We start from the raw sequence: 57,671 nt of genomic DNA on the forward strand, positions 1-57,671 counted from the left end.
GGGTTAAAGCAGGGGGATGGGAACACACATAGGTAACGGTGTCAGGCACCTAAGGCACTGCTGTTTTTATCCATCCCCTACCGCTCAGCCGAGTGACTACCAAAGATAATTCGGTTAATGGTAATCAGATAGGGTAGTGAGCAAAGGTATGATCGGCACGCAGGGAAAGGCGATTCATTTGCTGCTACCGACGCTGCGCTGTGGAACCCCTTACGGGGCAACAACGGCTCGGTAATGAATAAACCGTGGGCTATTATCAAAACACACTACCAGAAATTTGCATACAAAACCGCCAGAATGCCCAGAATCAAGGCCGAACCGGCGATGAACGACGGCGTTACCTTGAACATTTGCCGGTCGATTTCCAGGCCTTTTTCGTTGTGGTGACTGGCCGGATCGGTCAGCGAAACGATGAACATGATGGCGATGTCGATGCAGAAAACCCACATGGTCCGGTGCAGAAACGGAATGTCAGCCGCCTGAACCCCGAACGTCTCCATCACTTCTGCCCAGAATTTGAGCAGCGTCGACAACGGAATGGTGACGATGGCCACCGTCAATGCCGCCCGCGTGGTGGCGCGTTTCCAGAAAAAGCCCAGCAGGAAAATGGCGAAAACGCCCGGCGTAATGAAATTGGTGTATTCCTGAATATACTGATACACCTGATCGAACGACCGCAGCATGGGCGCAATGATGATGGCGATGATGAACGCCACCACCACCGCATACCGCCCTACCCGCACCAGTTTCTGCTCCGACGCGTTTTTGTCGAAGAATTTCTTATAAATATCGAGCGTAAAAATGGTCGAAATGCTGTTGCACTTCCCCGCCAGCGAAGCTACTACGGCGGCCGTCAAAGCGGCAAACGCCAGCCCTTTCATGCCCACTGGCAGCAGATTCATCAAAACCGGGTAGGCATTGTCGGGCCGGACCGCACCATTGCTGGTCATTTCGGTCTGAAATGTGCCGTTTTTGAACAGCACATAAGCGGCAATACCGGGAATCACGACAATCAGCGGAATCATCAGTTTCAGAAAAGCGGCAAAGAGAATACCGCTCCGGGCGGTTTTCAAATCGGCCCCCAGCGCCCGTTGTACAATGTACTGATTACAACCCCAGTACGACAGATTGTTCACCCACATGCCGCCCGTTACCAGCGCCATACCGGGCAACACACTGTAGTGCGGATGACCTTCCGGAAAATACATATGAAAGTGGGAATCGGCTTCGGTGCGCAGCGACAGCAAACCGTTCCAGACGCCTGAAATACCCAATTTGTCGGACACCAGTTGCAAAGCGAGATACGTCACCACCAAACCGCCCGTGATCAGCACCACCACCTGAATGACATCCGTATAACCGATGACTTTCATACCGCCCAACGTGATAAAAATGGCAAAAAGGGCCAACCCGATGGTGCAGGTCGTGAACGAAATCCCGGCCAGCGATTCGATGGCGATGGCCCCCAGATACAGAATCGACGTCAGGTTAACGAGTACGTAAACGATCAGCCAGAAAATGGCCAGAATCGTGCTGACGGTGTCGTTGTACCGCTGCGCCAGAAACTGCGGCATGGTGTAGATGCGGTTTTTCAGGTAAATCGGAATGAAATAAACCGCCACGATGATCAGCACAGCAGCCGCAATCCACTCGTACGACGAAATGGCCAGCCCCATGGCAAACCCCGACCCGGCCATGCCGATGAAGTGTTCGGCGGAGATGTTCGACGCAATCAGCGAGGCTCCAATGGCCCACCACGTCAGCGATCCTTCGGCCAGAAAAAAGTCTTTGGTGTTGGTTTCAGCGGATTTCCGACGACGGTAGATCCAATAACCGTAGCCGGATACTATGACAAAATACAGCAGGAACACCGCGTAATCGGCGGGTTGAAGGTGGTTCATTTGGGAGTGTTTTTTGGCTAAAAGAACGGCAAAATAGAATTATTTCCATTCCCGTTCAACTTCCCACCTTTTCGTATGCAGTAAAATTCAAGCAGGCCAATCCCTGACAGGGTCTGCGACCGCTGTCAGGGATTCGGAGTTGCCGTCTGAACTTGTTGAGTAACGGGTTGAAAGTGTACCTCACACGGATAGCCGAACAGGCAGTTGTCCTTGATGATCTTGGCAACGCCCTCGGGCACCATCGCTTCCCAGCCATCTTCCCCGGCTTTGACCATTTGCAGCACGCGGTCGGTCGAAATGTGCAGGTTTTCTTCGTTGTAATCGGTAATGTCTTCGATTTTGTCGTTGGCGATGAGGTATTGATACAGCGGTTGCAGGTTGGGCGGTAACTGAAAATCCTGACACCGGTAAATCACGCCGTCGGAGAGCAGCGTTGGATACACAAAAAGTTTCACTTTCCGGCTGAACAGCGTGGCAAATGACTCCAGAATACCGCCCGGCAGGTTTTTATAATGCTGCTCTTCAAAAATATATTCCAGATTGGGAATGCCCAGAATCAGCCCCACTTTCAGGCGGGTCAGCCGCGACAGGTACGAAACCAGCCGGTAATATTCCAGAAAACTCGAAATCATCACCGTTTGTCCGAGCGAGCACAGAATATCGACGCGATCGAGAAAATCCTTCTCGTCGATCCCGTGATCGACGTTGGCCGCCAGGTTGTGGAGCGTTAACTCCGCGATGGTCACCACGCGGTTGGGGTCAATTTCGGGTTCTTCCAGAAACTGCTTCAGGCCATTGCTGAGCATATCGACGTGAACGTTGGTGACAGGCCGCAACCGCCCGCGCAACAGCACGATATGGCGTTTATAGAGTGCTTCCGAGGGTTGCAACACCCGCCCGTCCGGCCCGAACAAAGCCGCATTGGTAAAACCGTTTCGCACCAGATACAGGCTCATCAACCGGTTGTCGACGTTGGGAAAATCCGGCCCATCGAAACGGATCATGTCAATTTCGATGCGCTCCGGCGACAGATCATCCATGAGCGACAACAGCAAGGTTTCCGGTGATTTATGGTAGTAGTAACAGCCGTAGATCAGGTTGACACCAATCACACCCAGCGCCTGCTGTTGCAACACGTTCTCGTTGTCGAGCATCCGGACGTGGATGATTACGTCGTTATAAGGCCCTTTGGGCTCGAGTTGAAACCGCAGGCCAATCCAGCCGTGTGATTCGTTGGTTTTCTGATAGTTAAGTGCAACAACGGTATTGGCAAATGCAAAAAATGTAGTCGTTTCTCCGCGTTGTTCGGCCAGCCGTTTTTCCATCAGGCTGTACTCTTTGCTGAGCATTTTGATCAGCCGCGATTCGACCACGTAACGCCCGCTTTCTTCCGGGCCATAAATCGCATCGCTGAAGGTCATATCATACGCCGACATGGTTTTGGCAATGGTTCCCGACGCGCCCCCGGCTTTAAAAAACATGGCTGCGGTTTCCTGCCCGGCCCCGATTTCGGCAAAAGAGCCGTAAATCCGCCGGTCGAGGTTGATTCGCAGCCCTTTTTGTTTGGTTCCAATGGTTTTATCGTACATAGGTTGGCGAGTAGACGAGTTCACATGCGACGGGCAAGCTAACTTTTGGTTTAAATTTACAAATATCCTGGTGAATACCGCCTATCGCATGTCTACTTCTACAACGTCTTTTATCCATCTTTTTGTTTACGGAACCCTGCTGAGTGCGTCAAAACACCCAATGGCGCAGGATTTACGTCAAAAAGCCCGGCTTCTCGGACCGGCTTTTTTCCCCGGCCGGTTATACGATCTTGGCACGTACCCCGGAGCGGTTTATGACCCGATGGCCCAAACGAATGTGTATGGGGAAGTCTATTCGTTCACAGAATCGGTGTGGAAACAGGAGCAGGAAACGCTCGATGACTACGAAGGAGATGAATATGTCCGGGCTGTCGTGCCGGTCCAAACCGCCGATGGTTTGGTCGATTGCTGGACGTACCTTTTCAAACCGCCAACGGATTCGTTACCGCTAATTGCGTTGGGGCGGTATTTTGGATAACTAGAGAATTATAAATGTAAAATGACGAATGCTAAATGTAAAAGTGGAAACGCGCTCTTCAAACACTTTTACATTTAGCATTCGTCATTTTACATTTATGATTCATTTGAAACACAAACCCATCACCAATTCAACGGATTCCGGTCGTCGAACATGTTACTGCCTCCGGCCCGGCGTTCAACTGAGGAGCCAATGGCGGGCAATTGTGGCCCCTGATCGGCGGAGATGCGGGCCGTTCCGTTGCCGACAATCTGGGCCACGGCCGCGTTCAGGTACTCTTCTTCCAAATCTCCCAATGGTTTTAAGGCCAGCGGTTCGTTTTTTATGATTGTTGGCGTAAATCCCGTCGAATAATCCGACTGGTTCTGGGCATTAAAAGACTTGAAAACAATGGGTTGCATGCCCCACTTGATTTTGCCGGTTTTGTCCGAGATCGTAATGGAACCCACATTCTTGCCGTAGGTAGTTTCGCCGATGGTTATCACGGGCATAAAAGGCCTCAAGCCATTGATGATCAATTCACTGGCCGAAGCGGTTCCGCCCGTGGTCAGGACGAACACCCGCGAGAGGTTGCCGCCAATGTTTTGCGCTTTGGTCTGAAAGCGGGTCGTTAACTGAGCCGTTTGGTTCTGGCTCTGGAGTTCCGCCATCACATCCTTGTTGTATTCCGTGCGGTAAAACGTCTTCGTATTATCGACTCCTTTGGCAATCATACTCGCCAGCTTGACCGACGACGACACATAACCGCCCGGATTGTAGCGCAAATCCAACACCAATTCATTGACACCCCGCGCCTTGAACTTACTGAAAATCTGTTCCAGTTTCTGGTCGTAGGTGGGCGTTGTGCTGCCATTCGGGCCAGGGATAAACTGATTATAGACGAGATAGCCAATCGTTTTTCCACCAATCGCGTAAATCGAATCCAGAAAAACCGGGTTTTGCTGAAACACTTCCGCCGTAACCGTTTTCACGACTTCGGTATCCACGATTTTGTCACTTTCCAATTTGGCCAAACCGTAGTTGAAAGTCGTAGGATTATTGGTCAGAGAAGCGTAGTTTCCGGTGGTCAGTTTCTGGCCGTTGATGGTAGTAATAATATCGCCCCGTTTTAGGCCGGCTTTGTAGGCGGGAGAACCGGGTAAAACATACAACACTTTGATAACGACCTCCGTCGAACCTGCTGATCGCAGAAAATACTTGACCTCAAGACCCGTTGTTTTTTGTTCCCCACTCAACGAGGCTTTCAGATCGGCGGCACTTTCCTGAATCCACGAAAACCGGTCACGCTCCGGGTTGGCTCTGTTGTTATAATCGTAAAGCAGGGAATAAAAAAATGGAGCCACTGCCAGCATTGTATCCGGATTGGCCGGCATTTTGTCATTCCAGTAATACACCGCCCGCATGTTCTCCAGAATCCAGTTATTCACCGATTGGTCGGCTTTTGCAGGTGTGCCACTCACCGGCGACTGCGGGGTAACCGACGGGTCTTTCGTACAGGCAGTCATCCAAAAACCAAGCCCTGCCATCACCATCCAGACAGACTGCCGCACGTTCACAGAAATTTTCATTAGGTTCGTTTCGTTGATGCGAATTGAAAAAAGTGTGTAAATCTAACGCATGACTCGTTACTATATTTTACTACCGGAAATGATGATTAGCCCCTGCATAAAAAAGCCCACCGGGTATTCGCGTTGACGAATACCCGGTGGGCATAACCGTTTGGTGGGTATTATTTGTCTTTTTTAGCCGAATCCTTGCCCCAGCTCACCTTAAACTTGCCTTCGGTGATCGAGATTTCACCGCTGCCTTCGGTGCGTTTGGTGTTGTCGTGGTCGTGCGGACCCGACTTGGTCAACATCCCGCCACCGGCCGCCGTGATGGCTTTGTCTTCCAGGTTCTGCCGGATTCCAAAACCGGAAATGGTGGCCAGGGCGCGTTTTTTATACGTCACTTCTTTTAACGTGGCCTCAAACGTACCTTCAATGCTGTTATCCGTCACACTGGTGATCGTCACCGTCCCTTTCCACGACTCCCCATCGCGGAACGCGTGGCCCAATCCTTTCGCTTCCTCCGTGTAATCGACCAGCGCCCAAATCACGTTGCCGTTCGATTCCTTGTATTTCTTTTCCATCTCCCGGTCGTTTTCCGCAATAACCGGGTAGGTGCCCGGTTTCAGTTGGTCGACATACACAAAACGAATCCAGGTCTGCACATCCGGGCTTACGTTCATCCCGGCAATGGCGAGGTATTTGACACCGGTAAAGGGCAGATTCAGCCGCTGGGCTTTGGCTTGCCACTCTTTCCCGTTAATTTTGGCAGAAACCACATCCTCCGGCGCTTGTGCATACGTCAGTACGCTCCAGCCGAAGGCTACGATAAGGGCGAAAATCTTTTTCATAAGGTATTCTGTTCGTTGTTGTTAGCAGTATTTCGGAACAAACATACGTGAATCGGCACCAATCCGGTTACCATTCACGAAAAGCCGTTTACAAAAATAAACTACCTTGCCGGTTCTGGTTTTCAAAACTGGTCTGTATTGCTATTTAATCCTGTTAAAACCGCTCTTTTCCCGTATGAAACTGCTTTTGTTCCTGCTGCTTCCTTCCCTTGTTTTTGCGCAATGGCAACCCCAAACCAGCGGCACCGACGCCAACTTTCGGGCCGTCAGCGCGGTGAGCCGGAAGGTAGTCTGGGTGGGCGGCAGCAAAGGTACCTTCGTCCACACGGCCGACGGCGGGAAAACCTGGAAAACCGGAACCGTGCCGGGGGCCGAAAGCTGCGACTTCCGCGATGTCCAGGCTTTCAGTGCCAAAGAAGCCATTCTAATGGCCGCAGGCCCCGCCGAGAAAGGCCAGGCCCGATTGTATCGCACCAACGACGGCGGTAAAAAATGGCAGCTCATTTACCAGACCAAACAGCCCGGTGTTTTTTTCGACTCCATGGATTTCTGGAACCGCTGGGAAGGCATGGTGTTCAGCGATCCGGTTAATGGAACCTGGTATGTGATGACCACGACGAACGGCGGCAAAAACTGGAAGCGGGTTCCGGCGGAAAACCTGCCTCTGCTTCCCACGGGTGAAGCCGCCTTTGCCGCCAGCGGAACCAGCCTGATCACGCGGGGGTATAAATGGCGCATGAATAGTTATCAGCGGGCCTGGATTGCGTCGGGGGGCGTTGGCAACGGACGATTGTATACGGCGGCAACACCCGAGTCGACCTGGCAAATGATCGAAACGCCCATTCCGGCGGGTCCAACGGCCGGCATCTTTGGGCTTTGGTTCGATGCACAGGGCCAGAATGGCATGGCCGTCGGGGGCGATTACAAAAATGAAAAAGGCGTTTGGCAGAACGTGGCCGTAACTACCGATGGCGGTAAAACCTGGAAAGCCGGCACTCCCACCGACCCGCCGGGATTGAAAGAAGCCGTCGGGCGCTTGTCGGGCAAGCGGTTCATTGCGGTGGGGCCATCGGGAACAGGTTATACCGACGATTTCGGAAAAACCTGGACCAAAATTGACGATTCGGCTTTTCATTCTATCGACTGTTCGGGCGGCCAATGCTGGGCGGTGGGTGCCAAAGGAGCGATTGCGGTGATCAGGGAGGAGAAGTAGCGGTTTTGTGCGCTCTTTGTCGTCCGGTTTTATCCCAATTTTATCTTCATTTCTTCAATAGTATGCTTGCATAATACCTCGTCTATATAGTAGCTTTACAGTTGATGGCCCCTAACGAGCAACGAGAACTGAAGATGAAGAAAGAGAAAACCGTCGATTATCACATTAAAACGGGTTGGCACGCGATTTCGCGCATGTACAATGCTTACGCAATCCGCTACGATATGACGATGGCAATCGGCTATGTGTTGCTAAACATCGACACCGAACAAGGCACGCCCGCTACCAAAATCGGGCCGTTGCTGGGCATGGAGCCACGCAGCCTCGTCCGGATGCTGAAAAGCCTGGAAGAACGTGGCTGGATTCGGCGGGTCATCGACGAAAACGACAAACGGTTTGTCCGTATCGTGCTGACGGATGCGGGGAAAGAGAAACGCGAAGTAGCCCGCGAAGGCGTCATCCAGTTCAATAACCTGATCCGGGAAAATATTCCACTGGAAAAACTGGTGGTTTTCTTCGACGTCATGAAGGAAATCAACCGGCTGGTGGAGGATGAAAATGCCAAAATGAAAGCGAGTGGCATTACCGAATTCGCAATGAAGTGAAGGAGAGTAAAGAAATGAGACAAGAGAGTAGAGAGATGAGACCAGAGAGGTAAGACAATTCGTCGGACGACCCAGTCTTTCTTCTCTGGTCTCATCTCTCTACTCTTCAATAAAGATCCAGACCCTATTTCAATACCATGGAAGCAACCCTTGCAAAACCACAACCAGAAGGCCGGACTCCGACCGCCAAAAACCGCCGAATTCGCCGAATAGCCGTTCTGGGCTCCGGCATTATGGGATCGCGCATTGCCGCCCACTTTGCCAACATTGGCGTCGATGTGCTGCTGCTCGACATCGTCCCTAACACACTGACACCCGCCGAGGAAGCCAAAGGATTGACGCTCGATAAACCCGCCGTCCGCAACCGGATTGTGAACGATGCGTTTCAGAATCTGCTGAAAGCCAGCCCGGCCGCGCTCTACAGTCCGAAATTCGCCCAACGGATTACGCTGGGAAATTTCGACGATAATCTGCCCGAAATCGGCAAATACGACTGGATTATGGAAGTGGTGGTCGAGCGGCTGGATATTAAAAAATCGTTGTACGAGCGCGTCGAGCAATACCGCAAACCGGGCACGCTGATCACCTCGAACACCTCCGGGATTCCGATGCACCTGCTGACCGAAGGCCGGAGCGAGGATTTCCGGCGGCATTTCTGCGGAACCCACTTCTTCAATCCGCCCCGGTATCTGCGCCTGCTCGAAATCATTCCCGGCCCCGAAACTGACCCGGCTATCATCGATTTTCTGATGAAATACGGCGATTTGTATCTGGGGAAAACCACGGTTTTGTGCAAAGACACGCCCGCGTTCATCGCCAACCGTTTGGGGATCTACGCCATGATTCAAACCATTCGCGTGGCGGAAGAAATGGGGCTGACGGTGGAGGAAGTCGATAAACTGACCGGCCCGGTGGTGGGTCGCCCGAAATCGGGAACGTTCCGGCTCTCGGATGTCGTCGGGTTGGATACGACCGCCAATGTCGCCAACAACCTGCTGACCGTGCTGACCAACGACGAGTCGAAAGACACCTTCCAGTTGCCGCCCGTCATGCAGAAACTGATGGAAAACAAATGGCTGGGCGACAAAACCGGTCAGGGATTTTACAAAAAAATCAAGGACGAAAAGGGTCAGTCGGTTATTCTGGCGCTCGACCCGAAAACGTTCGAGTATAAACCGTCGCAGAAAGTCAAATTCGCGACGCTGGAAGGCACCAAAAGCATCGACAACCTCAAAAAGCGGTTTTCGGTTCTGCTGGCCGGTCAGGACAAGGCCGGGGAGTTTTACCGCAAAACCTTCGCCGACCAGTTCCGGTACGCCAGTCTCCGCATTCCCGAAATCGCCGACGAACTCTACCGCATCGATGCCGCCATCACCGCTGGTTTTGGCTGGCAATTGGGCCTGTTCGAAACATGGGATGCCATCGGCATTCGCAAGGGAATTGACCTGATTGAATCGCAGGGGGCTAAACCGGCGCAGTGGGTTTACGATCTGCTTGATGCCGGTTTTGAGAGTTTCTACAAAGTGGAAGGCGGAGTACGGAAGTATTATGACATTCCAACGAAGAGCTACAAAGCCATTCCGGGAACCGAGCAGTTTATTTTGCTGGAAAGTTTGTCGAACAATGTGGTTTGGAAAAACGCCGGTTCGGTCATCTACGACCTGGGCGACGGGATTCTGAACCTGGAATTTCGCAGCAAAATGAATACGATGGGGGCCGAAGTGATCGAAGGCATCCACAAAGCCATCAGCCTGGCGGAAAAGGATTTCCGCGGCCTGGTGATCGGCAATGACTCGTCGGAAGCCTATTCGGCGGGGGCCAATCTGGCGACGCTGTTCATGTTTGCCATCGAGCAGGAATTTGACGAGATCAATCTGATGATTGCGCAGTTCCAGCAGACGATGATGCGGGCGCGGTATTCGTCCATTCCGGTCGTGGGCGCTCCGCATTCCCTGGCCCTCGGTGGGGGCTGCGAACTGAACCTGCACGTTGACCGGGTGGTGGCCCATTCCGAACTGTACATGGGTCTGGTGGAAGTGGGCGTCGGCCTGATTCCGGCGGGGGGTGGCACAAAAGAAATGGCCGCCCGCGCCAGCGATCTCTACCAAACCGGCGACCCCGAACTGAACATTCTGCAAAGCATGTTCATGAACATTGCCACTGCCAAAGTCTCGACTTCGGCGCAGGAAGCCCGCGAAATGAATTACCTGTTGCCCTCAGCGCAAATCGTGCTGAACCGCAGCCGCCTGATTGCCGAAGCCAAGCAGGTCGCCATCGAACTGGCTGAAAACGGCTACACGCAACCCAAACCGCGCAAAGACATCAAGGTGCAGGGAAAAACCGGGATTGCGCTGTTCAAAGCCGGGATTACCGCCATGCGCATGGGCCGCTTCATTTCCGACCACGACCAGAAAATTGCCGAAAAGCTGGCGTATGTCATTTGCGGTGGTGATCTGAGTTCGCCACAAAACGTCAGCGAGCAATATTTGATCGATCTGGAACGCGAAGCTTTTCTTTCGTTAACCGGCGAGAAAAAGACGCTGGAGCGGATTCAGGGGTTATTGAATGGGGGGAAGCCGCCGAGAAATTGATTTTTTAGATGCGAGATGTGAGACAAGAGAGTAAAGACCTTTCATTATAATCTCACATTTAGAAGATGGAAACACACAATTTCAGAAATTTAAAAGTATGGCAGTTATCGGTAGATTTTGTGACAGCTATTTACCAATTGACTACCCTGTTTCCAAATGACGAGAAATTCGGTTTGTCTTCACAAATTAAACGCTCGGCAGTTTCCATTCCTTCCAATATCGCGGAAGGATCTGGACGGGGTAGTAATAAGGAATTCGCCCGTTTCTTATCTATATCGCTGGCTTCATCCTACGAATTAGAAACACAACTAATCGTTGCAAATCGTCTAAATTTCCTGGCAGAAACTATTGTTCAAGAAATAATCCGGAAACTACATGAGATACAGAAAATGATATTCTCACTTCACAAAAAGTTTGAAAGTCAAATTTCTTCCTAAACTTAAGAGTTTCTCTTGTCTCATGTCTAACCTCTTTAATCTCAATAAAAAATGGACGCATACATCGTAGCTGGCTATAGAACCGCCGTCGGGAAAGCTCCCCGGGGCGGATTGCGGCTCACCCGCCCGGATGATCTGGCGGCTGAAGTCATCAAACACTTGCTCGCACAGGTGCCGAATTTTGACCCCGCGCGCGTCGAAGACCTCATCGTCGGCAATGCCGTGCCGGAAGCCGAGCAGGGCATGCAGATTGCCCGGTATATTGCCCTGCTGTCGCTGCCCAACAGCGTGCCGGGCATGACCATCAACCGGTATTGCGGATCGGGGCTCGAAGCCATCGCCATCGCGTCGGCCAAAATTCACGCCGGGCTGGCCGACTGCATCATTGCGGGTGGTACCGAGTCGATGTCGCTGGTGCCGGTGATGGGTTGGAAAACCGCCCTGAACTTTGAAATCGCGCAGAAACACCCGGACTACTACATCGGCATGGGCCTGACCGCCGAGCAGGTGGCCGAGCAGTTTAAAATTGGCCGCGAAGACCAGGATCAGTTTGCCTTTGAATCACACCAGAAAGCCCTGGCGGCTCAGGCAGCCGGAAAATTCGACGGTGAAATTGTGCCAATTGCGGTGAAAGAGACGTATTTCGATGCCGATTCAGGCAAGAAGAAAACCCGCGAATGGACCGTTGGCAAAGACGAAGGCCCACGCGCCGACACCAGTTTTGAAGCCCTGAACAAGCTGAAACCGGTTTTTGCGGCTGGCGGCTCGGTCACGGCAGGAAATTCATCGCAAACATCCGACGGTGCCGCGTTTGTCATCGTGATGTCCGAAAAGCTCGTCAACGAACTGGGGTTGAAACCGAAAGCCCGGATGGTGTCTTACGCAGCCGCTGGCGTAGAACCGCGCATCATGGGCATCGGGCCGGTGAACGCCATTCCGTTAGCCCTGAAAAAAGCCGGGTTGAAACAGGATGATATCGATCAAATTGAACTGAATGAAGCCTTTGCGGCCCAATCGCTGGCGGTTATTCAGGAACTCGGGCTGGATCGCAGCAAAATCAACCCGAACGGTGGGGCCATTGCGCTCGGCCACGCGCTGGGTTCGACGGGTGCTCGGCTGTCGGTGCAGTTATTGAATGAAATGGAGCGTCAGAACCAGAAGTACGGCATGGTTTCGGCCTGTGTCGGTGGCGGTCAGGGTGTTGCCGGAATTTTTGAGCGGCTTTAATAACCGCCTGATACCCCTAAATCCCCTAAAGGGCAGGGCTGTTAAGTTCTGGAAATCATGAGCGTTAAAGTTGGCAATTTCGAGCCTCTTTTCGCCCCCAACCCCCTAAAGGGGACTTTCTGCATTTGGAGTAAGCTGTGTCCAAGTCCCCTTTAGGGGATTTAGGGGCTACATTACACAAGGGGCTTCGGCCCCTTTTATTTTTTCCGGATCACCAATCGTGCCCCCACAACCGCCGTCAAATCCGGCAAATGATTCCATTGGCGAACCTGTTCCGGTTTTACGTTATAGCGCAAACCAATCCTGTACATATTTTCGCCGGGTTTCACCACATGAATCAGTTCATCCGTTGATTGGGTTGGCACTGTGACCGGAGCTGCCGGTTTTGCCACAGGCGGTCGAGCCGGAGCGGGTTTGGCGGGTTTAGCCGCCAACGGTACTAAACCGGTTTTCGTGGGCGACTTCGATTGATCGATCAACAACGCCTGACCGGGCCGAAGCGGTTTTTGAGCCGACAAATTATTCCAGAGGTACAACTGCGGCACCGTTACATTGTATTTCCGGGCCACCGTCGCATACGTATCACTTTTTTCCGCCACGTGCATAATCAGCGGACCACTCACCTCTTCCGGCTCCTCTTCGGTTTCCTTCGCCGGAACGGCTTTCTCCATTACGCGAACGGGCTGAATGGTTTTGGTCGCCCCCGAGCGGAACTGCGGGGCTTCCGGTTCGTTCAATGCCGCAATCATACTGTCCAGCGTCGACAGAGTGCTTCGGCTCGGAACGGTGGTCAGGGGCTTTTCGGCAACCGTCAGCCGCTCGGGCTGTTCAGTCGGCTCCGGTTTCAAAACGACGGGTTTCTGATCGGCCGAATCCGGTTTGGTAACAGCCAGAACCGGTTCGGTTTTAGGCGTCAAAGGTGGTTCGGCGGGTGTGCGGTAATACTCAACCGGCAGGTTGGAAGGCCGCTTTTTCTGCAGCCATAAAATCCGGTTCACCGCAGGTTGCTGCTCGGGATTGACCCCATTGTACGCAATCAGTTTGTGAAGTTTAATCCCGTATTGCTGGGCAATGGCCCAGAGCGACTGTCCACGTCTGACAATGTGAAACGGCACATTAGCCCGTTTCCTTTTTTTTCGCAGGTAATAAATTTCACCCGCCACAATCGGCTGGTCGCTTCGCAGGTCGTTATACCGCTGAAACTTTTTCACTTTCACGTTGCCCTCATAAGCCAGCGTAATCCGGTTGTCGAATAACTGCGCCTGAATTCCCTTTTTTCCGTTGATCTGGTAGAATATCCCGCCCCGTTTACCGGGTTCCGCCGTACTTTTTTGTAATACCGGAAAACCAGCATCCTGAAGAGCCGCCTGACGCTCGCCCGACGAACCGGTTTGCTGTTTCAACCCGGCATACTGTTCCGGCGTTGCCGGGACATAAACCGTATAATCCTCATTGTCCGGTATGCGGGGTGCTTTTAACCAGGTATTGTATTGACTGACCAGGGCTTCGCTAACCCGACACGTTTCCGCGATTTGCGACAGACTTTTTCCTCTGGTCTCTTCATACGGAAACAAAACCGTTTGTTTCTGGGGATGATAAACCGACAAGGCGCGTTCCAGAACCATTTTAGAAGCCAGCAACCGGATTAAAAACACATCCTGCGGGTCATTGAGGGCGTAAGTTTTCCCATCTACGGGGTCTTGGGCCAAAAGCTGGGTCGAGTCTCCGCGCAACAACTGATCGTATCGCTGAATAACCGACACCCAGTTCGGCTTTCGTGTGTGCAATTGTTTCAATCGGGTTAAAACAGCCCGCGTTGACCGGACGGGATGCCGCCGTTCATCCACAAAAACGTCAGTTCGAAGATCGTGCAGGACCGTCTTGTCCAAAGCCCAAAAACCGGAAGAAGCCTCATCGGAAACTGATATCGGATGATGAAGCGCCAGAAATAAAAAATCGTCGGAGAGGGAATGCTGAGCCAGGAGAGGCCGGATAATGGGGAAGTAGGCGTTCATTCGTTCCAATCGGGCCGTCACCAATGCCCGATTGACATATAACAATTCCGCTTCCTGTTGAACAGAATGCTGCGTGGCCGGGGTCAACAGAATCGTTACGCCGGCAAACTCCAGTCGGTTATCAATGCGGGGAACACCCTGAGCATGAACGGCTCCACCCTGAAGCAGAAGACCTAAACTCAATCCAAACAGTCGTCTGATGAACGACGGATTCAGGCCGTTCCGCAACAACGCTGGTCTGAATTTATTTTCCTGGATCATACCTACGCAATAGTCGTACCCAATAATAGACGAAATATACAGTTAAATCATACATGTACAAGCAAAAACGGCAAGAATTTTATACTTTATAGCTACCAAATGACCCGTTTCGTTAACAAACCGAAGACATAATCCCCACTAAAAATCGCCGTCAAATTAAACCCGTATGCTTGCATACTATTCCTACTTTTTTTACTTTTGCATGGTAACGGTATGCCTGCATACCAACCTATAAACCCCTATTCGACCTACACATCATGATTGCAACGGACCATAAAGCATCGTTGAAAGGCGGAGAGTTTCTGATCAAAGAAACCGATGCCTCCCAGGTGTTCATTCCGGAGGAATTTTCGGAAGAACAACAAATGATTGCCGCGACTTGCCGCGAATTTCTGGAGCGCGAAATCTGGACTCGTCTGGATGAAATCGACCAGGCCAAATCGCCGGATCTAATTGCTTCATTGATGGACAAAGCCGGCGAACTGGGCTTGCTCGGCACGTCGGTCCCGGAAGAATACGGCGGTTTTGGCATGAATTTCAATACGTCGATGCTGGTGACGGAAGTAACCGGCGCCGGGCATTCGTTCTCCGTGGCGTTGTCGGCGCACACTGGCATCGGAACCCTGCCGATTGTGTATTACGGCAACGATGATCAAAAATCAAAATATCTGCCTAAACTGGCGACCGGCGAATGGAAAGCGGCCTACTGCCTGACCGAGCCGGATTCGGGTTCGGACGCTAACTCCGGCAAAACGAAAGCCAAATTGACCGAAGATGGCAAGCACTACGTCATCAACGGCCAGAAAATGTGGATCACGAACGGCGGTTTTGCCGATCTGTTCATTGTTTTTGCCAAAATAGATGATGGCAGCGGCCAACCGGACAAGAACCTGAGTGCGTTCATTATCGAAAAAGATTTTGGCGGCATTACGATGAATGAACCGGAGCACAAAATGGGGATCAAAGGCTCCGACACCCGCCAGATTTTCTTCAACGATTGCAAAGTGCCGGTCGAAAATCTGCTGTCGACGCGGGGTAACGGTTTTAAAATTGCTGTCAATATTCTCAACATTGGCCGGATCAAGCTCGGTGTGGCCGCTGTCGGTGGGTCGAAAGAAGTGATCAACAATGCCATCCGGTATGCCAACGAACGCAAGCAGTTCAACACACTGATTTCAAGTTTTGGCGCGATCAAGCACAAGCTGGCCGAAATGGCGGTGAAAGTTTACGCCTGTGAAACCGCCTGTTACCGCGCCGGTCAGAATATCGACGACCTGATCGAAACCCTGAAAGCCAACGGCCTGGGCGATTCGGAAGCCAAACTAAAAGCCCTGGAGCAGTTCGCCATCGAATGCGCCATGATGAAAGTCCACGGTTCCGAAGCACTGGACTACGTGGTCGATGAAGGCGTTCAGGTGTACGGCGGCATGGGGTATTCGGCGGACGCGCCGATGGATCGCGCTTACCGCGATGCCCGCATCAACCGGATTTTTGAAGGCACAAACGAAATCAACCGGATGCTGACCGTCGACATGATTCTGAAGCGAACCATGAAAGGCGAACTCGATCTGATGGGGCCGGCGATGGCGGTTTCGAAAGAGATTATGTCAATCCCGGATTTCAGTGCCGACGAAGAAGAAGTGCTGTTTGCTGCCGAGAAAAAAGTGCTGCGGAATCTGAAAAAAGCCATTCTGATGGTAGCGGGTGCGGCTGTTCAGAAACTGATGACGAAACTGTCGGATGAGCAGGAAATCCTGATGAATCTGGCCGATATGGTCATTGAACTGTACGTGGCCGAGTCGGTTTTGCTGCGGGTTGAAAAACTGACGGGCCTCAAGGGAGAATCCTCGGTCGCGTTGCAGAAAGATCTGGCACTGGTGTATCTGCACGAAGCCGTCGAGAAAGTCAACAACGCCGGTCGGGCCGCCATCTCGTCATTTGCCGAAGGCGACGAACTCCGCGTAATGCTGATGGGCCTGAAACGCTTTACAAAAATTGAACCGCTGAACCTGAAAGACACCCGCCGTCGTATTGCCGATGCGATGATTGCGGAGAATAAATATATTTTCTAAGAAACTCAGGTCTAGTGGTTTACGAAAAATCGCTAGACCGACCGATTAACTTCACAACTAAAAACCAAAATTGTATAAGCCGACTGCGGATTCGCGGTCGGCTTTATTGTTTATCCGCTGGCTGCTCAACCGCCGGACTTGCTCGGTGAATTCCTCCGACGATAGTAAGGGCTGTTCGGAGACTTTCTTGCTCAATCGTGCGCTCTGCTGCTATGGTAATCGTTCAGGCCGGTACTTTTTTTCATAGTTCATCTGTGATTAGTAGCAAGTTCGTCAATCTCTTTCTTGTTTCCAGAAACCCTGCCAATAGCGGTGATTACCAGCCTGAAACCACCATTTATTCATTCGTATTGCAAAATGCCAACTATTTTTAAGACCTTTCGCCGTTCTTCTCCGTAACAATTCCAAACCATGAAGACGTACCTTCGTTCGTTAACGGCCCTTAGCGTCCTGTTTTTTTTTAGCACCTGTTCCCACCTCAGTAATTCGGTCCGGCTGATCAATCAAAACTTTGAAGACGAAGTGGGCCGGAACCAGAATCTGGTCTTTACTTTCAGCAAAGACCTCGTGCCGGAAGGTCGGCTCAACGAATGGGATTCCACGCAATACGTAGTTTTTGAACCGGCGGTTGCGGGCAATTTCAAGTGGACTGCCCCCAACGAACTGGTGTTTTCGCCAGCGGTTGCGTTCAAACCGGCGACAGAGTACAAAGCCGAACTGAACAACGCCCTGATTCGGCAGCAGAAAGACGCGCAACTATCCCTCGATAATGAAACCATTGCCTTCCACACACCCTATCTCCAGCTCGCCGACACCGAATTCTGGTGGACGCGGGGCGAGAACGGTCGACCGGTTGCCAAAGCAAAACTGAATTTCAATTACCCGGTGAGCGGAGCCGAATTGGCCGGTTTACTAAAAATTGAAGCCGAAGCGGAAAAACCGCTGATGACACAGGTTCTGCAAACGTCGCTGAACGAAACCATCCCGGTTACGCTCGCCAATGCCCCCGCTTCCCGCAGCGAAACCCCGTTGAAAATTCAGATCGGGCAAGGCCTGAAAGTCCCGAATACGGCTTTCAGCACGAAAGAAGCGTTTGAACAAACGACCGCGCTCCCCTCGCAATACAGCCTGGAGGTGGTAGACGTAAAAACCGGTTTTGAAAACAACGAAGGCGTTATCCGGGTCATCACGACGCAGGAATTGCAGGCCAGCCAGTTGAGCAGCTATTATACCCTGACACCGGAAGCCGAAAGCCGCGCCGAACTCACCGAAAACGGTTTTACCATCCGCGGTAATTTCAACGAAACCGAAACCTACGTGCTGACGCTCACTGACCAGCTAAAAGGCGTTTTGGGCGCACGACTGGACGAAACGGTTTCGAAAGACGTGTTTTTCGGGAAAATGCCCGCCGGTATTTCGTTCGTCAACAAACGGGCGGTTTACCTTTCGTCGAAAGGTGCGAAAAACGTGGGTGTCAACATCGTCAACGTGCCGAAAGTGGACGTGAAAATTGCGAAGGTTTACGAAAATAACATTCTGCACTACCTGCGCTCGGGTCGCTACGAAGAAAGTGGTGAAATCGACGGCGAATGGAAACCGCTGGGAACGCACTATTATTACGACGATGAACAACAGAATTACAGCGATATCATTGTTCAGAAAACCGTTGAAACGACCAATTTACCCAAAGCCAAAGGCGTTTCGGCCCTGAACCTGTCTCTTCCCGACCAAACCGCGTCCAGCCCGAATCCGCCCCGTGGGATTTACCTCGTTACGGTCAGTTCAAAAGACGACGCCTACATCAGCGCGACCAAACTGATTTCGGTGTCGGACATTGGCCTGATTACCAAACAGGGCAACGACGAAGTCTGGGTGTTTGCCAACTCCATCAAAACCGCCGAGCCGCTGGCGAATGTCGATATCACGCTGATCAGCAGCAACAACCAGGTCATTGCCACGGTGCAAACGAACGGCAAAGGCGTCGCGCATTTCGAAAAAATAGCGGAGAAAACGCCCGGTTCCAAGCTGGCGATGGTGCTGTCCAAAACCGAAGATGATTTCAATTACCTGTTGTTGCAGGACGCGAAAGTCGAAACATCGCGCTTCGAAGTGGAGGGCAAACGCGACAACCCGACCGGTTTTGATGCCTTTGTCTACGGCGACCGCAACATTTACCGCCCCGGCGAAACGATTCACTTCAACACCATCATCCGAAACCCGGTTTGGGAAAGCGTCGGCGAGATTCCGCTGAAAATTAAAGTCCTGTCGCCCAACGGTAAAGAATACCGGGTGCTGCGCCAATCGACCAATGAACAGGGTGCCGTGGCCACCGATGTACCGATCGACCCGGCGGCTGTCACGGGAACGTACGTCACGGAAATTTACAACGCCAACGACGTTTTGCTGGCATCGCGGAACATCAGCATCGAGGAGTTTATTCCCGACCGCATCCGGGTGGAAGCCCGTACGGAGCGCGACGCCTACAAAACCGGCGAAACCGTCACGATGACCGCCACGGCCACGAACCTGTTTGGCCCGCCAGCCACCGGGCGAACCTACGAAATGGACCTGCAACTGAAGCAGCGGGCGTTTACGGCCAAACAATTCCCGGACTACACCTTTGCCATCGAAAGCAACACCTCGTTTGAAAAAAATCTGCGTCAGGGCGTGACCGACGCCAACGGTCAGGCCGTTGAACGGTTTCCGATTTCGACCAGCTACCGCGACATCGGCGTGTTGGAAGGCAAATTGTTCGTCACGGTTTTTGACGAAAACAGCCGCCCGGTCAATCGCCTGAAGCAACTCGATGTGTTCACGCAGGAAACGTTTTACGGCATTCGGCTGGCCGATTCATACGTCGGCACCAACGTTCCGCTGCCCATTGAAGTGGTGGCGGTGGATCGAAACGGATCATTACAGAAAGGTGCTACGGCGCAGGCTGAGGTCGTTCGGTTTGATTACCAGACGGTTGTTGAAAAACAGTACGACCAGTTGCGGTATGTCTCGAAAAAACGCGAGAAAGTCGTTTACACCAATAATTTGAGTTTCGGGGACGGCCGGGCGAAATTTAGTTACGTACCGACGGTTTCGGGCGAATACGAGGTGCGCATCCGGCGGACGGGAAAATCCGGCGAGGTGGCTGCGGCTTACACGGCGGTTTCGTATTATGCCTACGGTTTTGGCACGACCCAAAGTTCGTCGTTCGAAGTCAGCACCGAAGGGCAGGTGTTGATGGAGTTCGACAAGGAAAAGTATCAGGTGGGTGACAAAGCGAAAGTACTGTTCAAAACGCCGTTTGCCGGAAAACTGCTGGTGACGCTGGAACGCAACAAAGTGCTGGAAACGCATGTGCTGGAAACCGATCAGAAATCCGCCGAACTGACCTTCAGTTTGTCCAATGAACACCTGCCAACGGTTTACGTGACGGCTACGCTCATTCGGCCCGTCGATGGGTCCAATCTGCCGCTCATGGTGGCGCACGGTTTTGCGCCCATCCAGGTTGAAGATCCGGACACCAAATTACCGGTGGAAATTACGGCGGTAACGCAATCCCGTTCCAAAACAAAACAGCATATTTCGGTTAAAACCAGCCCCAACGCCGAACTGACCGTGGCCGTCGTTGATGAAGGGATTCTGCAACTGAAGAATTTTCAGACGCCCGACATCCACGGTTATTTTTACCAGAAAAGGGCTTTGGAAGTTAATAGCCACGATCTGTATGCTTTCCTGTTTCCTGAATTGGCCATTTCCGGCCGTTCGTCGTTTGGTGGTGACGGCTATAATCTGGGCAAACGCATCAATCCACTGAGCAACGGGCGGGTGAAACTGGTGGCCTTGTGGAGCGGTGTTCTGAAAGCCAACGGCAGTGGAGAAGCCAGTTTCGACGTGGCGATTCCGCAGTTTTCGGGCGATTTGCGGGTCATGGCTGTTGCCTACAAAGGCAAGGCGTTCGGTTCGGCGACGAAGAACATGAAAGTGGCCGATCCGCTCGTCATCAGCACCGGCGCGTCCCGGTTTTTGAGTCCGGACGACGAGCTGAGTCTGCCCGTGACAATCAGCAATACCACCAAAAAACCGGCAACCGTGACGGCTTCGCTGAAACTGAGCGGGGCTTTACTGGCTAACGGCACGACTACGCAGCAACTCACCATCGGGCCGGGGCAGGAAGCCCGCGCGACCTTCGCCGTGAAAGCAAAAACCGCCATCGGCACGGGCAACATAACGGTTTTGGTGAAAGGTCTGAACGAAACATTCAGCGAAAGTCTCGACCTTACTGTTCGTCCGGTGACGTCTTTGCTGAAAACCGCCCAATCGGGCGTCGTAGCCGCCAATCAATCCCAAACCATCGATCTGACCAACCAATACATTCCCGGTACGGTGCGGAGTCAGTTGACCGTCAGCCGGTCGCCGATGATTCAGTTGAGCAAGGAGTTGTCGTATCTGCTTGGCTATCCGTACGGTTGCATGGAGCAAACCATTTCTAAGGCGTTTCCGCAGTTGTATTTTGCCGAAGTGCTCAAAACGATGGGCAAACCGGGCACCTATTTTGTGCGTTCGGGCGACAGTGATCTGAATCCGAATTACACCGTTCAGGAAGCCATCCGGCGCGTGGAATCGATGCAACTGGCCGACGGCGGTTTTAGTATGTGGCCCGGTTTGCCGACGGAAGACGGCTGGGCGTCGGCTTATGCGGTTCATTTTCTGACCGAAGCCCGACGCGCCGGTTTTGAAGTCAGTCCGTCGGTATATAGCAAAGCGTTGGATCGGCTGAATGTTCGCACGAGCAGCCCCGCGCTGGAGGATGAAATGGTTCGTGATGAAACCGGCAACACGGTTCGTAAAGTGGTGAGTCGGCAGAATCTGTACGGGTTATACGCCCTGGCACTGGGTGGGCAACCCAATCGCCCGGCGATGAATTATTACAAAACCGCAGCCCTGCGGCCGAACGAAAATTCGATAACACCAGACAGTCGGTATCTGCTGGCAGCCGCGTTTTACCTGACTGGTGATACACGCAGCTACGCGGCTTTGTTGCCCAAAAAATTCACCAATACGACCAACCAGCGGCAATCGGGTGGCAGCTATGCCTCGCCAATTCGGAATCTGGCGCTGGTGCTAAACACCTTGCTGGAAACCGATCCGGACAATTTGCAGATTCCGACGCTGGCCCGGCAACTTTCGCAGGCCCTGAACACCAGTTCGTATCTGAACACGCAGGAGTCGGTTTTTGCCGTACTGGCGCTGGGCAAAATTGCCAAAAAAGCCGCTACTGCGACGGCCACCGCCACGCTGTCGGCGGATGGAAAAACCGTTGGGCAGTTTACCGGCAAAACCCTGAATCTGACCACCGGCATTGCCAACCGGAAACTGAAGCTGGCGGCTCAGGGCAGCGGAAATCTCTACTGGTTTGCCCAAACCGAAGGATTGAGCGCAACAGGAAACTACACCGAAGAAGATGCCGGGTTACGGGTGCGTCGGGAATTTCTGGACCGCGATGGCGCGCCGATATCATCGTTCAAACAGAATGACCTGGTGGTGGTTCGGATTTCACTGGCGAGCGACAACGGAATTGCGGTTAACAACGTGGTGGTGACGGACATGCTGCCCGCCGGTTTTGAGATCGAAAATCCGCGCCTGACCGAACCGCGTGAAATGCCCTGGATCAAAGGGGCTTCGACGCCGGAACACTTCGACGTGCGCGACGACCGCATTCATTTTTTCACCTCGGCCGGAACAACCGTTAAAACCTTTTATTACCTCGTCCGGGTGGTGTCCAAAGGGCGGTTTGCGCTGGGGCCGGTCTCTGCCGACGCGATGTATGACGGCAGTTTGCGGAGCTATTCGGGGGGCGGAATCCTAACCACATACTAACAAAAAAAAATCGAAAAGTGACTTTTGAGACTAAGTTGCGTCTATTAAGTATATCCCACCATTTTATCCGGTGGGACGAGTTCATTCCAAGTCGGTTAAACCATTCGTTTTCCCCTGATTAGAAGCAGGTTGATTCGAATAAACTGTTTTAACGGGTTGGAGAAAGGCGTTTTGTAGTCTACCTTTGTGTCACCGAAAAGATTAAGTAATCGTATGCAATACAATCGCTATTACCTCTTATCCAGCATGATGGGCGATGAGTTATATCGTCAGCATTCATCTAAAAAAGATCAACCTATTGAGGAGAGTCTGGAAAAGCGTTTTAATCTCCTTTCGGAGATTCCGCTGGATCAATTTATACGCAGTGGCATGCCGTGGCTGCGTATTCTCGAAATGCTCGAACGGCGCTACTAACCGTATTGGTAGCTTATCTTTATACTATATCCATCCGTGAACCCATTCCTGACGATTTTTAGCCAAAGTCGGGAATGGGTTTATTTCATTTAACGGGAGTTTCCTCTGCAACCGGTAAAAGTTGTAACTTGCCTATCGATGAGGAAATTATTTTTGCTGTTTGGTTTTATTGTTTGGCTTTTTGCGTTCAAATCCACCGTTGACGAACAGGCCTGGATACGAATCAATTCCCTCGGCTACCGGCCTGCCAGTACGAAAGTAGCCATCTGGGTCGGAAAAACGGAGGAAGCCGTTGCCCAGCCTTTTCAGGTCATTGACGCCCAAACCGGAAAAGTCGTTTATGAAAATTCGGTTGGGAAAGACTTCGGTGCGTATGGCCCTTTTGTGCAAACCCACCGCCTGGATTTTTCCAGCGTCCGCAAACCGGGTACCTACTACCTCAAAACCGGTACCATCCAATCGCCCGAATTTCGGATTGCTGACGACGTATACAACGGAGCGGCTGATTTTTGCCTGCGCTACATGCGCCAGCAACGCAGCGGTTACAATCCCTTCCTGAAAGATTCGTGCCATACCCACGACGGCTATACGATGTATGGCCCCATGCCCGACAGCACCCACATCGATGTGTCGGGCGGCTGGCACGATGCTTCCGACTACCTGCAATACGTTCCGACCTCCGCCAACGCCACCTACCACCTGCTGGCCGCTTTTCGCGATTTTCCGAAAGTTTTCGGTGATCATCATCTGGCCAACGGGCTGGAAGGAACGAACAACCAGGCTGATGTGCTGGACGAAGCACGCTGGGGCCTCGACTGGCTGCTGAAAATGCACCCCAAAGACGACTGGATGTTCAACCAACTGGCCGACGACCGGGATCACTCGGGATTGCGCATTCCCAAACGGGATTCGGCGTATGGAAAGGGCTATGAGCGGCCCGTGTATTTTGCGACGGGAAAACCGCAGGGTCTTTTCAAACACAAAAACCGCGCAACGGGCGTTGCTTCCACGGCCGGCAAATTCAGCAGCGCGTTTGCATTGGGCTACCAGGTGTTGCGCAAACGGGATCTGGATTATGCCGACAAATTGTGGGAACGGGCGCAAAGTGCTTACATGCTCGGCCTGCAAAAACCGGGTGTTTGCCAGACTGCGCCGGGCAGGGCACCCTATTTTTACGAAGAAGACAATTACGTCGATGACATGGAACTGGCGGCTGTCGAGATGTACAATGCCGCCCGGGTGCAGGGCTACAAAGCCGCCGATTACCTCAATAGCGCCTACGCCTACGGTTTGATCGAACCGGTAACACCCTGGCTGGGAACCGATACGGCCCGGCATTACCAGTGGTACCCGTTCATTAACATCGGCCATTTCGAGGTCGCCAAGCGGGTCGTCGATACCCGTCGGCAACACATGGTCGGTTTTTACCGGGATGGGATCGAGAAAGTCTGGCAGAAGGCGCAGAGCAACGCGTTTTACCGGGGCGTTCCGTTCATCTGGTGTAGCAATAACCTGACGACGTCTTTCGCCATTCAGTGTTACTGGTACCGCAAATTAACCGGCGATACCCGCTATCTGCAACTCGAACAGGCCTGTTTCGACTGGCTGTTTGGCTGCAATCCGTGGGGAACCAGTTTTGTGTACGGTTTACCAGCCGGAGCCGATACGCCCGCCGATCCCCACTCGGCCTTCACCCACCTCAAAAACTATCCCATCGATGGCGGTCTGGTCGACGGGCCGGTGTATGGCCGGATTTACAAGAATCTGATCGGGATCGAGCTGAAAGAGCCGGATGAATATGCGGAGTTTCAGAGCGATCTGGTCGTTTACCACGACGATTACGGCGACTACAGTACGAATGAGCCAACGATGGACGGCACGGCTTCGCTGATTTACCTGCTGGCCGCCAAACAGGGCGAAACGGCAGCGGCAGCCACGGTTGCTGCTCCGGCGAAAGCGAAAGTGGTCAAAAAGAAGACCTCGTCCCGGAAAAAGACGGTTCGCAAAAAGTCGTCCGGACGAAAAAAGGCTCCGGCCAAACGTTCGTCGTCAAAGAAAAAACGGAGACGGTAAGCGGTTTTCGTTCTTATCGGGTCCGGATCACCCCCAGCTTTTTTAGCAGATCGGTCCGATTGCTTTCCGGAACAGAAATGGGGTTACCGTGATTACGCATAAACAACTGGTTTCTTTCCAAACGTTCGATGTGGTTCAGATTGATCAACAGTGAGCGTGACAACCGGTAGAAATAGGAGATAGGGAAATACTGAGCCAGATAGCCCAGATTCATGGACAACAGATGCGGTTTTTCTTCATTGACCATAAAAACCTTGACATAGGCTCCCTCCGCCAGCAGATAGAGAACCTCCTGGAGCACCACCTTTTCATACCCCTTATTGATCGGCAGAAATAACGTCTCGGGAACCGCTGTGTGGCTGGGCCGATGGCTCAATGAACGATTCGTATAGGCCAATTCGATCTGAAAGACAATTTCATTCTGGTGAAAGGGTTTGATCAGATACGCAATTGGCTCGGTTTCTTTGGCCCGTTGAAACGTCGGCGTTTCTGAATTGGCGGTCAGGTAGATAATCGGCATCCAATGCATGGCCAGCATATCCCTGGCGGTCGTAATTCCGTCAGCCGCAGATCGTTCCAGATGAATATCAACCAGCGCCATATCCGGGGGTTGTCGCCGGATAGCGGCCATTGCTTCGTGGTAATTCCGGGCGATCGTCGGCACCCGGTGCCCGGCACTTTCCAACGCTCCCTTGAGGTCATGAGCCGTCAACAAATCATCTTCAATAATCAGGATGGTTAAGGATTCCATGGTACGTTCAAATTTTAAACTGCATCTCAAACCGGGTGCCCGCTTCCGAATGAAACTGACAGGAGCCATACAACTGGTCGACCTGGATCTGAATGAGACGCATTCCGAAGGTCTTACTTTCCCTAAAAATAGCCGTACCGGTTTGCAAAAAAGATAGCCCCGGTCCATTATCGGTAACGGTCAGCAGTAGCGCACTTCCCTGCCGCCGACTCATCACCCGGAAAACCGGGTCAGGATGATCCGGGAACGCATATTTACAGGCATTGGTGGTTAATTCGTTCACAATCAATCCCAACGACAAGGCATGGGTGGCCGATAACTCGAACGCTTCCAGGTCGTATACCGTCTGAATCCCGGAATAACCAAAGGCACGGATGACACTCTCGACCAGTTCAGGAATAAAATCAGGCAGATTGACAGTCACCAGCCCTTCGCCATCGTAAAGCCGGCGATGCAGCAGAGCCATCGCCTGCACCCGCAACTGGCTTTCTTCCACGGCTTTCCGGGCGGTTTCGTCGACAAGTTGTTTGGAATGCAGGTTGAGCAGACTGGACACCACCTGCAGGTTGTTCTTCACCCGGTGGTTCTGCTCTTTCACCAACTCGGCATTCCGGGCACTGATGCGGTGGTTTTTGCGATAGAGTCGAAAAAAAATGATGCTCGTGACAATCGTGACGAGCAGGAGGGTCGAGACGGCCCAGGTCAGCCGTTGCTGAACGAACAGGGTTTCCGAACGCAACGCCAGTTCTTTCTGCTGGGCTTTCAGGAGTGCATCTTTTTGCCCGGCTTTATACTCCATGTTCAGGCGGGAGATAGCCCCTGCGTGATCAACGGTGTAATTATTACGTTCAATCTGACGCAATTTTTCGCTGTGCACATACGCACGTTTCCAGTCGCCAATGGATTGATAATACAATTGATAATTGCTTTCAAAACTATAATTGATAAAATGGTCGATGAATGGACTCTGGTTGAGCAGTTGCTGGGCCTGAGAAAGAAATGACCATGCCTGCCTGGGCTGACCCAGACTGGTATACGCCGAAGCCAGTTCCAGCATGAGCTTCATCCGAATTCCCTGCTCTTTCTGCTGCGTTGCCAGTTCCAGCGCTTTTTTCAGGTAGTCTGTTCCGGTCTGGTTCTGGCCCACACTTCTCCAAAAGCGACCAACCGCCAAGTGGTTTTCAATACGGGTTACGGTATCTTTCAGTTTATAAGCAAGTTGGTTTATTTCCTGGTAATAGTGCAACACGCTATCGGCCTGTGATTTAGATCGATCCGGAGTTCCATCGGGTCCATTATAGATATAAAAACCCATCAGACATCCGTACGCTCTGATCAAGGCTTTATCAGAGTGGATGCGCTTCGCCATCTCCAGAGCCCGATACGCATACAGGAGCCTGTCCTCGCGGTTTTCCTGCGTGCCGCTCAACCGAACGTACAATCTGGCCAAATCAAAGGAGCCGCCACGGGGTTCAATGATTTTTAATGATTTGAGAAACCAGCGGTGGGCGGTCAGACGGTCACCGGAGGCTTCGTAGGTTTTTCCATACAGGTAATAGGCTTCTGCCAGCAACAACGAATCTTTCTTCGCAAGGGCCTCCCGATACACCGTATCCGCATAGAGCAGTTTATGCGACTGGAGTTTCAGGTATTGGGGCTGTTGTGCCCTGCCTGCCACCAGCGTCAATCCAAGGAGCAGCAAAAGGCCAACGAGCCTCGCCATCGTATGCCGAAGGGAAAGAAAGGACATGAATTACGCTGGTTAGATTTACGTATTAAAGCAAAAGGAAGTGAGTTTGTCATTCTAATCAGAAATCCTCACTGAGAGAATCGGCGACTCTGTATAGGTAGAATCCCTGGTAGTAAAGTTACCGATTATTTCATTTTGATAATCAGTTACATTCGATCAAGTTAAACAGTGGCTTGCCCCTCTCGCCCAGCCACCTATTCCTTAAAACTATGATAAACAATTTTTACCGATTCGTTTGTGGATTTCTGATTGCCGGTAATTGCCTGTTACCCTCTCTTGGTTGGGCACAGAAAGAGCCCAAAGTTACGCTCGAAAAAGTGGCCGAAAAATGCAAAGGATTACCACGCGACAAGCGCGTGACGGTGAAAGTTGCCCGCTTCAACGTCTCGGCCAAATCGTCACAGGCCAACGCTACGTTCGGTGATGAACTGGCGACCATGCTCACTTCGGCCATCCAGCAGACTAATTGTTTTCGGGTACTCGAAATGAACCGCAATGTCGGCGATGCGACGGGTGAAATGGCTTTTGCTCAGGATGGTTTCACCAATGGTTCGGGTCCGCAGGCCGGAGCCATGCTGGGGGCGCAACTGATTATTACGGGCGAAGTAACGGACTTTTCGGAAGGCAAAACATCAACTTCCGTAGCCGGTTTCAGTGTGGGTGGAAATCAGGCCACCGTTGGTTTTACGCTGAAAGTATTGAATCCACAAACCGGTGAAGTACTCTTCAGCCGCGATGTGAACATGAAAGGTAACTCGTCCGGCTTTACCGGAGCCAGCATGTTTGGCGTAAAAGTAGCCGGAACTACCCAGAACCGGGCCGTACAGGATGCCACCCAGAAAGCCATCATCAAATCCGTGGAAATTCTGGCTGACGAAAAAGACAACATGGACATTCCGGAGCCGATGAAACCGAAAGAAGTAAAACGGTATACGGCCCAGAATTGTCAGACCTTACGCAATGGATCGCCCAAAATTATCATTCTGGTGACGGAAGCCACCACCGCCGGAACCGCCCGCGACAACACCACCACCGACCTGAACCGGCGCGAACGCGAACTGGCACTGAAAGAACGCGAAGCAAACGTAGGCTTGGCCCGCGACGTTGTTCAGGGCATATTTGGTCGCCGGCGGGACGAACCGACCAAACCGGAGAATACGGCCAGCCGCCAAACGGGTTCATCGGCGGTTTTTAAACCGGTGGTTATCGAGCAATCGGCGACCGAGACAGAGTTGATCCGGCATTTTGTCGAAGCAGGTTTCCGCGTCGTCGACCCTAAAATTTACGGAAAAATGCGGCAGATGGCCGATTCTTCCGCCGATTTGGGGGCCATGGCAACCCTGGGGCTGAAGATGGGAGCCCATATGATTATCACGGGGCAGACCATTTCGGAACGAACCAATTCGCAGGGCGGGATGGTTTCCAGCCGGGCCCGGCTGGAAATTCGGGCCATTGCGACCGAAGACGGTTCTATTTTAGCCACCAACACCATTGCGGGTGGCGGGATCGACGTTTCGGAAGCGATTGCCAACAAAACTGCCATTCGGAATGCTTCGGACAACATGGCCCAATACCTGATGGAGCGACTCTGTACGATGAATTTGCAGTTTGCAGGTACTGAGGCTGTAAAACCCAAAGGTGGTGCGGTAGCCCGTGTTACCGCATCGCCGGATGCGGCCGCGAATTCCACCGAAATTGTCGTGACGAATGTCAATTATGCCAAATTACAGGCGTTAGCCACCGGGCTCGCAAAGAATCCGAAGGTAAAAGGGGTGAAGAAAAATCTGAAAAGCGGTACAACCGAAGGAGTCCTTCACATTGAGCATACAGGCAGCACCGACGACCTGATCGATGTGCTGAGCAAAAATCCGGCATTAAAATTTGAGGTAACCGGTGTGGAAGAAGGCAAAGCAAATCTGGCAATGAATTGAGGGCCGATTTCAGGATATTTTTCGTTGCGTGTTACCAAATGCACTTCAACTGGAATAAAGCGATAAGTGTATCAATCTTTGGGTGTGCACGTACTACTCACTCCCCAGCTCGACGTTCAGTAGCTGGGGAGCTGTTTCTTTAAGCAACGACCCAATACCGGTATTTTTCGTTTCGATCTTTCAAAACACCACTTCTATTCCAAAATCATTAATTTGCACCATCGACGGAGCTTGCTGGTTGCGCAGTTCGGTGGCAATGCGCTGAATGATTTCGGTTCGGCGTGGAGTGGCGACTTTGGCACCGGCACTCCGGCAATACGCAGGCCATTGTTCGTTGCCCGGAACAAAGACGTAGATGGAGGTCAACATGCGTTCGTACGAAAACCGCAACGTTAGCATGGATTCACGGTAGCTGATCCACCCGGATAAACCGGTGTGTTCCATTTCAACGGTGTAATTGGTCAATGGAGTGGCCATAGGGGTCCGGGTAGCCCAAGAGTTCATCAAATTCATGATACGGTGTTTTTGGAAGTAATGGTGTCCCGCTATGCTGATCGTTTGGTTGTGTTTACTGTGTTGGGCTATCGCTCCTGGGATCGATAATTGGGTAAAAGATGCAGTCCGGGTCGCCGACGTTGCACGGAACGACACAAACCCCGAAAAATATATTTCGCGGCACCGGGGCGCCATCATTCGGGGCGACACAACCGCCCGACGGCTGGCGATCGTGTTTACGGGGGATGAATATGCCGATGGAGGAGAACAAATCCGGCAGAAACTAGCGCATCACCGGGTTTCTGCTTCGTTTTTCCTGACGGGCCGGTTCTACCGCAACGCCGGTTTTCAAACGCTGATTCGCAACCTGAAACAAGATGGTCATTACCTCGGTGCGCATTCCGACGCCCATTTGCTGTATTGCGACTGGACAAAGCGCGACAGCCTGCTGGTAACTCAAACGCAGTTTCGCAACGATCTGGAGCAGAATTACGCAGCCATGCAATCCTACGGTATCTCGAAAAAAGACGCCCGGTATTTCCTGCCGCCCTACGAATGGTATAACGACACGATTGCCGCCTGGACCAAAACCGCAGGTTTCCAACTCATCAACTTTACGCCCGGAACTCTCAGCCACGCCGATTACACGACGCCCGATCTGAAAAATTACCGCAGTAGCCGGGTTATTTTAGCGTCCATCTATGCGCAGGAACAGCGGCATCCGGTCGGCTTGAACGGTTTTATTCTCTTGCTTCACGTTGGGACTCATCCCGCCCGAACCGATAAACTGTATGCGCACCTGGACGAACTTCTTGCGTATTTACAGCAGAAAAAATACCGGCTGGTGCGGGTCGATGAATTAATTTGATAAGGAACATATAACAAAATATACTTTCTCCGTTTTTCTGTTGATTCATGCAACAGTCCGCTGTGAATCAATGTCTTTCCCTTGTTTTTCAGAATTGCCCCGCCTGTTTGCTAACCCGGCATTGTCCCTATAAAAATATTTTTTAACTACAATTATAGTTGTAACTATTAAAATTTGTTAACTTTCAGCAACGGATGTTAATTCTTTCCAACTTGCCGATCCTTATTCGTCAATCGATTCCTGTTCCCCATGAGAAAACTTTTCCTGCTGCTGTTACTAACGGTATGCTGCCAGGCGGCTTTTGCCCAACAGTCGAACCGGATCACCATCCGGGGCTCCATCACCGATACGTCCAAAGCCGTCATGCCCGGAGCAACGGTCATGCTGCTGACCCCAAAAGATTCCGCACTGGTCAATTTCGGTCGAACCAACGACAAAGGGGCGTTTGAATTCCGGAATGTAAAGCGGGCTCCATACATTCTGAAAGTATCGTACGTTGGTTTTTTGCCCTTGCAGGTAGAAGTGAATCCCGACAACAGCGAGGTGACCGATCTGGGGGCCTTGCCCATCAAGCCCATTCAGAAAGAATTACTGGAAGTGGTCATTAAAGCGGCCAAAGCACCGCTAAGCATTCGGGGCGATACCATCGAGTACAATGCCGCTTCGTTCAAAGTACCGCCCGGATCAACGGTAGAAGAATTGCTCCGCAAACTGCCGGGGATGCAGGTCGATCAGGAAGGAAACATCAAAGCCCAGGGCGAAAACGTCACGAAAGTCACCGTCGACGGAAAAACATTCTTCGGCTCAGATCCCAAACTAGCCACCAAGAACCTTCCCGCCGACGCCATTTCGAAGGTGCAGGTGTTCAACGACAAAACAGAAGCCGCCAAGACGACGGGCATCGACGACGGAAAACGGGAAAAGGCCGTCAATCTGGAACTGAAAGAAAGCCATCGCAAAGGCGGTTTCGGAAAAGTGACAGCGGGCGTCGGAACGAAAGACCGGTTTCAGCTCCGGGGGAATTATAACCGCTTCAATACCAAGGAACAAATGTCGGTGATTGGTCTCGGCAATAACATCAACCAGACCGGCTTATCGTTCGATGATTACCAGGATTTTCGGGGAAGTCAATCCTTTAACTGGGAAGATCAGGGCGATTTCGGGTTCTACAGCGGAGGGGTCTACTTCTTTGGGGGCGATGATGGCATCGGTGTTCCGATCACGGGTGGGGGTAGCAACAGCCGGGGTTTTTCCCGTAACTATGCCGGGGGAGCGAACTACAATTACGATACCAAAAAGACCAAACTCAGCTCCAATTATTTCTACAACCAGAGCGGTCTGACGCTTAACTCCGATTTGGATAAAGAAACTACTCTGCCCAATAGTTCTTTTTTTAATACGGATCTCAAAAGCCAGGGCAGCCTGACCCGAAACCACCGGGGCAGTGCCCGGTTTGAAAAAAAAATCGATTCGCTCAATACCCTGGTGATCATCGGCAATCTGCGCGCCAACAATGGCAACACGGCCCTGTTCAGCGATCAGGACTTTTTTAAGGACAAAAATAAGGATACACTAACCAGCCAAACCAATTTTGCCAACTACAACCAGTTCAACGGTTTCCAGCTTGCGACAACGGCAATTTACCGGCATACCTTCCGGAAGAAAGGGCGCAACTTTGCCGCCAGCCTGGCCTACAACGTGAATGATACCGATGGCTCGGCCCAGCAACGTTCGACCAACACCTATTTTAATGACACCACCGCCACCGGCCCGACGATTTTTAGCATCAACCAGGACAACGTCACCAGCAGTCTACGAACCGAAATCAAGTCCAGCCTGGATTATACCGAACCCTTATCAAAAACAACGTTCTGGGAAACGTTTTACAACTTCAGCCGACGCAACGACAAGGTCGATCGTGACGTGTTCGATGTCGGTGACCAGATTTCCGTTCGGAATGAAACGCTGAGCCGGTATTACACCAACGATTTTACCTACAACCGGATTGGCTCTCTGATCCGTTATTCCGACAAAGGATTTAATGTGTCGGGCGGTTTGGCGGGGATGTGGTTTCATCAGGCCGGGCAATTTGCCTCGAATCAGGGGTCCTCGAATTTTACGAAAGTCGACCGCAATTATTTCTCGGTTGTTCCCAATGTCAGCGTAAACTACAACAAGAAGAACAAACGGTTTAACGCTGGTTACAACGTTAACGTCAACCAGCCACAAACGAGTGATTTGCAACCGGTTATCGACAATAGTAATCCCCGATTTATTCGGGAAGGAAATCCCGATTTATTACCCTCGCTTACGCACCGGGTCAGTGGCGGATTTGGCGTCTTCAATCCCGGTAGCTTTGTCAACGTGTTCGTCAATGTCAACTACGGCTACAACATCAATCAAATCGTTTATAATCAAACGGTTAATGAATTGCTGGTGACGACCACCCGCCCGGAGAACATCAGCGGTGGAACCACCAAAGGCGGAAGCGTTTATTTTAGTTTCCCGATAAAAAAGACGAAAGCGGTGTTGAATACGAATTTTTACACCAACCTCAACAAATTCCCGACGTTCATCAACGGTGTCCCAAACCAAACCAACAACAACAACTACAACGCCTACATGAGCCTGGATTTGACACCGAGCGAAAAATTTACGTTCTATCCAACGTTTAACTTTAGCATCACGGATACGAAGTATTCCGTCAATACGGCGCAAAACCTGACGATTTATAATTACAACTACGGCGGTAACATGAACGTCCAGTTGCCCAAGGGGATTTTCTTCAACGGACGGATGAATTACCAGATTTACAAAAACCCCAAGTTTGATTTTAGACAGGAGTTGCCGATTTTGAACCTGGCCGTCTACAAACTCTTCCTGAAAGACAACAAAGCGGAGGTACGGCTGACGGCCTATGACGTTTTCAACAAAAACCGGGGCATTACGCAACAGGCTTACCAGAATTACGTTCAAACCGAGCGGGTTCAAACGCTGGCGCGGTATTTCATGCTCTCCTTTTCGTATAACCTACGGGGCCTGAAGTCGCAAATGCGTCAAAATAACTACATTTATTAATCAGCAGGAACCGCAAATGATAATGAAAAAGCTTCTGATTCTTCTTCTTGTAATGATCGGTGCCCCGTCAATGGCCCAAAAAATGGAAGGTGTTGTTACGTATGACCGCACGCAGGATTACGTTAAAATCATGTCCCGGATGACGTTTCTGAGCCTGGATCAGAAAGAACGCATGAAGGCTACAAACAAAAACTACAGCAGCCGCCCCACCCAAATGGTGTTGTATTTCAACGAAGATCAAAGTCTGTATACGAACGAAAGTGAGTACTGGCGGAGCGAAAACGGTCAGTGGTCCTACCGAAACAGCGATTACATCATCCGTCGTGATTTCAAACAGGAAACCAAGTCGGACGTGATCGAAATGCTGGGAAGAACCTACCTCATCGACGATTCCCTGAAAACGCCCCAATGGAAGATTCTGAACCAGTTGAAAGACATCGCTGGCCACATCTGCATGAAGGCCGAAACCGAAGACCCCATCAAGCAACAGAAAGTTGTTGCCTGGTTTGCCCAGGACATTCCGGTTTCGGCCGGACCCGAGCAGTATTTCGGTTTACCGGGCTTGATCCTGGAACTGGATCTCAACGACGGTGACGCGGTCGTTACCGCCAGCAAGATTGAGATGCGGGACGTCTCGAAAGAATTAACCGCTACAAAAAAAATCAAAGGCAAGAAAATCAAAACCGCCGACTACGATAAATTGATCAAAGACCATATCCAGACCAGCACCAAAGCCCAGGAAAACCCATATTGGACAATCCGGTATTGAACTTAATGATGAGTTATGAACGATGAATGGGGCTGACGCATTCATCGTTCATAACTCATCATTAAGTTTACAGCTTCCCTTTCTTCAACTCCGCAGCCGCGTAATTGGCCGCTCGTGCCGTCAGGGCCATAAACGTAATGGACGGGTTTTGGTTGCCGACCGATGTCATGCAGGCCCCGTCGGTGACGAAAACATTTTTGACGTTGTGAAACTGATTCCACTTGTTCAGCAGCGACGTTTTGGGGTCTTTTCCCATCCTGACACCGCCCATTTCGTGAATGTCCAAACCCGGATTGCGGTTATCGTCATAAGACGCGATGTTTTTACACCCTGATTTGTCGAGCATTTCGGCCCCCTGCACCAGAAAGTCTTTCAAGATTTTTATGTCATTGTCGTCGTACCCCACCGACGTAATCAGTTGCGGAATACCCCAGGGATCTTTCTGATCGGCACTCAATCGAACGTGGTTTTCGTATTTCGGAACGGTTTCGGCCTGCATCATCATATACACGCTCCAGTCGCCCGGTGTCAGCAGACTTTCTTTAAATTCCGCCCCGAATCCTTCCTGCCCATTGCCACGTCCCCAACCGGCGCGGCTGGCGCTAAAGGCCACCATGTAGCCCCGCTGAAAGTCCGTTTCCTGTTTTTTCACATTGCGGAAGGAAGGCATAAAAGCCGTGGTCGGTCGACGTCCGTAGAAATACTGGTCCTCATAACCCTCGAACGAAGCCGTCAGACTGCCCCGGTAATTATGGAAGGCTACGTAGCGGCCCAGCAGCCCGTTGTCGTTGCCCAGTCCATTCGGAAAGCGTTTTGAGGTCGAATTCAATAACACCAGATTGGAATTCAGACAGGCCGCATTGACAAAGATGATTTTGGCAAAATACTCGGTCGTTTGCTTCGTATGGGCGTCGATCACCCGCACCCCCGTTGCCTTGCCTTTCTGTTCATTGTAAATGATGGAATGAACCACGGAATCGGGCCGAATTGTCAGATTACCGGTTTTGGCCGCCCACGGCAAGGTCGCGGAGTTGGAACTGAAATAACCGCCAAACGGACAGCCCCGGTAGCACAAATGCCGTGCCTGGCATTGCCCTCTGCCCTGCTGCAAGTGAATGGGCTGCGGTTTGGTCAGGTGGGCGCATCGGCCAATGATCACGTGCCGGTCAGCGTAGTTGGTTTTAACGGCGGTCTGAATGTGTTTTTCGACGCAGTTTAATTCAAAGGGTGGCAGAAACTCGCCATCGGGCAAGCTGTCGATCCCGTCTTTGTTGCCACTAATCCCGACAAACTTCTCGACCCGGCTATACCAGGGTGCCAGGTCGGCGTAGCGGATGGGCCAGTCGACGGCGAAACCGTCGCGGGCCGGGGCAACAAATTCATAGTCGCTCCACCGCTGCGTTTGCCGCGCCCAGATCAGCGATTTCCCGCCCACCTGGTAGCCGCGAATCCAGTCGAACGGTTTTTCCTGAATGTACGGATGTTCGGCATCTTTCACGAAATACTGCTGCGTAGCCTCGTCCAGCGCGTAACATTTGGTGGCTACGGGATTAGCGGCTTCAAACGTGTCGGGCATCCGGTTGCGGTGGGGCAGATCCCACGGATTGGCCATCGCAGTCGGGTAATCCGTGATGTGTTTCACCATGCGGCCCCGTTCCAGCACGAGGGTTTTCAGTCCCTTTTCACACAGTTCTTTGGCCGCCCAGCCCCCGCTGATTCCCGAGCCGATGACGATGGCGTCGTAGCTCATTTGTTCTTTGGCCTTTCCGTTGAGGTTCATCAAATAGAAGCGGTTAAATCCATTCGCAAGTTAAACAAAAACCCCTGTCAGGTTCTGAAAACCTGACAGGGGTTTCTACGTCTAAACAGATAAAACTTCCGCTATGTCAGTTAGTCCCCTTCCTCTGCTGCCTGATCAGTATTATCACATCTATAACCACGCTAACGCATCGGACTTATTGTTTAGGGAAAACTCCCTAACTACCATTACTTTCTGAAAAAATACGCAGAGCACTGCACGCCTGTAGTCGATACCTTTGCCTATTGTTTGATGCCTAACCATTTTCATTTGTTTGTTCGTATAAAGTCTGAAAGCGAGCTGGTATCTTATTTTGAAGTGCCTGAAAATCTGAGTTCTCTGGAATTACAGGATAAAATAACCTTTCAACTCAGTCAAATATTTTCGAATTTCTTCAATGCATACGCCAAAGCCTACAACCGGCGGTTCGGGCGAAAAGGAGCTTTAGAAGTTGTTGGGGATTTTATAACTGGCTGAAAAAAGTGGGTGTCTGCTTACCTTTATGTTGCAACACAATAGAGGTATGGTTACTCAATTTAATGAGCTTACAGACACCCACCGGGCAGCCGGCGCTGTGGCAATTTATTGAAAACTATTTGCCAACACAACGGAAACGCCGACTTTGCTTACGGCATGTGACGAACGCTATTTTCTATATTCTGCGTACAGGGTGCCAATGGCGCAATTTACCCAGTCACTATCCGCACTGGCAGGCCGTTTACCGCACGGGCGGCCCCGTACTACTTTGTCAAATGGAAGAAGGAAAATCGTTTAAATCTGCTCAATCAGGCTTTGAATCAACGAGACCGGGTTGCTCAAGGACGCCAACCAACACCTTCCTTAGTTTGTGTTGATAGTCAGAGCGTTAAACTCGCACCACTGCTCTCCGAGCAACGGGGACTTGACGCTGCCAAGAAAGTAAACGGACGGAAACGACAGATTATAGTTGACACTGGTGGCAGGCTTTGGAACGTGTATGTTCATGCCGCTAATCAGGCCGATAGTCAAGCGGGAGTAAACGTTTTGAAGGGAATAGAATCGTGGAGCCAACGGCTCCAAAAAGTGCTTACTGATTCGGCTTACGAGGGCTTGTTCGCTGATGTAGTCAAACAGCAGCAGTTGCTGTTTGAAGTTAGTTCAAAACCGTTTTGGATAAAAGGTTTCGTTCCCCTTAGAAAACGCTGGGTTGTAGAACGAACTTTTGCCTGGTTAAATCACTTTCGGAGAGTTACTAAAGACTACGAGCAGACGACTGCCAGTGCAGAAGCATGGATCTTATGGGCTAACTGTGCATTGATGTTGAACCGATTGGCAAAATAACCAAATAATATTTCCCAACACCCTCTTATTCCTGAATCCTTTCAAAAGAAAAGGAGTAAGCGATGAACGATATTACAACCAGCTTATTTACTATATCCACCATAATCCCGTCAAACACGGTTTTTGTAGAAAATTGGCTAAATGGCCGCATTCTTCTTTTCAATCATTGATTTCTGAAAAACCGATTTTAGTATGTCGCGATGAAGTTTTGAGTTGGTTTGGTGGGCGGGCTGCCTTTATTGCTTTTCACGGAGATACGGCTTAAAATGGACAGACACCTGTCAGGTTTTCAAAACCTGACAGGTGTCTGTCCATTTTAAGCCGGTTATTATTTACATTCCTACTCCACTGGCGAGTCGATGACCCGCACGATTTTCCAGATTCCGCGAATGTCTTTCAACGGAACCGTAACGCTGCCACCGTTTGGATTATCGGAATGCAGCGTGAGCCGCTGTTTGGTCAGTAATTCGTTGTCTTTGATGCGTTTAACGACGAAAAAGTCGCGGTAAATCACCGCAAAGATGCCGCCCGACTGGTATTCCCAATTGTTCGGGTCCACCAGAATCGCCAATACTTTCGCTCCGTTGGCCAGTTGTGGCGTCATGCTGTTGCCCGAAACCTCGATAACGACCGGGTCCTTGTGATTGCCCACCAGATGAACCGGAACGCGGTACGTTTCCATCTGTGCCATACTGATTCCTTCAATGTAGGTCTCGATGAAGCTCGCGTAGAAACGCGTCGGCACAAAAGGAAGATCGGTGTACCGTACCTCCAGTTCAATAATTTTTCCGTTCTGCTCCGGCTCGTCCAACACGGGTTTTTGCCCCCGCAACAGAAAGTCGGCCCGTACCTGCGGATATTGCTCCAACAACCGCATGATGGTGTCATACGATGGTTTAGCGCGGCCGTTCAGGATGTTATAAAACTTCGATGAGTTCTCACCCAGGTCTTTGGCAGCCTGGTAGATACTGATTTCCAGCGCGTCAAATACTTGCCGCAACCGCTCCTGAATCGGCTCTAAACCCTCCTCAAAAGATTTTCCGGGTTCGTTAAACATAATATAGTTGTTGACTTTTATAATATAAGTATTATATATTGTGATCAAATTTACTAAATAAAACAACAAATCCGATGAAAACTACCAGAATAATATTATACGATAGCTAGAAAATAGGATGAAGCGGTTGGGGGAATATACAAAACCGACGGTTCTGTTCGTCGATATGAACAGTTTTTTTGCCAGTTGCGAGCAACAGGTGAATTATTACCTGCGCGACCGCCCGATTGCGGTGTGCGTCTATACCGGAAAACAGGGCTGTGTGATTGCGCCCTCCATCGAAGCCAAACGACTGGGAATCAGGCTTGGGATGCGGCTGGACGAAGCCGTAAAGATTTGCCCGGATCTGGTACCGGTTGAAACAAACTCCAAACGGTACCGTGAATTTCACGTTGCCATCATCGATGTGCTCCGCCAGTTTACGCCCGATGTCTTGCCGAAAAGCATCGACGAAGCGGTGGTCGACCTCACACGCTGTCAGTTGATGTACAAGGACGTGCGGGAGGTTGCTCAGCAGATCAAACGGGACATTCGCGACAAAGTCGGTGATTATTTACGCTGCTCCATCGGGATTGCGCCCAATGCGTTTCTGGCCAAATTAGGTTCCGATCTTCAGAAGCCCGACGGTCTGGTGATGATCACGCCCGAAACCATCGACGACGTTTTACGGAATCTGAAACTGACGGATTTGCCCGGCATTGGAACCCGAATGGCAAAACGGCTCGAAGACAAAGGCATTCTGACGCCCCTGAATCTGCGGTATGCGTCGCCCGAACGGCTGCGGGCGGTTTGTCAAAGCGTCATCGGCTGGCACTGGCATTTGCGGCTGAACTTCGGGGGCGAAGTGGATCTGGAAACCAGCGCCTACAAGAGTATGCAGGCCATGCGAACCATTTCGACGGCCCAACGACGATCCGAAGAACAACTGGATGAATTACTCCAGTCGCTTTGCCTGACGCTCGAGCGCCGGATGGTGCGCCAGGATGTTTTCTGCCAGATCGTGACGTTTTACTGCCGGTATCACGACGGCCGAAACTACAGCGACGAAGTCCGGCTGCCCGAACCCAGGCAGGACAGTATGGAGCTCTACCACCTGATCCGGCAACGCTTCGAGCGGTTTCAGAAACTCAACCAGTGTGAACCCATTTTGAACCACTCGATCCGGAGCATGAGCGTCAGTGTGTTTCGCTTTATCCCGGCCCAACTGGTTCCTTTCAGCTTGTTTGAAGACAATACCCGTAAAAACACGCTTCGGAAAACGGTTTATGAAGTGAAAGCGAAATTCGGCAGTGATAAGCTGATGCGGGCCACCGAACTCCGCGATAACCCGGTATTCCGGGATGTCATCGGTTTCGGGTCGATCAAGGACTTACACGATGACCAAAATCCATTTTGAATGACGGAATCGATACCTTCAATAGTTTTTTAGCGAAAACGTGTTACTCTTCCTCTTTTCTGAAGTCAAAAGAAGGAGCGCGAACTTCGCATTGTGCTACACGGTTTTCCTGGTATCTTTCGTTATCTAATTCGGTACAGCAAGCCCGGAAGCGGTTTTGCCTAAATCATCAGACTTATGAATAAATTATTCACCGTCATTGTAACCATGCTGCTTATGGCAGTGACTCTGGTTTCGTTTCGGCCCCGCCCGGAAGCGGCCAAAGAGGAAGCAAAAATCAAGTGGCTGACGATTGAGGAAGCCTTTGCGCTGAATCAGAAAACGCCGAAAAAGGTTTTCATCGACGTGTATACCGACTGGTGCGGCTGGTGCAAGGTCATGGATCGCGAAACATTCACCAATCCCTCCGTTGTCGATTATATCAACAAAAACTATTATGCCGTTAAGCTGAACGCCGAACAGAAGGCCGACATCGTGCTGGGAACGGATAAATTTGTGTACGTTGCGCAGGGCGGCCGGGGCTATCACCAACTGGCGGCTGCGTTGTTGCGCAACCAGCTAAGCTACCCGACCGTCGTGTTTCTGAACGAGAAATTTCAGCCGATTCAACCCGTCCCCGGATACATAAAAGCCCCGGAATTTCATCAGATCATCACCTTTATCGGGGGCGACCATTACAGCAAAGAACCTTTCGATCAGTTCAAAACGAAGACGTATCAGCAGAAATATTCCGTGAAGATTTAGCGGATCTATCCTACTTCAACACAAAAACGACCCCGATCTGAAACCGGGGTCGTTTTTGTGTTCAACCGGACAGGAAATAATTCGTTTTCGCTTGAAAAACAAAGAACAATTTCACTGAAATTGCAGTTAGGAAAGCTTGAGCAACTTTAAACCGACGCTCGCATCCTGACAATTTATGAAACTTTTCGCCGGCTGTGAACTCCTCTACGAAGTTCCGGCTCCAGCACCTGTTGTGCTTATGTTACGCCCCCGCTCCGGTGCCGGGCAATGGGTAATTTCCGAGGAATACCAGATCGAACCGAGCATTCCGGTGATCGAATACACCGACCCGTACGGCAATCTGTGCCAGCGACTGATGGCACCGGAAGGCAAGTTTAAGATTCAAATATCGCTGGTGGTCGAAACTGCCGACGAAATCGATACGGCTCCCGGCGCGCCCTTTGTGCCCGTGCAGGATTTGCCCGACGACACCCTGCAGTTTTTACTGCCCAGCCGCTACTGCCAGTCGGACCGTTTGGGAGCCCTGGCGGCCGAAATTACGGAAACCGCCCTCCCCGGCTACGACCAGGTTGAAGCGATCCGGAACTGGATCCAGACCCGCGTGACCTACCAGTACGGCACCAGCGATGCCAGCACGTCGGCTGTTGAAACCGCCGAAAAACGCATTGGCGTCTGCCGGGATTTTGCGCACCTGGGCATTTCGCTCTGCCGCAGTATCAACATTCCGGCCCGGATGGTGGTAGGCTATCTGCACCTGCTTGAGCCGATGGATCTGCACGCCTGGTTCGAAGCGTTCATCGATGGTCGTTGGTATACGTTCGACGCCACCCAAAAAGAACCCCGTGGCAATCGGATCGTGGTTGCCTATGGCCGGGATGCTGCCGATGTGGCACTGGCAACGCAGTATGGCGCCATGACTTTGGAAGAAATGCGGGTGTGGGTGGAAGAAAAGAAAATAGACGGCTAAGTTGCCAGACAGGCGAAATGAGACCGGTTTTTCTTTTTTTGTAAATAAATTTGACAAAACGGTTACATTTCATAACTTCCTGCCAATCAACTTAACCACTCAATCCATGCTGAAAGAATTTAAAACCTTCATTGCTCAGGGCAACGTACTGGATTTGGCCGTGGGTGTCATTATTGGTGCGGCTTTCGGAAAAATAACCACCTCTCTGGTTGAAGATATTATCAACCCGATCCTGGGGCTCGTAACGGGCGGTGTCGATTTCAGTAATTTGAAAATTGTTCTGAAGGAAGCCGTCGGTGAAACGCCGGAAGTGGCTATTCGGTACGGTAATTTTCTCAACATTGTCATTCAGTTTTTAATCATTGCCTGGGTTGTGTTCCTCATTGTTAAGGCGGCCAACCGGGTTAGGTCGCAGGAAAAGAAAGAGTAACCTTTCCACTGTACCCACTCCATCGACCCCGCTCCTGAGCGGGGTTTCTTTTTTAGAAACAAAAAGATTGGTGAACGGGCGAACAGACTACAGCGAAACCCCTATTTTTGTCTCCGGTTTGCACATGAATCTATGAAAGGTACTAGGGAATTGATGATTGTTTTGGGCGGGGGCGAAAGCGGTGTTGGGGCAGCTTTGCTGGCAAAGGCAAAAGGATACACGGTTTTTTTGTCGGACAAAAGTCTCTTACAGGAATCCTATCGCCAGATTCTCCAGCAAGAGGGCATCCCGTTTGAAGAAGGACAACACACCGAAGAAACCATTTTTCAGGCCGACGAAGTGGTGAAAAGCCCCGGCATTCCCGAAAAAGCGCCCATTATTCAGAAACTCCGGGAAAAGAAAATCCCGGTTATTTCGGAAATCGAACTGGCTTCGCGCTACACGAACGCCCAACTGATCGGCATTACGGGCAGCAATGGAAAAACCACCACAACGCTCCTGACCCATCATCTGCTGAAAACCGCCGGCTTCAACGTCGGTCTGGCGGGCAACATCGGCGAAAGTTTCGCTCAGCAGGTTCTCGACCATTCGTTTGACTATTATGTTCTGGAACTGAGCAGTTTCCAGTTGGACGATATGGTTCAGGCCCGAATGAATGTCGCCATCCTGCTCAACATCACGCCCGATCACCTCGACCGCTACGAGTACCAGTTTTCGAAATACGTGGACTCGAAATTCCGTATTTTGCAAAACATGACCCCCGACGACACGTTTATCTACTACCAGGAAAGTCCGGTGATCAGCGAGGCCCTGCCCGTTAAAAAACCGGTGCCCCGGCTGTTGCCCGTATCGCTGGTCGATGCGCCCAAACCAGGGGCGTATCTGAAAGACGGTTTGCTGGTAATCGACAATGGTTCTCAGTCCCTTGAGATTCCACTGGCTGATCTGCCGTTGAAAGGCCAGCATAACGCGATCAACATGCTGGCGGCAACGCTGGCGGCTCTGGCGGTCGGCGTCAAACCGGACGCACTGCGGGAAGGATTACTGACGTTCCAAAATGCTGCTCACCGGCTCGAACCGGCGGGCGAAATCAAGGGCGTACAATTCATCAACGACTCGAAAGCCACGAACGTCGATTCGGTTTATTACGCTTTGGAAAGCATAACTACGCCAGTGGTGTGGATCGCGGGCGGTTTGGACAAAGGAAATGAATACGACCAGCTTGAGCCGTTGGTTCGGAAAAAAGTAAAAGCGTTAATTTGTCTGGGAAAAGATAACCGGAAACTGGTGAGCTATTTTGCGGACCGCGTGCCGACCTTGTTCGAGACGCAGGACGTCAACGAAGCCGTTGCCAAAGGGCTGGAATTAGCCAATCCGGGCGATACGGTTTTGCTATCACCCGCCTGCGCCAGCTTCGATCTGTTTCGTAATTACGAGGACCGGGGCAATCAGTTCAAAGAAGCCGTAAAAAGAATTATGAATGATGAGTGAAGAGTGAAGAGTTAACGTGTGCGTCAGCCATTTTCACTCTTCACTCTTTACTCTTAACTCTTCACTCAGATATGACGATCTCTCCAACAGATTGGTTGAAAAGCAACATCAAAGGCGACTACCACATTTGGGGGGTGGTGCTGTTTCTGTCCATTATGAGCGTGGCGGTTGTGTATAGTGCCACAGGGACGATGGCCTATCAGAAATTGCAATCAACGGAACATTACCTCTTTAAACACGGCGCGCTGGTGGTGCTGGGGCTGGCCTGCATGTGGGTGGCTCACCGGTTCAACTACGTCTACTACGCCCGGCTGTCGCGGTTTGGCATGTGGTTGTCGGTACCCCTGTTGCTGTGGGCTTATTTTAAAGGGACCAACCTGAACGAGGCCTCGCGCTGGATCACCATTCCGCTGATCAACCAGACCTTTCAGCCCTCGGATTTGGCCAAACTGGCACTGATCTCCAATCTGGCCGCCATGCTGGCCAAACGGCAGCACATCAAAAAGGAACAATATGACCCCAGCGTTCTGGTCAACATGATTGGCTGGATCGGGATTATCTGTGCCTGCATCGTTTTGAGTAACGCATCGACGGCAGCTTTGCTGGCTGCCACCTGCTTCCTGCTCATGTTTATCGGACGCGTACCCAGCAAGTATTTACTCATCATGGTGGTGGTTTGCATGATCATGGGTAGCTTTGCTCTTTTGATCGGGCAGCGGGCTAAAACATCGGGCAGCCGTCTGACCAATTACTGGGAAACCTTCAACGGAAGGCGACCGCCCGAATTTCAGGTTGAACAATCGTACATCGCCCTGGCACACGGCGGAATTTACGGACAGGGGCCGGGAAACAGCCACCAGCGGAATTTCCTGCCCCACTCCTATTCCGACTTTATTTTTGCCATGATCGTGGAAGAGTATGGGCTGATCGGCGGCATCGTCATCATTGCGGCCTATCTCTATCTGCTCTGGCGCGGGATGCGGGCCATTCGAAAGGCCAACCGGGCGTATGGCGGTTTGCTGTCGGCCGGTCTAACGTTCAGCATTGTGATTCAGGCGATGATCAATATGGCGGTTTCGGTCGGATTGGTTCCCGTAACGGGCCAGCCCCTGCCGCTACTCAGCATGGGCGGCACATCCCTGCTCTTCACCGGAACCGCCATCGGTATTATCATCAGTGTGAGCCGGGGAGAAGCCGACGAAAGCAAAATTTAACCATAATCGACTGATTACGAACGATTTTTAACATTTTCGTAATTTCAATTTGGAGTCAACCCACTATGCCAAAACGCATCATCATCAGCGGTGGAGGAACCGGCGGACACATTTATCCGGCGATTGCCATTGCCAATGAGCTGAAAACCATCGATCCAACCACCGAAATTTTGTTTGTGGGAGCGGAAGGAAAGATGGAAATGGAAAAAGTGCCGCGGGCTGGCTACCGGATCATCGGCTTGCCGGTGGTCGGGATTAAACGGAAGCTGACGCTGGAGAATCTGGCTTTCCCGTTCAAACTGGGGCGGAGTTTTCTAAAGGCGCAACAGGTCGTCCGTGACTTCGGGCCGGATGTGGCCGTGGGCGTGGGGGGCTACGCCAGCGGCCCGGTTTTGCTGGCGGCTTCGTTGAAGGGCATTCCGACACTGATTCAGGAGCAGAATTCATACGCCGGGTTGACCAACAAGTTGTTGTCGCGCGGAGCCAAAACCATCTGCGTGGCCTATCCCGGCATGGAAGCGTTTTTTTCCATTCAAAAAATCAAGCTGACGGGCAATCCCGTCCGGACCGACATTATGCAGGCCAAGGGGAAACGCCCGGAAGGCCTGGCTTTTTTCAAGCTGGAACCCGGTCGCAAAACCTTGCTGATCATTGGGGGCAGCCAGGGGGCGCGCACCATCAACGAAAGCATCGAAAAAGACCTTCGGCTGCTGGTCGATTCCGGCCATCAGGTTGTCTGGCAAACCGGGCCTCTGTTCATCGAACGCGCCCGCAAAGCCATCGCCGATGCCGGAGCCAGCCGGGTCAAAGCATTTGATTTTATTTACGAAATGAATCTGGCCTACGCAGCCGCCGATGTGGTGGTGTCGCGGGCGGGAGCGTTGTCGGTGTCCGAGCTTTGCCTGGTCGAAAAACCGGCGATTCTGGTGCCGTTTCCAGCGGCTTCGGAAGATCACCAGACCAAAAATGCGATGAGTCTGGTGAACCGGCAGGCGGCTTTGCTGGTCAACGACCGTGAAGCCCCCACCGATCTGGTTCCGGCGGCACTGCGGCTTCTGGCCGATCCCGGAGAACAGCAAACACTTAGTCAACACATTCGCGAATTGGCCCGGCCCAAAGCCGCGCGGGAAATTGCAGAAGAAGTTTTAAAATTGATAAAATAGATGGTTAGAAATGGTTTTGATGGTTAAAAATGGTTTTGATGGTTAAATGGTTAAAAATGGTTGGATGGTTTTTAGACCTGTAACCATTTAACCATGCAGCCATTTAAACCATTTTTAACCATTCTAACCATCATAGCCGTTTAACCATCGTAGACCATTAAAAATGAATAACATCCGTTACGTTTATTTTCTGGGAATTGGCGGTATTGGCATGAGTGCTCTGGCGCGGTGGTTTCTGGTGAACGGGTATGAAGTGGCGGGTTACGACCGCACCGCCACCGCCCTGACCAACGCCCTGCAACAGGAAGGCATGGCCATTCACTTCGAGGAAGATGTTGAACAGATTCCGGCCCATTTTCGGGAAAACCGGGACGAAACCCTGGTCATTTACACGCCTGCCGTACCCAAAACCCATCAGGAATACATTTATCTGACCGAACACGGTTTTACGTTGCAGAAACGGTCGCAGGTGCTGGGTTTGCTGGCCGGGCGGATGACCACCGTGGCCATTGCCGGCACCCACGGCAAAACGACCACTTCGTCGATGGTGGCCCATATTCTGAAAGATTCGGGCGTGAACTGTGCGGCTTTTCTGGGTGGCATTACCCAGAATTACGGCACCAATTTTCTGCTGAACGAACCCACCGACGACCTGTCAAAGGTCATCTGCGTGGTGGAAGCCGATGAGTTTGACCGGTCGTTTCTGACGTTGTTTCCGCAGGTGGCCATCGTGACCTCGACCGACGCCGACCACCTGGATATCTATGGCGACCACAACGCGGTTCTGGATTCGTTCAGCGCTTTTGTCAGCCAGATTAAACCGGATGGCACGCTGTTCATGAAACGGGGGCTGGCATTGGCCGACCGAACCCCGGCAACCGTTTATGAGTACGCGTTAGACGAAGGCTCGTTCTACAGTAAGAATCTGCGCATCGAAAATGCCTGCTTCGTTTTCGACATCGTTTATCCTCAGGGTGTTATCGAAAACATAGCCTTGCAGATGCCCGGTTTTCACAACGTCGAGAATGCCGTGGCAGCCGCGGCAGCGGCTTTGCAGGTGGGTGTCGCACCGGAACAGATCCGGCAGGCGCTCGGAAATTATAAGGGTGTAAAACGTCGCTTCGAGTATATACTCAAATCAAAAAACGTTATATTTATCGATGATTATGCCCATCACCCCGCCGAAGTATTTGCTTTTTTATCGTCGCTGAAAGCGTTATATCCGGAGCGAAAGGTAACGGCCATCTTTCAGCCGCACCTCTTTAGCCGGACCCGTGATTTCGCCGATGCGTTTGCAAAGAGCCTTTCACTGGCCGATCGGGTTATTTTGCTCGATATTTACCCCGCCCGTGAGTTGCCCATCGAGGGGGTGAGTGCCGACCTGATTTTCAAATCGATTTTGTCTGAAAATAAAGTTCAATGTACCAAAGCAGACCTGCCAGATCTGCTGCGAAAGGAACCGCCGGAATTGGTGGCCACCATCGGCGCAGGCGACATCGATCAGATGATTCCGGTGTTGCGAAACCTATTTGAGACCAATCAATAAAAATTCATCTCTTTTAAAGTTAATAAACACGGATGTTTTCTATTTTTCCCTTAAATAGAACTTTCATTCTGACCGTAGCAGGGTTGGCCATTTTGGTGGGGCTCATCGCCTTTACCGAACACCGCCAAAACCATCGCCAGTGTGAAGGCATCGACATCCGGATGGACGAAGTTGATGGCCACCGGTTTTTGAACCGGAACGATGTACTGAAAACGCTGACCAACGAAGGCGCCGATCCACTCCTGGGCGACGACTATGCCGACCTGGATTTGAAGCTTTTGGAAAGAAGGCTGAAACAGAATGGGTTGATAAAAAGTTGTCAGTTGTATCGGGACCTGAAAGGCATTCTGATCGCTGATATCAAGCAGCAACGGCCGTTGGCGCGGCTGGTTCCGGATGGTGATGAGGACAAATCGGCCTATGCCGGTTATTATTTGACCGAGGAAGGGCGTTGGTTTCCGCTGTCTATGAATTACACGGCACGGGTTGTTCTGGTGTCCGGTTCGTATTTTAGCGAACGAAAATCGCTGACGACGGAGCAAAACCAGCCTTTACTTGAGTTGCTGAAACAGATTGAAAAGGACCCGTTCTGGAAAGCGCAGGTAGCCCAGGTGGTAGTTGACAGAAATCGCGAAGTTACGCTGATTCCGCAGGTGGGCGACTGTTTGATCGAAATTGGTCAACCCGTCGAACTGGAGTCTAAATTTGAAAAGATTAAATTATTTTACAAGCATATTCTGCCCCTGAAAGGGTGGGAACGATACCGGAGGGTTAGTGTGCAGTACCGTAACCAGATTGTGTGCGAATGATACCTAAGCAGGAAGAAATTATAGTTGGACTGGACATCGGCAGCACCAAAGTGTGCGCCGTGGCCGGTCGCCTTATCCGCAGTAACGATCACGCTCGCCTGGATGTCCTGGGCGTGGGAAAAGCCATTTCCAAAGGAGTCACCAAAGGCTCCGTCGTCAATATTGGGCAAACCGTCGAAGCCATCAACCGCGCGGTTGAAGAAGCCGCCGGGCAAGCCAACATCGATATTCACGTCGTGAATGTCAGTTTTTCCGGGCAAAACGTAACTGCCCGCCGGCAACACGGCAGCATTACGCGTACGTCGCCCGGGGATGAGGTAGTTGCCGATGACATCGATCACCTGGTCGGCGATATGTACCGCTCGGTTCTGCCGGCCGGTGCGGAAATTGTTCACGTCCTGCCGATGGATTTCACGGTCGACAGCGAATCGAACATCGACTACCCGGTTGGGCGGATTGGTGTTAAGCTGGAGGCTGATTTTCAGGTTATTACGGCGCAAACGAGTTCCGCTTCCTATACTCGAAAATGTATTCAGCGGGCGCGTTCGGTATCTCCGCAGAAAGAACCACTGGAAAACGACAAATTCCTGCTGGCGCCCCTCGCGTCGGCTTTGGCGGTTTTGACCGATGAGGAAAAACACGCCGGTGTCGCCCTGGTCGATATTGGTGGCGGAACGACTGAAATTGCAATTTACCACAAAAACGTGCTGCGGCACGTTGCCGTGGTTCCCTATGCCGGAAATAGCCTGACAGCCGACCTGGAAGTCGGGTGCCGGGTGTTGCCAACCCAGGCTGAACTGTTGAAAACGAAGTTTGGCAGTGCCGATCCTACGGATTTCCGACTGAACGAAGTGGTGGCGGTTCCGAACCTGAGCGGTCGGCCGCCAAAAGATATTCTGCTGAAAAACGTGGCCCTTGTCATCGAGGCCCGTCTGAAAGAAATCGCAGCGATGGTACAGGCCGAAATTATCCGCTCCGGCTACCGCGACAAACTGGTCGGCGGTGTGGTTCTGACCGGCGGAACGGCTTCGATCTCAGGCATTGAGCGAATTTTTGAGCGCGTTACGGGTCTGGACGTCCGGATCGGTTTTCCGGATCAACTGGAACACAACGTCAAAGCCGACCTGGTGAGCGACCCGGCTTTTGCCACGGCAGTGGGTCTGGTGTGGGCCGGTTTCAAACGGTTGGACGACCGCATTCCGTTGCAGCACATGGTTTTGAATCCGGTGATTGGTTCCGGTACGAACGGACATGGTCACGGTCATGGACACGGTACAAACGGACAGACATCCGGGAAGAATGCAAAAGACACGGGTAAAGGAGAAGAAAAAGGGGGTGGAGGATTTATGACCTGGGTTCGGAAGTTTCTGACGGATGACATTGGCAAAGACCTCGGCCCCGACGACCGGTACAATCAGTAGTACTCAATTTTGACGGCACAACGTACTGGCTATCCAGCGTTACCAAATATATATTTATAGCAACAAACATTAGCAGGTATGCCAGAGGCATTGGAGTACGGCATGAGGTTTGAATTCCCCGACGAGGAGGATGACCCAATCATTAAAGTAATAGGCGTCGGTGGCGGTGGCAGCAATGCCGTCAACCACATGTTTCGAATGGGCGTAAAGGATGTGGATTTCATCGTCTGCAACACAGACCGCCAGTCTCTGACCAATAGCCCGGTAAAGACCAAAATTCAATTGGGTGCGCTTCTGACTTCCGGACTGGGAGCCGGAACAAACCCCGAAGTGGGCCGTCAGGCCGCGTTGGAAAATACGGACGATATCCGGCAGTTACTGGGCGAACCCACCAAGATGGTTTTCATCACGGCGGGGATGGGGGGCGGAACCGGAACCGGAGCCGCACCGGTCATCGCACAGATTGCCCGGGAAATGGGCCTGCTGACGATTGCTGTTGTTACGGCACCGTTCGACTTTGAAGGCATCGAGAAGCTGGATCAGGCCATGCGCGGTATCGAAGAGTTGAAAGAATACTGCGACACGGTTCTGGTCATTCTGAACGACAAGCTGGCGGAAATCTTCGAGGACTTTCCGATGGATCAGGCGTTTGCCAAGGCCGATGATGTGCTGGCGAATGCCGTTAAAAGTATCGCGGAAATCATTACCGTTCAGGGTGAAATCAACGTCGACTTCATGGACGTCAAGCGGGTACTGGAAGGTGCCGGTCAAGCCGTGATGGGCTCCGCCGATGCCGAAGGCGAAACCCGCGCACTGACCGCCATTCAGGATGCCCTCAACTCGCCGTTGCTCAACGACCGCGACATTCGGGGTGCCAAACGGATTCTGCTTACGATGGCGTCGGGTCCCGATGCCCGTACGACCATGCGGGAATTGCAGATCATTACCGGTTACATCAAGGAAAAAATCGGCAAAGACAAGCAGGCACATCTTTTCAAATACGGTACAATCAAAGACAAGTCGCTGGGCAAAAATCTCCGCGTTACGGTGATTGCCGCCGGTTTTGATTTGCCCGCCGAACGACCGGATTTTCCGCCAACGAACTGGAAACAACCGGAGCCGGAGTTGAAAAAAGAAGAAGTAACCGATGAATTACCCGTTGAGGAAGAAGAGGATACAGAACTGGTAACGGAAGACCAACCCCAGGGAGCAGACACCCTGACCCGGGGTGGTAATAACGTTGAGGTAGCTCCGGTACCCGATCCGGTAATCCGTCCGCATCTGACCAGCATCGACGACATTCTGATCGACGAAAAGCGGGAAGATGACTTGCTGCTGATCCAGAAAATGGTCGAAGGGTTTTCGCAGGGGCGGTATTCGGAGCGGGAACGGGAATTGGAAACACCGGCTTTTGCCCGCCAGAAAGTGAATTTATACGAAATACCGCTTCTCGATGAGCGGGATATTATTCGTACCCGACTGAATGATTGAATGATTGCCCCTAAATCCCCTGAAGGGGACTTGTACCCGGCACCATCCGGATCAGAAAGTCCCCTTCAGGGGATTTAGGGGCAATCATTCAAAAATCAATCAACTGCTGCGCCTGTTGTTGCAATAGCAGGTTATACAAATCATTGTGTAAGGCCCCTTCTTTCCAGTAATTCCGGATCTGCGCCAGCTTCACGCGCAACGCCAGGGTATTCGTCCCGAGGTAACTGAAAATATCATTCAAATGGCTGAGGGCCAGGGCTCCACCCTGATGATTGGCGGACAGGCCGACGAGTGCCACTTTCTTGTTTGATAAACCGCTGGGATAACTCATTCCGTCGATAAAGGCTTTCAGGACGCCGGGGTACGAATTGTTGTATTCCGGGACGATAAACACCATTTTCTTCGCCCGCTCGACCACTTCCTTATACCGGTTGAATTCAGGATTTTTTCCCGTATTTTCGTACAGAGCCGTTGTCATAAAATCGGGGGGAAGCCCGCTTAAATCCAGAATGTCACTCGGTTTACCCAGTTGCTGTAGAATGAGGTGGTAATAATCGGCAATATGGCGCGACATGGAGTCTTTCCGATTGGTTCCAACGATGATGATGATGGGATTTTCACGTACCGGTTCGGTAGGATTTGTATTCATATCCTTGTTTTCGTTCTGCTGAATTGACACGCAGTTGCAGCAATAACAACCCGTTCGGGTTTTAGTTCAAGTATAAAAATGACTCACCAGGACGTTAAGGCTGAGCTATTGGCTCTGGCGGTTCCCGAAAAAGCCGTCTTTTTCAAACGATTTTTTAAAACCGGGCCGGGCCAGTACGGCGAAGGCGATGAATTTCTGGGCCTGACGGTTCCACAACAGCGCATCATTGCCCAAACGTACCAACGACTGCCTCCCGACGAAACGGAAAAGCTCGTGCGGAATCCGTTTCACGAATGCCGCCTGACGGGCCTGATCATCTGGACCAATCAGGCCAAACGGCCCGGCGAGGAAAACCGGCGACTGATTTTCGACTACTACCTTCGGAATAAAAACTTTGTCAACAACTGGGATCTGGTGGACACGAGTTGCCCCGGAATTGTTGGGAATTACCTGCTGAACAAAGACCGCAGCATTTTATACGAACTGGCGCAGGAAAACCACCTGTGGTCGCAGCGAATCGCGATGGTGTCTACGCTGGCTTTTATTCGCAAAAACCAGTTTCAGGACACTTTTCAGATTGCCGAAGTGTTGCTCAGTCACCGGCACGATCTCATTCATAAAGCCGTTGGCTGGATGCTGCGTGAAGTAGGAAAGAAAAATCCGGACGCACTCGAAGAGTTCCTGCACGACCATGCGGGGCGGTTTCCGCGGACGGCTTTGCGGTATGCCATCGAGCGGTTTGACCCCGCCCGGCGAAAGTACTACCTTGATCTATGAGCAGCCCTGCCGTTTTCTTACTATCTTTGCCCCCTGCCTGAAAAGCAAAGTTATTGATTGCGAACTGTTAACTGGAGACTGACACCCTATGTCGTGGTTTATCCGTAAAGAAAAAGGTATCAACACGCCAACCGAAGAGAAGCTCGAAGCGCCGGACGGATTGTGGTACCAATGCCCGAATTGCAAGAAAATTATGCATTCGCGGGAACATAAGCTAAACGCCTATACCTGCGTACACTGCAACTACCACGAAAAAATCGGTTCGGATGCCTATTTCTCCATCCTGTTCGACGACGGTCTATTTACGGAACTGGATGCCAACATGACGTCGGGCGATCCGCTGAAGTTTGTCGATACGAAGCCGTATCCGGAACGCGTGAAAGCGACCATCAACAAAACGCAGCTAAAAGATGCCGTTCGGTCGGCCTACGGGCAGATGAACGAACTGGAGGTTACGGTGGCTTGTATGGATTTTAATTTCATCGGTGGTTCGATGGGATCGGTGGTGGGCGAGAAAATTGCCCGGGCCATCGACCATTCAATCAAAACCCGGACGCCGTTTGTCATGATTTCGAAATCGGGCGGAGCGCGGATGATGGAAGCCGGTTATTCGCTGATGCAAATGGCCAAAACCTCGGCCAAACTGGCGCTATTGTCGAACGAGAAAATACCGTATGTTTCCCTGCTGACCGACCCGACCACCGGCGGTGTGACGGCGTCCTTTGCGATGCTGGGCGATTTCAACATTGCCGAACCGGGGGCTTTGATCGGTTTTGCCGGGCCACGCGTCATTCGCGAAACCATCGGCAAAAACCTGCCCGAAGGGTTTCAGAGTGCCGAGTTCGTGCTGGAACACGGTTTTCTGGATTTCATCGTCGATCGCAAAGATCTGAAAGACAAGCTGACGGGGTTGTTTAAAATGTTGCAGTAGCTCTTCGGGATGCCTACCATTTGGATTCAGGATGGTTTTCGGTTTTTCTTTTTCAGCAACGAACATGAACCTTTACACGTTCATGTTGAAAAGGGTGACTCGGCGGCAAAATTTAATTTGATTCCGGTCTCTCTTGTAAAGAATGAGGGGATGAAAAATAAAGATTTAAAAAGAGCCGAAGCAATTATTGCTGAACGACAACAAGAGTTCCTTTCAAAGTGGAAAAGCTATTTTAGTTGAAGCTTGTATGGATACCGCAACTTTATTAAGGAGCCTGAAAGTAAATTCGGTCTGGTTCGATACCGAAAAGGTTTATTTTGACCTTACGGACGGGAGAACGATTGGTAGTCCGCTTAGCTGGTTTCCCAGACTCAAAAAAGCCAGCGATAGCCAACGTCAAAATTGGCGTCTGATTGCAGGCGGTTATGGCGTTCACTGGGAGGAAATTGACGAAGATTTGTCGGCGGAAGGAATGTTGCTCTACAATCTTCAATCACAATCATAAGTACATGCGCCTGGTTTCTCACCCCGTTCTCTGCAATTACTACATCACCTATCGCTGCAACGCGACCTGTAGTTTCTGCGACATTTGGGAGCGTCCCTCGCCCTACGTGACGCTGGAGAACATGCGCGACAACCTGCGGGACTTGAAGCGGCTGGGTGTCCGGGTGATCGATTTTACGGGGGGCGAACCCCTGCTACACCGCCAACTGGACGACCTGCTCCGTGAAGCCAAAAACCTCGGGCTCATTACAACCATTACGACCAACGGGCTGCTGTATCCGAAATACGCTGAGCGGCTGCACGGTCTGGTCGATATGTTGCATTTTTCGCTCGATTCGCCGATTGCCGAAGAACACGACAAATCGCGGGGCGTCAAGTGTTTCGACAAAGTGATGGAATCCATCGCCATCGCGAAACAACTGGGCGAACGGCCGGATATTCTGTTTACGGTTTTTGAACACAACGTTCACCAGATCAAACAACTGCACGAAGAAATCTGTCTGCCGAACGACCTGGTTCTGATCCTGAATCCGGTTTTTGAATACAACGACGTTGAAACCGGGGGCGGTTTTTCGGAGAAAACGTTGCAGGAAATGACGTGGTGGGGCAAACAGAAAAATGTGTACCTCAACGACGCCTTCATCCAACTCCGGCGCGACGGCGGCAACCACGTCGACGACCCGGTTTGTCTGGCCGGCAGCACCACGCTGGTGATTTCGCCCGAAAACAAACTGGTGTTGCCCTGTTATCACCTCGGCCTGAAAGACCTTCCCATCGACGGCAAGCTTTATGATCTCTATCGCTCTGATGAAGTGCAGAAACTGATTGCACTGGAAGGTCGGCTGCCGGGTTGCGAAGGCTGTGCCATCAATTGCTACATGCAGCCTTCTTTTGCCGTTGAAATGAACCGGTATTGGTGGAAAGCCCTCCCCAGCACCTTAAAATACAACCGCATCAAAGGAACCTGGAAACAATTGTTCTGAGACCACAGAGTCGGCTTCCCGGTAGAGTCACCGAAGTTTTACTCCTTACTCAGTTTCAGACCTCGCCGATAGAACGGGTAAGTGAATTTCTACCTTCGTACCGGTTGGCTTCTGTTCGGCATCCACTTTATCAATGATAACGACCTGGCTTGGTTGACCGGTTTGCTGGTGAATGAGCTGCAATCGCTCTTCGGTTACCTTCAGTCCCACACTCGTATGCGAGGAAACGGTTTTACTCTTCAGTTCAGCCGCCTTCTGACGGCCCACCCCATCATCTTCGACACTGCAGTCCAGTCCATGCTTGTTGGGCTGGATGTAAACGGTGATGTTGCCCCGGCTTTTCTTATAAGCAATGCCGTGCAGAATAGCATTCTCGATGTAGGGCTGGATAATCATCGGCGGAATCGACACCGCATCTTGAAACAGGGCAGGGTCGGTCCTAATAGAAAAGTCAAATTTATTACTGAAGCGGAGCTGCTCTAATTCTAAATACAATTGCAACTGTTCGAGTTCGCTGGCCAAGGTCACCCACTCCTGCCGGGAATTCTCCAGAATGAGCCGCATGAGCCGGGAGAACTTCACCAAAAACTTATCGGCGTTGTCGCTGTCATTTTGGAGAACAAATAACCGAATAGCGTTCAGTGAGTTATAAAAAAAATGCGGGTTCATTTGTGACCGCAGCGCCTTTATCTGAACAGCCGAAATCTGCTGCTGTAATTTTTCGGCCACCAACTCAGCTTCGATCTGTTCACGTTGGTGCCGCTCGCGTTCGCGGGCAAGTTCCTGTTCAACAATGGCACTCTTGATGGCCCCCTGTCGCTGGCTATATCCCAACAATAAGGTAAAACAGGTTAACTCCCCAATAATTCCAAACTCCAGATAGGTGAGCGGAGCGAACAAAAACGAGTTGGCATTTATTTTATAAACCTGTCCCGTTGACATGATCATGGAGGCAACGGCACCCGCCAGCAACAGACCGGAACCCAAAGCCAGGTAGCGCGGTACAACGCCCTTCAACCGACTGATTTGTGGAATGGCGTATGTCGCCAACCCGATGATAATCAGACGTATCAGGGCATGAGCCAGGGTATAGAGCGGTTCGTTCCAATACGCAAAACAGACCACCCCAATCAGCACAACGTAGCCCAGAATGAGGAGCCGGGTCCAGTCAAACAGCCACAATAAGCGTGGAATAGTACGGCGGAGTTGAAGCAGAGAGTCAATAAAACTGAAGTACACCACATACGCCAGCATAGGGACCGTGGCACGAACAAAATTTTGGGCATTCGTCGAAAGGGATGCACTTAAGCCGTCTACCCGCAGGCTGAAGTAAACCAGCCAGGCCAGCATGTATAAGGCATAAAAACCGTAGATACGCTCCCGGTAGATATTCCACTGCACCAGGTTTAGCAGGAGTATCGAACTGACCATACCCGTAAACAGCAGGTTCCAGGTAGTGAAATGCATGAAGTGAGAATAAGTTGGTAAAGCTACGGATCGAAATAAAGTGTAATATAGAGCCTACCTACCCAAAAGTGCAATTTTCCTGCGGTTGCCGGACAAACTCTTTGCCGGACAACTCATTTTTCATCCGTGACAGGACCGTTATTGCTTGATTACCGCGTTGGTATAAATCCGCCCGCGCGCCGACGTCCGGATCAAATACAATCCCGGGGCGAGTTGCTCATTGCCAATGGCCTGCTGGTGTTCCAAAACCGTCTTGTTTTCAGCAATTTCCTGAATGATTCTTCCCTGGCTATCCAGCAATTGAAAGGATGCGGTGGTCGGTTTATGACTTTTCAGGACAATCTGAAAACGGTTTTGCGAGGGGCTTGGGTAAACCGCAATGGATAAATCCCGGTCGTCGATGCGGTCTTCCAAAGCCGTCAGCAAACCGCGTTCCAGCGCTGGTTCGTAGGGGGGAATGGTGCCGGGATTGCCGCCGGTTTGGTCGATGACCCGGGTCACCAAATCGAAAAGTGTGGTACTGATCCGCTGGCCGTTTCGCCACTCTTCGGCCACAATGGCAAAATCGTAGGTCCCAACCTGCGTGGGTGCATCCCAGGTCACCTGCCCGGTTTTGCCATCAACCTTAAAGGTTCCTTTTCGGGTTATATCGTTGGGAAAGCTGTAGTCGGAAAGCGCCTGACTGCTTTTGCCACAATCACCGTTCCTGACCCGAACCAAATAATG

The 57,671-nt window shown here is 51.5% G+C and carries 45 protein-coding genes (1 of these 45 running past the window's edge); 32 read left to right on the forward strand and 13 right to left on the reverse strand.

The window, feature by feature from the left end; genetic code table 11:
- Window positions 1-266: 266 nt before the first annotated feature.
- Window positions 267-1,901 carry a sodium/sugar symporter gene (locus DUE52_RS18155; protein WP_114407461.1) on the reverse strand — a complete coding sequence of 545 codons (1,635 nt, stop codon included), beginning with the start codon at window positions 1,899-1,901 and terminating at the stop codon, window positions 267-269.
- Window positions 1,902-2,026: 125 nt separating this feature from the next.
- On the reverse strand, window positions 2,027-3,490 hold the full coding sequence (locus tag DUE52_RS18160; protein ID WP_114407462.1) for a TonB-dependent receptor: 1,464 nt from the start codon (window positions 3,488-3,490) through the stop codon (window positions 2,027-2,029).
- Between the two features lie 88 nt (window positions 3,491-3,578).
- On the opposite strand from DUE52_RS18160, the gene DUE52_RS18165 reads away from it, so the two are divergent.
- Window positions 3,579-3,968, forward strand: a complete 390-nt coding sequence (locus DUE52_RS18165) for a gamma-glutamylcyclotransferase family protein (RefSeq protein WP_165840969.1) — start codon at window positions 3,579-3,581, stop codon at window positions 3,966-3,968.
- Window positions 3,969-4,090: 122 nt separating this feature from the next.
- On the opposite strand, the gene DUE52_RS18170 is transcribed toward DUE52_RS18165, so the two are convergent.
- Window positions 4,091-5,536, reverse strand: a complete 1,446-nt coding sequence (locus DUE52_RS18170) for a S41 family peptidase (protein WP_114407463.1) — start codon at window positions 5,534-5,536, stop codon at window positions 4,091-4,093.
- A gap of 161 nt (window positions 5,537-5,697) precedes the next feature.
- Window positions 5,698-6,366 (reverse strand): hypothetical protein, encoded by a 669-nt coding sequence (locus DUE52_RS18175; RefSeq protein WP_114407464.1) that lies wholly within the window; start codon window positions 6,364-6,366, stop codon window positions 5,698-5,700.
- 175 nt (window positions 6,367-6,541) lie between these two features.
- Here DUE52_RS18175 and DUE52_RS18180 point away from each other — a divergent pair, with 175 nt between their 5' ends.
- From DUE52_RS18180 to DUE52_RS18200, 5 genes are all read left to right on the forward strand, one after another.
- Window positions 6,542-7,579 (forward strand): beta propeller repeat protein, encoded by a 1,038-nt coding sequence (locus DUE52_RS18180; protein ID WP_114407607.1) that lies wholly within the window; start codon window positions 6,542-6,544, stop codon window positions 7,577-7,579.
- Window positions 7,580-7,713: 134 nt separating this feature from the next.
- Window positions 7,714-8,184, forward strand: a complete 471-nt coding sequence (locus DUE52_RS18185) for a MarR family winged helix-turn-helix transcriptional regulator (RefSeq protein ID WP_114407465.1) — start codon at window positions 7,714-7,716, stop codon at window positions 8,182-8,184.
- Between the two features lie 137 nt (window positions 8,185-8,321).
- Window positions 8,322-10,775: a 3-hydroxyacyl-CoA dehydrogenase/enoyl-CoA hydratase family protein gene (locus DUE52_RS18190; protein ID WP_114407466.1), complete on the forward strand. Its 2,454-nt coding sequence runs from the start codon at window positions 8,322-8,324 to the stop codon at window positions 10,773-10,775.
- A gap of 65 nt (window positions 10,776-10,840) precedes the next feature.
- Window positions 10,841-11,212 carry a four helix bundle protein gene (locus DUE52_RS18195; protein WP_114407467.1) on the forward strand — a complete coding sequence of 124 codons (372 nt, stop codon included), beginning with the start codon at window positions 10,841-10,843 and terminating at the stop codon, window positions 11,210-11,212.
- Window positions 11,213-11,263: 51 nt separating this feature from the next.
- Complete coding sequence (locus DUE52_RS18200; protein ID WP_114407468.1) at window positions 11,264-12,439, forward strand: acetyl-CoA C-acyltransferase; 1,176 nt, start codon at window positions 11,264-11,266, stop codon at window positions 12,437-12,439.
- A gap of 197 nt (window positions 12,440-12,636) precedes the next feature.
- On the opposite strand, the gene DUE52_RS18205 is transcribed toward DUE52_RS18200, so the two are convergent.
- On the reverse strand, window positions 12,637-14,715 hold the full coding sequence (locus DUE52_RS18205; RefSeq protein ID WP_114407469.1) for a LysM peptidoglycan-binding domain-containing protein: 2,079 nt from the start codon (window positions 14,713-14,715) through the stop codon (window positions 12,637-12,639).
- A gap of 257 nt (window positions 14,716-14,972) precedes the next feature.
- Here DUE52_RS18205 and DUE52_RS18210 point away from each other — a divergent pair, with 257 nt between their 5' ends.
- The 4 genes from DUE52_RS18210 to DUE52_RS18225 all read left to right on the forward strand — a co-directional run bounded on the left by DUE52_RS18210 (window position 14,973) and on the right by DUE52_RS18225 (window position 25,145).
- Entirely contained in the window at window positions 14,973-16,787 is a 1,815-nt protein-coding gene (locus DUE52_RS18210) for an acyl-CoA dehydrogenase FadE (protein ID WP_114407470.1), read from the forward strand.
- 411 nt (window positions 16,788-17,198) lie between these two features.
- Window positions 17,199-22,658, forward strand: a complete 5,460-nt coding sequence (locus DUE52_RS18215) for an alpha-2-macroglobulin family protein (RefSeq protein WP_114407471.1) — start codon at window positions 17,199-17,201, stop codon at window positions 22,656-22,658.
- A 213-nt stretch (window positions 22,659-22,871) separates the two neighbouring features.
- Window positions 22,872-23,072, forward strand: coding sequence for a hypothetical protein (locus tag DUE52_RS18220; RefSeq protein WP_114407472.1), 201 nt, complete (start codon window positions 22,872-22,874; stop codon window positions 23,070-23,072).
- Between the two features lie 138 nt (window positions 23,073-23,210).
- On the forward strand, window positions 23,211-25,145 hold the full coding sequence (locus DUE52_RS18225) for a glycoside hydrolase family 9 protein (RefSeq protein WP_114407473.1): 1,935 nt from the start codon (window positions 23,211-23,213) through the stop codon (window positions 25,143-25,145).
- Window positions 25,146-25,158: 13 nt separating this feature from the next.
- Here the strand turns inward: DUE52_RS18225 and DUE52_RS18230 are convergent, their stop codons facing one another.
- Both DUE52_RS18230 and DUE52_RS18235 read right to left on the reverse strand, forming a co-directional pair.
- A complete protein-coding gene (locus DUE52_RS18230; RefSeq protein ID WP_114407474.1) occupies window positions 25,159-25,896 on the reverse strand; it encodes a response regulator in 738 nt (245 codons plus the stop codon).
- Window positions 25,897-25,903: 7 nt separating this feature from the next.
- Window positions 25,904-27,646, reverse strand: a complete 1,743-nt coding sequence (locus DUE52_RS18235) for a sensor histidine kinase (RefSeq protein WP_114407475.1) — start codon at window positions 27,644-27,646, stop codon at window positions 25,904-25,906.
- A gap of 209 nt (window positions 27,647-27,855) precedes the next feature.
- Between DUE52_RS18235 and DUE52_RS18240 the strand changes: the two genes are divergently transcribed.
- Complete coding sequence (locus DUE52_RS18240; protein ID WP_114407476.1) at window positions 27,856-29,577, forward strand: CsgG/HfaB family protein; 1,722 nt, start codon at window positions 27,856-27,858, stop codon at window positions 29,575-29,577.
- A gap of 180 nt (window positions 29,578-29,757) precedes the next feature.
- Here the strand turns inward: DUE52_RS18240 and DUE52_RS18245 are convergent, their stop codons facing one another.
- Entirely contained in the window at window positions 29,758-30,054 is a 297-nt protein-coding gene (locus DUE52_RS18245; RefSeq protein WP_133299874.1) for a hypothetical protein, read from the reverse strand.
- A gap of 70 nt (window positions 30,055-30,124) precedes the next feature.
- Here DUE52_RS18245 and DUE52_RS18250 point away from each other — a divergent pair, with 70 nt between their 5' ends.
- The 3 genes from DUE52_RS18250 to DUE52_RS18260 all read left to right on the forward strand — a co-directional run bounded on the left by DUE52_RS18250 (window position 30,125) and on the right by DUE52_RS18260 (window position 34,787).
- The gene (locus DUE52_RS18250) at window positions 30,125-30,940 is read left to right on the forward strand and encodes a polysaccharide deacetylase family protein (protein WP_114407478.1); all 816 of its coding nucleotides are present in this window, start codon (window positions 30,125-30,127) and stop codon (window positions 30,938-30,940) included.
- 249 nt (window positions 30,941-31,189) lie between these two features.
- On the forward strand, window positions 31,190-34,018 hold the full coding sequence (locus tag DUE52_RS18255) for an outer membrane beta-barrel family protein (protein WP_114407479.1): 2,829 nt from the start codon (window positions 31,190-31,192) through the stop codon (window positions 34,016-34,018).
- 22 nt (window positions 34,019-34,040) lie between these two features.
- Window positions 34,041-34,787, forward strand: a complete 747-nt coding sequence (locus DUE52_RS18260) for a GLPGLI family protein (RefSeq protein WP_229312216.1) — start codon at window positions 34,041-34,043, stop codon at window positions 34,785-34,787.
- A gap of 67 nt (window positions 34,788-34,854) precedes the next feature.
- On the opposite strand, the gene DUE52_RS18265 is transcribed toward DUE52_RS18260, so the two are convergent.
- Entirely contained in the window at window positions 34,855-36,567 is a 1,713-nt protein-coding gene (locus DUE52_RS18265) for a GMC oxidoreductase (protein WP_114407481.1), read from the reverse strand.
- Window positions 36,568-37,124: 557 nt separating this feature from the next.
- Between DUE52_RS18265 and DUE52_RS33095 the strand changes: the two genes are divergently transcribed.
- Both DUE52_RS33095 and DUE52_RS18275 read left to right on the forward strand, forming a co-directional pair.
- Entirely contained in the window at window positions 37,125-37,439 is a 315-nt protein-coding gene (locus DUE52_RS33095; protein WP_374755909.1) for a transposase, read from the forward strand.
- On the forward strand, window positions 37,378-37,905 hold the full coding sequence (locus tag DUE52_RS18275; protein WP_229312217.1) for a transposase: 528 nt from the start codon (window positions 37,378-37,380) through the stop codon (window positions 37,903-37,905). Before DUE52_RS33095 ends, DUE52_RS18275 begins: the two co-directional genes overlap by 62 nt.
- A 340-nt stretch (window positions 37,906-38,245) precedes the next feature.
- Here DUE52_RS18275 and DUE52_RS18280 read toward each other — a convergent pair whose 3' ends face one another.
- On the reverse strand, window positions 38,246-38,962 hold the full coding sequence (locus DUE52_RS18280) for a LexA family transcriptional regulator (RefSeq protein WP_114407483.1): 717 nt from the start codon (window positions 38,960-38,962) through the stop codon (window positions 38,246-38,248).
- Between the two features lie 118 nt (window positions 38,963-39,080).
- On the opposite strand from DUE52_RS18280, the gene DUE52_RS18285 reads away from it, so the two are divergent.
- The 11 genes from DUE52_RS18285 (at window position 39,081) to ftsZ (ending at window position 51,634) form a co-directional block, all read left to right on the forward strand.
- On the forward strand, window positions 39,081-40,358 hold the full coding sequence (locus DUE52_RS18285) for a DNA polymerase Y family protein (RefSeq protein WP_114407484.1): 1,278 nt from the start codon (window positions 39,081-39,083) through the stop codon (window positions 40,356-40,358).
- A 177-nt stretch (window positions 40,359-40,535) separates the two neighbouring features.
- Window positions 40,536-41,102, forward strand: coding sequence for a thioredoxin family protein (locus tag DUE52_RS18290; protein WP_229312218.1), 567 nt, complete (start codon window positions 40,536-40,538; stop codon window positions 41,100-41,102).
- A gap of 175 nt (window positions 41,103-41,277) precedes the next feature.
- Window positions 41,278-42,069, forward strand: coding sequence for a transglutaminase family protein (locus tag DUE52_RS18295; protein WP_114407485.1), 792 nt, complete (start codon window positions 41,278-41,280; stop codon window positions 42,067-42,069).
- A gap of 106 nt (window positions 42,070-42,175) precedes the next feature.
- Window positions 42,176-42,499, forward strand: a complete 324-nt coding sequence (gene mscL / locus DUE52_RS18300) for a large-conductance mechanosensitive channel protein MscL (protein WP_114407609.1) — start codon at window positions 42,176-42,178, stop codon at window positions 42,497-42,499.
- A 132-nt stretch (window positions 42,500-42,631) separates the two neighbouring features.
- The gene (murD, locus tag DUE52_RS18305) at window positions 42,632-43,990 is read left to right on the forward strand and encodes a UDP-N-acetylmuramoyl-L-alanine--D-glutamate ligase (protein ID WP_114407486.1); all 1,359 of its coding nucleotides are present in this window, start codon (window positions 42,632-42,634) and stop codon (window positions 43,988-43,990) included.
- Window positions 43,991-44,061: 71 nt separating this feature from the next.
- Window positions 44,062-45,204: an FtsW/RodA/SpoVE family cell cycle protein gene (locus DUE52_RS18310; RefSeq protein ID WP_170315701.1), complete on the forward strand. Its 1,143-nt coding sequence runs from the start codon at window positions 44,062-44,064 to the stop codon at window positions 45,202-45,204.
- A 65-nt stretch (window positions 45,205-45,269) separates the two neighbouring features.
- The gene (gene murG / locus DUE52_RS18315; RefSeq protein WP_114407487.1) at window positions 45,270-46,367 is read left to right on the forward strand and encodes an undecaprenyldiphospho-muramoylpentapeptide beta-N-acetylglucosaminyltransferase; all 1,098 of its coding nucleotides are present in this window, start codon (window positions 45,270-45,272) and stop codon (window positions 46,365-46,367) included.
- A 163-nt stretch (window positions 46,368-46,530) separates the two neighbouring features.
- Window positions 46,531-47,913, forward strand: a complete 1,383-nt coding sequence (gene murC / locus DUE52_RS18320; protein WP_114407488.1) for a UDP-N-acetylmuramate--L-alanine ligase — start codon at window positions 46,531-46,533, stop codon at window positions 47,911-47,913.
- A 32-nt stretch (window positions 47,914-47,945) separates the two neighbouring features.
- Window positions 47,946-48,722 (forward strand): cell division protein FtsQ/DivIB, encoded by a 777-nt coding sequence (locus tag DUE52_RS18325; protein WP_114407489.1) that lies wholly within the window; start codon window positions 47,946-47,948, stop codon window positions 48,720-48,722.
- Window positions 48,719-50,143: a cell division protein FtsA gene (gene ftsA / locus DUE52_RS18330; protein WP_114407490.1), complete on the forward strand. Its 1,425-nt coding sequence runs from the start codon at window positions 48,719-48,721 to the stop codon at window positions 50,141-50,143. Before DUE52_RS18325 ends, ftsA begins: the two co-directional genes overlap by 4 nt.
- A 78-nt stretch (window positions 50,144-50,221) precedes the next feature.
- Window positions 50,222-51,634, forward strand: a complete 1,413-nt coding sequence (gene ftsZ, locus DUE52_RS18335) for a cell division protein FtsZ (protein ID WP_114407491.1) — start codon at window positions 50,222-50,224, stop codon at window positions 51,632-51,634.
- Window positions 51,635-51,722: 88 nt separating this feature from the next.
- Here the strand turns inward: ftsZ and DUE52_RS18340 are convergent, their stop codons facing one another.
- Entirely contained in the window at window positions 51,723-52,283 is a 561-nt protein-coding gene (locus DUE52_RS18340; RefSeq protein WP_114407611.1) for an NADPH-dependent FMN reductase, read from the reverse strand.
- Between the two features lie 78 nt (window positions 52,284-52,361).
- Here DUE52_RS18340 and DUE52_RS18345 point away from each other — a divergent pair, with 78 nt between their 5' ends.
- The 5 genes from DUE52_RS18345 to DUE52_RS18365 all read left to right on the forward strand — a co-directional run bounded on the left by DUE52_RS18345 (window position 52,362) and on the right by DUE52_RS18365 (window position 55,478).
- Window positions 52,362-53,060, forward strand: a complete 699-nt coding sequence (locus tag DUE52_RS18345) for a DNA alkylation repair protein (RefSeq protein WP_114407492.1) — start codon at window positions 52,362-52,364, stop codon at window positions 53,058-53,060.
- Window positions 53,061-53,148: 88 nt separating this feature from the next.
- Window positions 53,149-53,991, forward strand: a complete 843-nt coding sequence (gene accD / locus DUE52_RS18350) for an acetyl-CoA carboxylase, carboxyltransferase subunit beta (RefSeq protein ID WP_114407493.1) — start codon at window positions 53,149-53,151, stop codon at window positions 53,989-53,991.
- 9 nt (window positions 53,992-54,000) lie between these two features.
- A complete protein-coding gene (locus tag DUE52_RS18355; protein WP_114407494.1) occupies window positions 54,001-54,231 on the forward strand; it encodes a DUF4160 domain-containing protein in 231 nt (76 codons plus the stop codon).
- 7 nt (window positions 54,232-54,238) lie between these two features.
- A complete protein-coding gene (locus DUE52_RS18360) occupies window positions 54,239-54,496 on the forward strand; it encodes a DUF2442 domain-containing protein (protein WP_114407495.1) in 258 nt (85 codons plus the stop codon).
- A gap of 4 nt (window positions 54,497-54,500) precedes the next feature.
- Complete coding sequence (locus DUE52_RS18365; RefSeq protein ID WP_114407496.1) at window positions 54,501-55,478, forward strand: radical SAM protein; 978 nt, start codon at window positions 54,501-54,503, stop codon at window positions 55,476-55,478.
- Between the two features lie 45 nt (window positions 55,479-55,523).
- Here the strand turns inward: DUE52_RS18365 and DUE52_RS18370 are convergent, their stop codons facing one another.
- Both DUE52_RS18370 and DUE52_RS18375 read right to left on the reverse strand, forming a co-directional pair.
- Complete coding sequence (locus DUE52_RS18370; RefSeq protein ID WP_114407497.1) at window positions 55,524-56,945, reverse strand: histidine kinase; 1,422 nt, start codon at window positions 56,943-56,945, stop codon at window positions 55,524-55,526.
- Window positions 56,946-57,083: 138 nt separating this feature from the next.
- On the reverse strand, window positions 57,084-57,671 hold the 3' portion of the coding sequence (locus tag DUE52_RS18375; RefSeq protein WP_114407498.1) for a T9SS type A sorting domain-containing protein. Its footprint extends 525 nt past the window's final position; 588 of the gene's 1,113 nt are visible here — the last part of the coding sequence; the start codon falls outside the window, past its right edge; it ends in the stop codon at window positions 57,084-57,086.

The sequence above is a fragment of the Larkinella punicea genome, from assembly GCF_003334855.1.
GTDB classification, from domain to species: domain Bacteria; phylum Bacteroidota; class Bacteroidia; order Cytophagales; family Spirosomataceae; genus Larkinella; species Larkinella punicea.

Bases quoted from the DNA above. Each gene is read 5' to 3' on its own strand.
- DUE52_RS18155 (WP_114407461.1), bottom strand. From the start codon at position 1,901: ATGAACCACCTTCAACCCGCCGATTACGCGGTGTTCCTGCTGTATTTT.
- DUE52_RS18160 (WP_114407462.1), bottom strand. From the start codon at position 3,490: ATGTACGATAAAACCATTGGAACCAAACAAAAAGGGCTGCGAATCAAC.
- DUE52_RS18165 (WP_165840969.1), top strand. From the start codon at position 3,579: ATGTCTACTTCTACAACGTCTTTTATCCATCTTTTTGTTTACGGAACC.
- DUE52_RS18170 (WP_114407463.1), bottom strand. From the start codon at position 5,536: ATGAAAATTTCTGTGAACGTGCGGCAGTCTGTCTGGATGGTGATGGCA.
- DUE52_RS18175 (WP_114407464.1), bottom strand. From the start codon at position 6,366: ATGAAAAAGATTTTCGCCCTTATCGTAGCCTTCGGCTGGAGCGTACTG.
- DUE52_RS18180 (WP_114407607.1), top strand. From the start codon at position 6,542: ATGAAACTGCTTTTGTTCCTGCTGCTTCCTTCCCTTGTTTTTGCGCAA.
- DUE52_RS18185 (WP_114407465.1), top strand. From the start codon at position 7,714: ATGAAGAAAGAGAAAACCGTCGATTATCACATTAAAACGGGTTGGCAC.
- DUE52_RS18190 (WP_114407466.1), top strand. From the start codon at position 8,322: ATGGAAGCAACCCTTGCAAAACCACAACCAGAAGGCCGGACTCCGACC.
- DUE52_RS18195 (WP_114407467.1), top strand. From the start codon at position 10,841: ATGGAAACACACAATTTCAGAAATTTAAAAGTATGGCAGTTATCGGTA.
- DUE52_RS18200 (WP_114407468.1), top strand. From the start codon at position 11,264: ATGGACGCATACATCGTAGCTGGCTATAGAACCGCCGTCGGGAAAGCT.
- DUE52_RS18205 (WP_114407469.1), bottom strand. From the start codon at position 14,715: ATGATCCAGGAAAATAAATTCAGACCAGCGTTGTTGCGGAACGGCCTG.
- DUE52_RS18210 (WP_114407470.1), top strand. From the start codon at position 14,973: ATGATTGCAACGGACCATAAAGCATCGTTGAAAGGCGGAGAGTTTCTG.
- DUE52_RS18215 (WP_114407471.1), top strand. From the start codon at position 17,199: ATGAAGACGTACCTTCGTTCGTTAACGGCCCTTAGCGTCCTGTTTTTT.
- DUE52_RS18220 (WP_114407472.1), top strand. From the start codon at position 22,872: ATGCAATACAATCGCTATTACCTCTTATCCAGCATGATGGGCGATGAG.
- DUE52_RS18225 (WP_114407473.1), top strand. From the start codon at position 23,211: ATGAGGAAATTATTTTTGCTGTTTGGTTTTATTGTTTGGCTTTTTGCG.
- DUE52_RS18230 (WP_114407474.1), bottom strand. From the start codon at position 25,896: ATGGAATCCTTAACCATCCTGATTATTGAAGATGATTTGTTGACGGCT.
- DUE52_RS18235 (WP_114407475.1), bottom strand. From the start codon at position 27,646: ATGTCCTTTCTTTCCCTTCGGCATACGATGGCGAGGCTCGTTGGCCTT.
- DUE52_RS18240 (WP_114407476.1), top strand. From the start codon at position 27,856: ATGATAAACAATTTTTACCGATTCGTTTGTGGATTTCTGATTGCCGGT.
- DUE52_RS18245 (WP_133299874.1), bottom strand. From the start codon at position 30,054: ATGGCCACTCCATTGACCAATTACACCGTTGAAATGGAACACACCGGT.
- DUE52_RS18250 (WP_114407478.1), top strand. From the start codon at position 30,125: ATGCTGATCGTTTGGTTGTGTTTACTGTGTTGGGCTATCGCTCCTGGG.
- DUE52_RS18255 (WP_114407479.1), top strand. From the start codon at position 31,190: ATGAGAAAACTTTTCCTGCTGCTGTTACTAACGGTATGCTGCCAGGCG.
- DUE52_RS18260 (WP_229312216.1), top strand. From the start codon at position 34,041: ATGAAAAAGCTTCTGATTCTTCTTCTTGTAATGATCGGTGCCCCGTCA.
- DUE52_RS18265 (WP_114407481.1), bottom strand. From the start codon at position 36,567: ATGAACCTCAACGGAAAGGCCAAAGAACAAATGAGCTACGACGCCATC.
- DUE52_RS33095 (WP_374755909.1), top strand. From the start codon at position 37,125: ATGAGCTTACAGACACCCACCGGGCAGCCGGCGCTGTGGCAATTTATT.
- DUE52_RS18280 (WP_114407483.1), bottom strand. From the start codon at position 38,962: ATGTTTAACGAACCCGGAAAATCTTTTGAGGAGGGTTTAGAGCCGATT.
- DUE52_RS18285 (WP_114407484.1), top strand. From the start codon at position 39,081: ATGAAGCGGTTGGGGGAATATACAAAACCGACGGTTCTGTTCGTCGAT.
- DUE52_RS18290 (WP_229312218.1), top strand. From the start codon at position 40,536: ATGAATAAATTATTCACCGTCATTGTAACCATGCTGCTTATGGCAGTG.
- DUE52_RS18295 (WP_114407485.1), top strand. From the start codon at position 41,278: ATGAAACTTTTCGCCGGCTGTGAACTCCTCTACGAAGTTCCGGCTCCA.
- mscL (WP_114407609.1), top strand. From the start codon at position 42,176: ATGCTGAAAGAATTTAAAACCTTCATTGCTCAGGGCAACGTACTGGAT.
- murD (WP_114407486.1), top strand. From the start codon at position 42,632: ATGAAAGGTACTAGGGAATTGATGATTGTTTTGGGCGGGGGCGAAAGC.
- DUE52_RS18310 (WP_170315701.1), top strand. From the start codon at position 44,062: ATGACGATCTCTCCAACAGATTGGTTGAAAAGCAACATCAAAGGCGAC.
- murG (WP_114407487.1), top strand. From the start codon at position 45,270: ATGCCAAAACGCATCATCATCAGCGGTGGAGGAACCGGCGGACACATT.
- murC (WP_114407488.1), top strand. From the start codon at position 46,531: ATGAATAACATCCGTTACGTTTATTTTCTGGGAATTGGCGGTATTGGC.
- DUE52_RS18325 (WP_114407489.1), top strand. From the start codon at position 47,946: ATGTTTTCTATTTTTCCCTTAAATAGAACTTTCATTCTGACCGTAGCA.
- ftsA (WP_114407490.1), top strand. From the start codon at position 48,719: ATGATACCTAAGCAGGAAGAAATTATAGTTGGACTGGACATCGGCAGC.
- ftsZ (WP_114407491.1), top strand. From the start codon at position 50,222: ATGCCAGAGGCATTGGAGTACGGCATGAGGTTTGAATTCCCCGACGAG.
- DUE52_RS18340 (WP_114407611.1), bottom strand. From the start codon at position 52,283: ATGAATACAAATCCTACCGAACCGGTACGTGAAAATCCCATCATCATC.
- DUE52_RS18345 (WP_114407492.1), top strand. From the start codon at position 52,362: ATGACTCACCAGGACGTTAAGGCTGAGCTATTGGCTCTGGCGGTTCCC.
- accD (WP_114407493.1), top strand. From the start codon at position 53,149: ATGTCGTGGTTTATCCGTAAAGAAAAAGGTATCAACACGCCAACCGAA.
- DUE52_RS18355 (WP_114407494.1), top strand. From the start codon at position 54,001: ATGCCTACCATTTGGATTCAGGATGGTTTTCGGTTTTTCTTTTTCAGC.
- DUE52_RS18360 (WP_114407495.1), top strand. From the start codon at position 54,239: ATGGATACCGCAACTTTATTAAGGAGCCTGAAAGTAAATTCGGTCTGG.
- DUE52_RS18365 (WP_114407496.1), top strand. From the start codon at position 54,501: ATGCGCCTGGTTTCTCACCCCGTTCTCTGCAATTACTACATCACCTAT.
- DUE52_RS18370 (WP_114407497.1), bottom strand. From the start codon at position 56,945: ATGCATTTCACTACCTGGAACCTGCTGTTTACGGGTATGGTCAGTTCG.